The 53,658-nt window shown below is 59.9% G+C and carries 60 protein-coding genes and 1 pseudogene (2 of these 61 running past the window's edge); 27 read left to right on the top strand and 34 right to left on the bottom strand.

All coding sequences use genetic code 11. The features are described 5' to 3' along the window. From ACQ4W0_RS21345 to ACQ4W0_RS21300, 10 genes are all read right to left on the bottom strand, one after another. Nucleotides 1-230 carry the 5' portion of a phage tail protein I gene (locus ACQ4W0_RS21345; RefSeq protein ID WP_436578576.1) on the bottom strand. It extends 391 nt beyond the left edge of the window, so the window shows 230 of its 621 coding nt (coding positions 1-230); it begins with the start codon at nt 228-230; its stop codon lies beyond the left edge, outside the window. Then, nucleotides 223-1,134 (bottom strand): baseplate assembly protein, encoded by a 912-nt coding sequence (locus ACQ4W0_RS21340; RefSeq protein WP_436578575.1) that lies wholly within the window; start codon nt 1,132-1,134, stop codon nt 223-225. The genes ACQ4W0_RS21345 and ACQ4W0_RS21340 overlap by 8 nt, the downstream gene beginning before the upstream one ends. After that, nucleotides 1,131-1,475 carry a GPW/gp25 family protein gene (locus ACQ4W0_RS21335; protein ID WP_436578574.1) on the bottom strand — a complete coding sequence of 115 codons (345 nt, stop codon included), beginning with the start codon at nt 1,473-1,475 and terminating at the stop codon, nt 1,131-1,133. The genes ACQ4W0_RS21340 and ACQ4W0_RS21335 overlap by 4 nt, the downstream gene beginning before the upstream one ends. Next, entirely contained in the window at nt 1,472-2,116 is a 645-nt protein-coding gene (locus ACQ4W0_RS21330) for a phage baseplate assembly protein V (protein WP_436578573.1), read from the bottom strand. Before ACQ4W0_RS21330 ends, ACQ4W0_RS21335 begins: the two co-directional genes overlap by 4 nt. Nucleotides 2,117-2,479: 363 nt before the next feature. Beyond that, nucleotides 2,480-2,863, bottom strand: a complete 384-nt coding sequence (locus ACQ4W0_RS21325; RefSeq protein ID WP_051958827.1) for a hypothetical protein — start codon at nt 2,861-2,863, stop codon at nt 2,480-2,482. A 10-nt stretch (nt 2,864-2,873) separates the two neighbouring features. Then, nucleotides 2,874-3,623 (bottom strand): hypothetical protein, encoded by a 750-nt coding sequence (locus ACQ4W0_RS21320; RefSeq protein ID WP_436578572.1) that lies wholly within the window; start codon nt 3,621-3,623, stop codon nt 2,874-2,876. Between the two features lie 44 nt (nt 3,624-3,667). Beyond that, nucleotides 3,668-4,219 (bottom strand): PAAR domain-containing protein, encoded by a 552-nt coding sequence (locus tag ACQ4W0_RS21315; protein ID WP_436578571.1) that lies wholly within the window; start codon nt 4,217-4,219, stop codon nt 3,668-3,670. 258 nt (nt 4,220-4,477) lie between these two features. Next, nucleotides 4,478-4,795 carry a hypothetical protein gene (locus tag ACQ4W0_RS21310; protein ID WP_436578570.1) on the bottom strand — a complete coding sequence of 106 codons (318 nt, stop codon included), beginning with the start codon at nt 4,793-4,795 and terminating at the stop codon, nt 4,478-4,480. A gap of 345 nt (nt 4,796-5,140) precedes the next feature. Then, on the bottom strand, nt 5,141-5,530 hold the full coding sequence (locus ACQ4W0_RS21305; RefSeq protein WP_436578569.1) for a hypothetical protein: 390 nt from the start codon (nt 5,528-5,530) through the stop codon (nt 5,141-5,143). Nucleotides 5,531-5,664: 134 nt separating this feature from the next. Then, entirely contained in the window at nt 5,665-6,189 is a 525-nt protein-coding gene (locus ACQ4W0_RS21300; RefSeq protein WP_436578568.1) for a GNAT family N-acetyltransferase, read from the bottom strand. A gap of 199 nt (nt 6,190-6,388) precedes the next feature. Here ACQ4W0_RS21300 and ACQ4W0_RS21295 point away from each other — a divergent pair. The 3 genes and pseudogenes from ACQ4W0_RS21295 to ACQ4W0_RS21285 all read left to right on the top strand — a co-directional run. Continuing rightward, a pseudogene (locus tag ACQ4W0_RS21295) lies at nt 6,389-6,901 on the top strand (phage portal protein); the annotation flags it as partial. Then, entirely contained in the window at nt 6,898-7,113 is a 216-nt protein-coding gene (locus tag ACQ4W0_RS21290) for a hypothetical protein (protein ID WP_436578567.1), read from the top strand. The pseudogene ACQ4W0_RS21295 and the gene ACQ4W0_RS21290, both read left to right, overlap by 4 nt. A 923-nt stretch (nt 7,114-8,036) precedes the next feature. Beyond that, nucleotides 8,037-8,621 carry an RNA polymerase sigma factor gene (locus tag ACQ4W0_RS21285; RefSeq protein WP_436578566.1) on the top strand — a complete coding sequence of 195 codons (585 nt, stop codon included), beginning with the start codon at nt 8,037-8,039 and terminating at the stop codon, nt 8,619-8,621. Nucleotides 8,622-8,725: 104 nt separating this feature from the next. On the opposite strand, the gene ACQ4W0_RS21280 is transcribed toward ACQ4W0_RS21285, so the two are convergent. From ACQ4W0_RS21280 to ACQ4W0_RS21260, 5 genes are all read right to left on the bottom strand, one after another. Further along, on the bottom strand, nt 8,726-9,580 hold the full coding sequence (locus ACQ4W0_RS21280) for a sterol desaturase family protein (protein WP_436578565.1): 855 nt from the start codon (nt 9,578-9,580) through the stop codon (nt 8,726-8,728). A gap of 95 nt (nt 9,581-9,675) precedes the next feature. Beyond that, a complete protein-coding gene (locus tag ACQ4W0_RS21275; RefSeq protein WP_436578564.1) occupies nt 9,676-10,413 on the bottom strand; it encodes a PEP-CTERM sorting domain-containing protein in 738 nt (245 codons plus the stop codon). Nucleotides 10,414-11,018: 605 nt separating this feature from the next. Then, a complete protein-coding gene (locus ACQ4W0_RS21270) occupies nt 11,019-11,891 on the bottom strand; it encodes a hypothetical protein (RefSeq protein ID WP_436578563.1) in 873 nt (290 codons plus the stop codon). 343 nt (nt 11,892-12,234) lie between these two features. Beyond that, on the bottom strand, nt 12,235-13,341 hold the full coding sequence (locus tag ACQ4W0_RS21265; protein WP_436578562.1) for a DUF3667 domain-containing protein: 1,107 nt from the start codon (nt 13,339-13,341) through the stop codon (nt 12,235-12,237). Nucleotides 13,342-13,970: 629 nt separating this feature from the next. Continuing rightward, nucleotides 13,971-15,371: an aminotransferase-like domain-containing protein gene (locus ACQ4W0_RS21260; RefSeq protein WP_436578561.1), complete on the bottom strand. Its 1,401-nt coding sequence runs from the start codon at nt 15,369-15,371 to the stop codon at nt 13,971-13,973. A gap of 276 nt (nt 15,372-15,647) precedes the next feature. On the opposite strand from ACQ4W0_RS21260, the gene ACQ4W0_RS21255 reads away from it, so the two are divergent. Further along, the gene (locus ACQ4W0_RS21255; protein ID WP_436578560.1) at nt 15,648-15,893 is read left to right on the top strand and encodes a hypothetical protein; all 246 of its coding nucleotides are present in this window, start codon (nt 15,648-15,650) and stop codon (nt 15,891-15,893) included. Between the two features lie 214 nt (nt 15,894-16,107). Then, the gene (locus ACQ4W0_RS21250; protein ID WP_436578559.1) at nt 16,108-16,500 is read left to right on the top strand and encodes a GFA family protein; all 393 of its coding nucleotides are present in this window, start codon (nt 16,108-16,110) and stop codon (nt 16,498-16,500) included. 173 nt (nt 16,501-16,673) lie between these two features. Here the strand turns inward: ACQ4W0_RS21250 and ACQ4W0_RS21245 are convergent, their stop codons facing one another. The 3 genes from ACQ4W0_RS21245 to ACQ4W0_RS21235 all read right to left on the bottom strand — a co-directional run bounded on the left by ACQ4W0_RS21245 (nt 16,674) and on the right by ACQ4W0_RS21235 (nt 18,640). Beyond that, nucleotides 16,674-17,051, bottom strand: a complete 378-nt coding sequence (locus ACQ4W0_RS21245) for a c-type cytochrome (RefSeq protein WP_436578558.1) — start codon at nt 17,049-17,051, stop codon at nt 16,674-16,676. Between the two features lie 257 nt (nt 17,052-17,308). Continuing rightward, nucleotides 17,309-17,674, bottom strand: a complete 366-nt coding sequence (locus tag ACQ4W0_RS21240; protein WP_436578557.1) for a hypothetical protein — start codon at nt 17,672-17,674, stop codon at nt 17,309-17,311. 219 nt (nt 17,675-17,893) lie between these two features. Continuing rightward, a complete protein-coding gene (locus ACQ4W0_RS21235; RefSeq protein WP_436578556.1) occupies nt 17,894-18,640 on the bottom strand; it encodes a hypothetical protein in 747 nt (248 codons plus the stop codon). Between the two features lie 352 nt (nt 18,641-18,992). On the opposite strand from ACQ4W0_RS21235, the gene ACQ4W0_RS21230 reads away from it, so the two are divergent. From ACQ4W0_RS21230 to ACQ4W0_RS21220, 4 genes are all read left to right on the top strand, one after another. Beyond that, nucleotides 18,993-19,400, top strand: a complete 408-nt coding sequence (locus tag ACQ4W0_RS21230; protein WP_436578555.1) for a GNAT family N-acetyltransferase — start codon at nt 18,993-18,995, stop codon at nt 19,398-19,400. 29 nt (nt 19,401-19,429) lie between these two features. Then, a complete protein-coding gene (locus tag ACQ4W0_RS29155; protein WP_495542778.1) occupies nt 19,430-19,828 on the top strand; it encodes an immunity protein RhsI2 family protein in 399 nt (132 codons plus the stop codon). Continuing rightward, nucleotides 19,791-19,988 carry a DUF3079 domain-containing protein gene (locus tag ACQ4W0_RS21225; protein WP_034786630.1) on the top strand — a complete coding sequence of 66 codons (198 nt, stop codon included), beginning with the start codon at nt 19,791-19,793 and terminating at the stop codon, nt 19,986-19,988. The genes ACQ4W0_RS29155 and ACQ4W0_RS21225 overlap by 38 nt, the downstream gene beginning before the upstream one ends. Before the next feature lie 69 nt (nt 19,989-20,057). Then, entirely contained in the window at nt 20,058-20,552 is a 495-nt protein-coding gene (locus ACQ4W0_RS21220; protein WP_436578554.1) for a prolyl-tRNA synthetase associated domain-containing protein, read from the top strand. A 7-nt stretch (nt 20,553-20,559) separates the two neighbouring features. On the opposite strand, the gene ACQ4W0_RS21215 is transcribed toward ACQ4W0_RS21220, so the two are convergent. Then, nucleotides 20,560-21,705, bottom strand: coding sequence for an MFS transporter (locus ACQ4W0_RS21215; RefSeq protein ID WP_436578718.1), 1,146 nt, complete (start codon nt 21,703-21,705; stop codon nt 20,560-20,562). A gap of 247 nt (nt 21,706-21,952) precedes the next feature. Between ACQ4W0_RS21215 and ACQ4W0_RS21210 the strand changes: the two genes are divergently transcribed. Then, nucleotides 21,953-22,570, top strand: a complete 618-nt coding sequence (locus ACQ4W0_RS21210; RefSeq protein ID WP_436578553.1) for a TetR/AcrR family transcriptional regulator — start codon at nt 21,953-21,955, stop codon at nt 22,568-22,570. Between the two features lie 3 nt (nt 22,571-22,573). On the opposite strand, the gene ACQ4W0_RS21205 is transcribed toward ACQ4W0_RS21210, so the two are convergent. Both ACQ4W0_RS21205 and ACQ4W0_RS21200 read right to left on the bottom strand, forming a co-directional pair. Further along, the gene (locus ACQ4W0_RS21205) at nt 22,574-23,044 is read right to left on the bottom strand and encodes a GNAT family N-acetyltransferase (protein ID WP_436578552.1); all 471 of its coding nucleotides are present in this window, start codon (nt 23,042-23,044) and stop codon (nt 22,574-22,576) included. Between the two features lie 33 nt (nt 23,045-23,077). After that, on the bottom strand, nt 23,078-23,800 hold the full coding sequence (locus tag ACQ4W0_RS21200; RefSeq protein WP_436578551.1) for an XAC2610-related protein: 723 nt from the start codon (nt 23,798-23,800) through the stop codon (nt 23,078-23,080). A 331-nt stretch (nt 23,801-24,131) separates the two neighbouring features. On the opposite strand from ACQ4W0_RS21200, the gene ACQ4W0_RS21195 reads away from it, so the two are divergent. Next, nucleotides 24,132-24,293, top strand: a complete 162-nt coding sequence (locus ACQ4W0_RS21195) for a hypothetical protein (RefSeq protein WP_436578550.1) — start codon at nt 24,132-24,134, stop codon at nt 24,291-24,293. A gap of 7 nt (nt 24,294-24,300) precedes the next feature. On the opposite strand, the gene ACQ4W0_RS21190 is transcribed toward ACQ4W0_RS21195, so the two are convergent. Together ACQ4W0_RS21190 and ACQ4W0_RS21185 are read right to left on the bottom strand one after the other, a co-directional pair. Beyond that, a complete protein-coding gene (locus ACQ4W0_RS21190) occupies nt 24,301-25,269 on the bottom strand; it encodes a ribonuclease Z (protein WP_436578549.1) in 969 nt (322 codons plus the stop codon). A gap of 46 nt (nt 25,270-25,315) precedes the next feature. Continuing rightward, entirely contained in the window at nt 25,316-26,779 is a 1,464-nt protein-coding gene (locus tag ACQ4W0_RS21185) for a metal-dependent hydrolase family protein (RefSeq protein WP_436578548.1), read from the bottom strand. A 347-nt stretch (nt 26,780-27,126) separates the two neighbouring features. Between ACQ4W0_RS21185 and ACQ4W0_RS21180 the strand changes: the two genes are divergently transcribed. Continuing rightward, nucleotides 27,127-27,510 (top strand): hypothetical protein, encoded by a 384-nt coding sequence (locus ACQ4W0_RS21180; RefSeq protein WP_436578547.1) that lies wholly within the window; start codon nt 27,127-27,129, stop codon nt 27,508-27,510. Between the two features lie 108 nt (nt 27,511-27,618). After that, complete coding sequence (gene msbA / locus ACQ4W0_RS21175; RefSeq protein WP_436578546.1) at nt 27,619-29,454, top strand: lipid A export permease/ATP-binding protein MsbA; 1,836 nt, start codon at nt 27,619-27,621, stop codon at nt 29,452-29,454. On the opposite strand, the gene ACQ4W0_RS21170 is transcribed toward msbA, so the two are convergent. Beyond that, complete coding sequence (locus ACQ4W0_RS21170; RefSeq protein ID WP_436578545.1) at nt 29,451-29,858, bottom strand: hypothetical protein; 408 nt, start codon at nt 29,856-29,858, stop codon at nt 29,451-29,453. The genes msbA and ACQ4W0_RS21170 overlap by 4 nt on opposite strands. A 77-nt stretch (nt 29,859-29,935) precedes the next feature. Here ACQ4W0_RS21170 and ACQ4W0_RS21165 point away from each other — a divergent pair, with 77 nt between their 5' ends. The 3 genes from ACQ4W0_RS21165 (at nt 29,936) to ACQ4W0_RS21155 (ending at nt 32,784) form a co-directional block, all read left to right on the top strand. Then, nucleotides 29,936-31,057: a toxin-antitoxin system YwqK family antitoxin gene (locus tag ACQ4W0_RS21165; protein WP_436578544.1), complete on the top strand. Its 1,122-nt coding sequence runs from the start codon at nt 29,936-29,938 to the stop codon at nt 31,055-31,057. Between the two features lie 8 nt (nt 31,058-31,065). Further along, entirely contained in the window at nt 31,066-32,202 is a 1,137-nt protein-coding gene (locus ACQ4W0_RS21160; RefSeq protein WP_436578543.1) for a toxin-antitoxin system YwqK family antitoxin, read from the top strand. A gap of 87 nt (nt 32,203-32,289) precedes the next feature. Then, a complete protein-coding gene (locus ACQ4W0_RS21155; protein ID WP_436578542.1) occupies nt 32,290-32,784 on the top strand; it encodes a MarR family winged helix-turn-helix transcriptional regulator in 495 nt (164 codons plus the stop codon). Here ACQ4W0_RS21155 and ACQ4W0_RS21150 read toward each other — a convergent pair. From ACQ4W0_RS21150 to nhaR, 3 genes are all read right to left on the bottom strand, one after another. Further along, complete coding sequence (locus tag ACQ4W0_RS21150; protein WP_436578541.1) at nt 32,774-34,108, bottom strand: chloride channel protein; 1,335 nt, start codon at nt 34,106-34,108, stop codon at nt 32,774-32,776. The genes ACQ4W0_RS21155 and ACQ4W0_RS21150 overlap by 11 nt on opposite strands. Before the next feature lie 86 nt (nt 34,109-34,194). Further along, nucleotides 34,195-34,395, bottom strand: a complete 201-nt coding sequence (locus ACQ4W0_RS21145; protein WP_436578540.1) for a type 2 periplasmic-binding domain-containing protein — start codon at nt 34,393-34,395, stop codon at nt 34,195-34,197. Between the two features lie 25 nt (nt 34,396-34,420). After that, complete coding sequence (nhaR, locus tag ACQ4W0_RS21140; RefSeq protein ID WP_436578539.1) at nt 34,421-35,320, bottom strand: transcriptional activator NhaR; 900 nt, start codon at nt 35,318-35,320, stop codon at nt 34,421-34,423. A 158-nt stretch (nt 35,321-35,478) separates the two neighbouring features. Here nhaR and ACQ4W0_RS21135 point away from each other — a divergent pair, with 158 nt between their 5' ends. Further along, on the top strand, nt 35,479-36,441 hold the full coding sequence (locus ACQ4W0_RS21135; RefSeq protein WP_436578538.1) for a TerC family protein: 963 nt from the start codon (nt 35,479-35,481) through the stop codon (nt 36,439-36,441). Nucleotides 36,442-36,510: 69 nt separating this feature from the next. After that, the gene (locus ACQ4W0_RS21130) at nt 36,511-36,912 is read left to right on the top strand and encodes a TerB family tellurite resistance protein (RefSeq protein WP_436578537.1); all 402 of its coding nucleotides are present in this window, start codon (nt 36,511-36,513) and stop codon (nt 36,910-36,912) included. A 6-nt stretch (nt 36,913-36,918) separates the two neighbouring features. On the opposite strand, the gene ACQ4W0_RS21125 is transcribed toward ACQ4W0_RS21130, so the two are convergent. Next, on the bottom strand, nt 36,919-37,272 hold the full coding sequence (locus ACQ4W0_RS21125) for a YnfA family protein (RefSeq protein WP_071324638.1): 354 nt from the start codon (nt 37,270-37,272) through the stop codon (nt 36,919-36,921). Between the two features lie 88 nt (nt 37,273-37,360). Between ACQ4W0_RS21125 and ACQ4W0_RS21120 the strand changes: the two genes are divergently transcribed. Further along, entirely contained in the window at nt 37,361-38,629 is a 1,269-nt protein-coding gene (locus ACQ4W0_RS21120) for a glycerate kinase type-2 family protein (protein WP_436578536.1), read from the top strand. Here ACQ4W0_RS21120 and ACQ4W0_RS21115 read toward each other — a convergent pair whose 3' ends face one another. Further along, entirely contained in the window at nt 38,630-39,646 is a 1,017-nt protein-coding gene (locus ACQ4W0_RS21115) for a zinc-binding alcohol dehydrogenase family protein (protein ID WP_436578535.1), read from the bottom strand. A gap of 105 nt (nt 39,647-39,751) precedes the next feature. Here ACQ4W0_RS21115 and ACQ4W0_RS21110 point away from each other — a divergent pair, with 105 nt between their 5' ends. The 4 genes from ACQ4W0_RS21110 to ACQ4W0_RS21095 all read left to right on the top strand — a co-directional run bounded on the left by ACQ4W0_RS21110 (nt 39,752) and on the right by ACQ4W0_RS21095 (nt 44,700). Further along, on the top strand, nt 39,752-40,654 hold the full coding sequence (locus ACQ4W0_RS21110) for a LysR family transcriptional regulator (RefSeq protein ID WP_436578534.1): 903 nt from the start codon (nt 39,752-39,754) through the stop codon (nt 40,652-40,654). A 99-nt stretch (nt 40,655-40,753) separates the two neighbouring features. Next, nucleotides 40,754-42,301 carry a DUF1800 domain-containing protein gene (locus ACQ4W0_RS21105; RefSeq protein WP_436578533.1) on the top strand — a complete coding sequence of 516 codons (1,548 nt, stop codon included), beginning with the start codon at nt 40,754-40,756 and terminating at the stop codon, nt 42,299-42,301. A 21-nt stretch (nt 42,302-42,322) separates the two neighbouring features. After that, nucleotides 42,323-43,507, top strand: a complete 1,185-nt coding sequence (locus ACQ4W0_RS21100) for a DUF1501 domain-containing protein (RefSeq protein ID WP_436578532.1) — start codon at nt 42,323-42,325, stop codon at nt 43,505-43,507. A 92-nt stretch (nt 43,508-43,599) separates the two neighbouring features. After that, complete coding sequence (locus ACQ4W0_RS21095) at nt 43,600-44,700, top strand: AI-2E family transporter (protein ID WP_436578531.1); 1,101 nt, start codon at nt 43,600-43,602, stop codon at nt 44,698-44,700. 96 nt (nt 44,701-44,796) lie between these two features. Here the strand turns inward: ACQ4W0_RS21095 and ACQ4W0_RS21090 are convergent, their stop codons facing one another. Beyond that, entirely contained in the window at nt 44,797-45,021 is a 225-nt protein-coding gene (locus ACQ4W0_RS21090) for a hypothetical protein (RefSeq protein ID WP_010396348.1), read from the bottom strand. Between the two features lie 147 nt (nt 45,022-45,168). On the opposite strand from ACQ4W0_RS21090, the gene ACQ4W0_RS21085 reads away from it, so the two are divergent. The 3 genes from ACQ4W0_RS21085 to ACQ4W0_RS21075 are packed head-to-tail and all read left to right on the top strand — an operon-like array spanning nt 45,169 to nt 47,664. Next, a complete protein-coding gene (locus ACQ4W0_RS21085) occupies nt 45,169-45,921 on the top strand; it encodes a phosphatase PAP2 family protein (RefSeq protein ID WP_436578530.1) in 753 nt (250 codons plus the stop codon). Between the two features lie 5 nt (nt 45,922-45,926). Continuing rightward, nucleotides 45,927-46,841, top strand: a complete 915-nt coding sequence (locus ACQ4W0_RS21080; protein ID WP_436578529.1) for a diacylglycerol/lipid kinase family protein — start codon at nt 45,927-45,929, stop codon at nt 46,839-46,841. A 4-nt stretch (nt 46,842-46,845) separates the two neighbouring features. Beyond that, nucleotides 46,846-47,664 carry a metallophosphoesterase family protein gene (locus ACQ4W0_RS21075; protein WP_436578528.1) on the top strand — a complete coding sequence of 273 codons (819 nt, stop codon included), beginning with the start codon at nt 46,846-46,848 and terminating at the stop codon, nt 47,662-47,664. Between the two features lie 50 nt (nt 47,665-47,714). Here ACQ4W0_RS21075 and cls read toward each other — a convergent pair whose 3' ends face one another. Then, the gene (gene cls / locus ACQ4W0_RS21070) at nt 47,715-49,106 is read right to left on the bottom strand and encodes a cardiolipin synthase (protein ID WP_436578527.1); all 1,392 of its coding nucleotides are present in this window, start codon (nt 49,104-49,106) and stop codon (nt 47,715-47,717) included. Continuing rightward, on the bottom strand, nt 49,103-51,214 hold the full coding sequence (locus ACQ4W0_RS21065; protein WP_436578526.1) for a site-specific recombinase: 2,112 nt from the start codon (nt 51,212-51,214) through the stop codon (nt 49,103-49,105). Before ACQ4W0_RS21065 ends, cls begins: the two co-directional genes overlap by 4 nt. 317 nt (nt 51,215-51,531) lie before the next feature. Between ACQ4W0_RS21065 and ACQ4W0_RS21060 the strand changes: the two genes are divergently transcribed. After that, complete coding sequence (locus ACQ4W0_RS21060) at nt 51,532-52,641, top strand: porin (protein ID WP_436578525.1); 1,110 nt, start codon at nt 51,532-51,534, stop codon at nt 52,639-52,641. On the opposite strand, the gene ACQ4W0_RS21055 is transcribed toward ACQ4W0_RS21060, so the two are convergent. Further along, a complete protein-coding gene (locus tag ACQ4W0_RS21055; RefSeq protein ID WP_436578524.1) occupies nt 52,629-53,207 on the bottom strand; it encodes a DUF3617 domain-containing protein in 579 nt (192 codons plus the stop codon). The genes ACQ4W0_RS21060 and ACQ4W0_RS21055 overlap by 13 nt on opposite strands. Nucleotides 53,208-53,274: 67 nt before the next feature. Next, nucleotides 53,275-53,658: the final stretch of a TerC family protein gene (locus ACQ4W0_RS21050; protein WP_436578523.1), read on the bottom strand. It continues 1,164 nt past the right edge of the window; the window shows 384 of its 1,548 coding nt (coding positions 1,165-1,548); its start codon lies off the right edge, out of view; it ends in the stop codon at nt 53,275-53,277.

The raw sequence follows: 53,658 nt of genomic DNA, 5'->3' as shown, positions 1-53,658 counted from the left end.
AAATAGGCCGCCTTGATGGCGCCGCGTTTGATCGACTCGGGCCAGTTGTCGTCCCAGCGGTCGACAGAACAGGCCCAGGCCAGAAAAGGCAGCAAGTTGACCGGGCAGCGGTCGGCGTTCCACAGGTCGCGCAGCGGCACGGGCACGTTGACCAGCTCGGCGCAGGCCACGGCAATGGCGCGCTCCAGCGCCGTGGTGTTGGGCGGCAGGGTGGGAACGGTCCTATTCATCGAGTACCACCACATTGAGCTTGATGGCAGTGCAGCGCGCGGCCTGGGTGGCGTTCAGTTCGATGTCCGCCGCCGGGCTGGTCAAGACGACCTTGCGCACGCCCTCGACGTGGACGGCGGCGCTGCAGGCGGACCGGTAGATGCTATGCCCCAGCGGGCGGCGCGGTTGCGACACTCGCACGGCGTCGGCGCGCGCGGCGTCCAGCAGAATCGGCACTTCCGGGCCGACGCCGATAAACAAGGTGGCCTCGATCTGGTAGTCGATGACCTGGGCGGCTTGCACGGTGAGGCGGTCGCCCAGGGGGCGCACGTCCTCGGCGTTGAGCGCGCGCGCCACGCTGGCCAGCAGCGCGGCGTCGGCGATGCCCGTGTCGTTGTTGGCCAGTACCGTGACGATGACGTGCGCCGGCGCGGGGCTGGTGGCGCTTGCGTCCTTGACGCGGCCGTCGCTGCTGCGCGCGTGGAATTCGTAGGACGCTTTCGGGCCGGCCACGGACAGGCCGTCCGGCGCTTCCTGGATGCGCAGGCGATAGGCGTCGTTGTCTTCCATGACGGCGGCCACGGGCGGCAGGGCGTTGGGATTGGCCGGCATGATGGTCAGGCGCTCTACGTTGACGTTGGCGCCCAGTTGGTCCAGATCTCCATCGAGGGCAAACGCCAGCATGACGGCCTTGCCGGCCTCGTTGACGCGGTTGCGCAGGATGGTTTCCTGATACGCGTTTTCTTCCAGCAGCTTGGTGGCCGGTTCCGATTCCAGTTCCAACAGGGCCGTGACGGCGGCGCGCTCGGCTTCCGGCAGCAGGCTGACCAGGTGCGTCTTGCGGCCGGCCAGGATAGCTTCGAAGTCCAGCACTTCCACCACGCTGGGCGCCGGCAATTGGGTCAGGTCAATAGGTGTGCTCATACGGCGCCCCCTTGTTTGACGGGCACGGATAGGGTGATGCCCTGGCCATTCGCCGTGCCGTCGAGCAGCAGCGCGATGGCGCCGTCGGTGTCGCGCGTGAGCTGTACGCTGGCGAGCTGCAAACGCGGCTCCCAGCGGCGCAGGGCAAAGTCGGTAGCTGCGTAGATGCGCAACTGCGTGGCGCTGTTCAGGGGCTGGTCGATCAGCTCGGGCACTTCGGAGCCATAGCGGCGGCGCCGGATGCGCGAGCCTATGGGCGTGGTCAAAATGTCGGTGACCGACTGGCGCAGGTGGCCCAGGCCCGTCAGGTTGCGCCCGGTGGCGGCGTGCATGCCCATCATGATTGTGGCCCGCCCGACTTGTCGCTGCCGGCTTTGACGCCGCCGTGTGGATGTTTGGCCAGGCTGATGGCGCCGGCCAGCACGTCGTCGCTGGCCTTGATCGTCCCTTGCACGGCCATGGCCACGCTGCCAGCGGCGCCGGCCTTGGCGTTCACGCCGCCGTTCAGGGCGGTGGCGCCGTTGACGATCAGGTTTTTCATGACGGTCAGGTCGCCCGTGCAGATGGTGCTGGACGCATTCGACGTGACCTTGTCAGCGGTGATGGTGGCCGTACCGCCGGGTAGGGTGGCCGTCAGGGAGTGGGCCGCGTGGTCGTACTGCACCACGGCGCCGTCCGGGTAGTGCGTGGTGTGGATGGTAGGGCTGGATTCGGGCGCGTCAAATTCCTGGGAGTACAGCGCTGGCAGGATGATGCCGCGCGTCAGGTCGCCGCCCGGGGAAAAGACGATCACTTGTTCGCCGACGGTGGGCGCCGACCAAGTGCACGTGCTGCCAGCGCGTCGTGTGGCCCAGTTCAGCCATTCGGTGGTGAGTGTCGGCCCGAGTCGCACGCGCGCCTTGGCTCCTTTGACCTCGGCGATGGTGCCCAGGCGGATCAGGTTTTGCAGCAAGCGGAGGAGGTCGGACAGGTCGGCGTTCATGCAATGCATGTTGCCGAAGTCCGCGTGCGGATGCACGCGGGGGCGGGTTGATATGTGGCTTAGTGACTATCGCAGACCGTGATGCATAAGCTCATATTTTCCAAGTAAGGGCGATATGGTGGGTGTCTGCTTTCGCCCCAAAGCAGACTGCCAGCGTTCGCGCCGCTGCCTTCACGGTGATTTTCTAGCGTCTGTAGTCATGCCACCACCGGGGTTAAGCGCGTTGCCTTATTTCTACACCAGTCGCAGGATGCGATGCTCGATACCGGAACTCTGTGCAAATTTAGAGTCCTGCTAGAAGCGTGAATGAATTTAACAATCGCTGCAGGCCACAACTTTATGATTTTTCAAAACGGAAACGTATTACTTCTGCGCGTTGTTTTTTGGTGAAGAGACGACGCCGACAAAAGCGTCCCATTTCTTATATGTCTTGTCCATCGATTTCGGACAAATCACTATTACGCCGGGCTTACCGTCCTCGTTGTCAGACGCAACGGCCCAACGAGTCTTAAAGGCGACGGCGCAGGTGGGGACGAATGTCCGCACGTCCGGCATCAAAGCCATCCATTCCCCACGGGCAGGAGGCGTTTGCCGCTTGAGAAATTTGCGGGCCTCTTCCCTGACTTCATACATCCCCTGCATGCCGCCGATTGTCCGATAACGCAGTAATGGGTCGGCTGATTGGATCGGTTGAACGCCGTCCGCGAAGCACCGAGGCGCGATCGCGCAGGCCAAGATCACGCACAAGGCGGCACTTCTATTTGATGGTGACTGTGCCGACATATATTCCCTCCGAGTCGCTGCGGTTTGAAATCAGATAATGGTAGAGCGCGTTCCATTGGGTCAGATCATACATCGTCACGCATCCCTCCGACACGTTACCTACATGGACGAAATTGCTGTTGTGGTTCGGAGCGTATTCGATAGGGAACCAGACGGTATGGTATTTCAAATCAGGGTTGCCGCCGGGGGCGGTAACGTAGAAGGCGGTGTATTTGTCGGCCTTAGCGGACTGCGGTGCCATAATCCGGTAGATCCCGCGCGGCAGAGGCTTGGAATGGCGCTGCTGATTGAAGAACGGGCTGACCCGATTGGTCTCGACATAGGGGATGTCGGAGTCCAAAGTAATCATCGCGCTATGCCCGTCGAACTCTAAAGTGGACACAAGCTGGTTGTGGATCTGGCCGCGGCGAGGCTTTGATGCGAGTTCTTTGTAGGTTCCCATTGTCGCGACCAGCTTTGCTCCAGAACCACGCTTTACATCGACTAAGCACTTCGCAGCGTTTTCCTTCTTCATGCTCGCGGTCCGGCCCTTGTGTTCCCCTTCCTTGATAACGAAGAATGCGCGGTCGCCCTTCTCGCCAGCCATGATCACTTTGACGAACTCGCAAATGAATGCGAAGTCCGTCCTTTTTCCCGTCACCGCGTCAGCTTCGAGCTGGACTTTGAGCCAGCCCGTGGTGTCGTAGGACTTGGTATATCGGGTGGCAGCCGTCACCCGATGCATGCTGCCTAACCTTGTGTTGGTGGTCGCTGTCGCGAGAGGTCCGCTCATGCTATGTGGTGTCCCAAGTAGATTTCGATCGGTTGAGCCGCGTCGGTGACGTAGCGCTCCGTGCGTCCTTCGATGTCGGTGATGCCCCGGACGAGCTCGCCCGAAGGCAGCTTTACGGTATAGGGCATTTCGGCCAGGACGCTCTCCTCTTCGTTGAACAGCACGAACTGCTCGTCGAACGGCTTTGCATCGGGTCCTGGCTTCGACACATTGACGTTCATCACGGCTGCAGCTGCTGCTTTGGCAGCAGTAGTCGCACTCGACGATCCCGATGCGCCCACGCTCCACTCGACAGTGTCGGTGAACTGCGTCGCGATGAGTATCGCGCCGCAACTGGTCTTCATGCCAGCGACGGCGACACCCTTGCCGTAGAAAGTTGTTGTCATTACGCCCTCGACTATTGGAAAGTCGCCTTTGCACTTCGGGCAGTGGACCTTGTGGCCGATGAATGCAATGGGCTGGCCCATGCAAATGTCCATCAACGACCCCTCTAAAACAATGCCATGGTGGCTCGTTGGATCTCCCTTCCTTATGATTTCGCCAGCCATTTTAGCTCCACATCTATTTTAATATAACGAATCGCCACGACAACCGTACTCCCCCCTGAGAGGCTTTGTTACATAAAAAATCCCGACATCTTGACTCTACTGTGAACTGCAAACAAGAATCTAAAAACTTTATCAATGAAGTTAATTGTTTGATAATTTATGCAAGATGCCTCGCAGAACAGCCACTGTCTGCTTTTGGCCGGTTGCGGTCGTCGGTAGGTTCCGCCCCGAAGCGGACGGCCCTGCGTATTACGGAAACTACTCATCCGTATGACGCACGACATTGACAGATAGGCCAACTCCAGCACACGGATTGGAGTTCCCTAGATCGACGCCCACATGCAATGCCGAGTTGCTGGATTTGGCAAGGTCGAGTTCTGCCGCTGCCTTCAACAAAAACTCGCCAATCGCGCGCAGCTCTTTCGGTGTTCCGTGAAAATCCACATCAACAATCGTCACAGGAAGAATACAGCCATCTGCGTCGGGTTCTTCTGGCCAGCCAACGATGCGCATCTGATCTCCGGGTTGGTTAAATGTCCGCTCTTGGACGTTAGCTGAAAAATTATTCGTCGGCATATGGAATCATATCGATCTCAGGGAAGGACGTTGTGTAGACGCCCCAATCTCGAAATCTATAATACATAGTCATTGCCTCGAATGGACTCTTCGCATCAACAGTCCATTCCAACCGCGAATTGCTCGGTAGAAGAGCTCGGGCGGCATCGCCTTCTGGGCCAGCCAAGAAAAAGGTATCAAGGCCGTCCGGTTCAACCCAAAGCTCATGCAGCATTATGTCTCCCTAATTCGTCTAGGTTTGCTCTTGACCGCTTGCCGCCGTTGCTAGGTTCCGCCCCATTGCAGACATACGAATGGGTGACAGAAGCCTTGACGATTGAAGGTGGCCACCTAGTGTCAGTGTGGCTAAATCTTGGCAGGCCAGATGACGTCATGAATCTCTGGTTCGTGCTTTGAGAAAACGCTGACGCAAGCACCAGCCGTCACAATAAGCCACTCGCGTAGCGACTGGGTATAGCCGAGCCGCTCGTCTTCTTCCTTCGCCCAACCACCATCGAACACCTCAAGGACGGGATAACCCGAAGGAAAGCCTTCACCGATCCAGTACTCTGCCAGTGGGACTTCATCAAGAAGCCTGAATCCGTCAACATGGGTAAATGTGACCTCGACCCCATCATCCCTGTTGCGGTTTCGAAGGACGCGTATCGACAAACCACCATCGTAGGCAACCGAGTGTATGTCTGCTCCCCAGTCGAATTGCTCCTGGCAGCCAAAGGGTTTCGCTGTAATTGGCATGTATTTCGTGTCTTAGAAAGTTTGTTGAGCATGGCTGCAAAACGATTTATGGCAACTTGGCCGGTGCAGACACGCATGGGCAGCGGCCGTTTCTGGCCGGAAGTGGCCATTCTGCGAATGTACGGGCAGAGGCTTTAGGTACCCGTCTCATCCCGCAATATTGCATAGACGTTCATATCGACATGTTGGCCACGCACGAAATTAGCACCGCGTGATATCCCTTCTTTCTGAAAGCCGCTTTTAATCGCTACCTTTTCCGATGCCTCATTGCGCGTGTCCATACGAATCTCTAGTCGGTTGACCAGTGTGGAATCGAACAAGTAACGCACCAGCAGCCGAACGGCCTCCGTGACGAAACCCCGGCCGCGATACTCATTCGACAGGGTGTAGCCAATCTCACGGGCATTAAAGTATGGAACTGCCTTACGGTGCCATATCGTTCCGATGACAGTGCCGCCGGATTTTTCAACAATCACAAACCGTACCAGGGTATCGCTTACCATGCCGTCGGCCTTGAGGTTTCGCTCTAGTTCAATTGGCGAATGTATCGCATTCGTCAAGTATTCTCCACGCACATCGGGGTCGTTTAACAAAGTCGTCAGTGCAGGGAGATCGCTGTGGACAACATGACGGATAACGAAATTGCTTCCTTTAATCATAACGTGTATTTCCCTATTTATACGGTAAGACTGTTTCTGGCCGGTTACGGTCGGTTTCACGCGACTCTAACCCATTTGATAACTAATGTCAGTTGAAGTTTGCATTGAAGCATCTTAGTTTTTTTCCATATGACGTAGCAGCGATTCGCGTATTAACGTCCGATCCAGTTCACTCAAGCCCAGCAGCGGCCGCTCCGGGTACCTGAGCGCGCTGCAGTCGGCATGGCTCAACGAGGCGGCGACTCTGTTCCGCCGCAAGTATTACAAGAACGGCTCGCATGCCGGTTTCGTGTTCTACATGACGGACGCGGCCGCCAACACCCAGGACGTGGACAACCTGCGCCAGGCCATGCGCGACAGCAAGGGGCCGGGCAACTTCCGCAACCTGTTCATGTACGCGCCGAACGGCAAGAAGGACGGCATCCAGATTCTGCCGGTGTCGGACGTGGCCGCCAAGGACGAGTTTTTTAATATCAAGAGCGTGACGCGCGACGACCAGCTGGCTGCGCACCGCGTACCGCCCCAGCTGATGGGCATCCTGCCGAACAATGCTGGCGGCTTCGGCGCCGTGGAACCGGCCGCGCGCGTCTTCGCGCGCAATGAACTGGTGCCGCTGCAGGCACAGTTTGAAGCGATCAACGAGTGGGCCGGCGTGGAAGTGGTGCGCTTCGCCCCGTATGACCTTGCCACGGGCGGGGAGGGCGCGCAATGAGCGATCACGTAGACAATACCGACAAGATCATCTTTGCGGAGGTAGCGCGCGGCCTGGCTGCCGTGCGTGGTCGGCCTGCCCTGGTGGCGCATGGCTGCTGCCACTACTGCGACGAACCGCTGGCGCCCGCGCTGCTGTTCTGCGATGTGGACTGCCGCGACGACTACGACAAGGAGCAGGCGGCGAAGACCCGCGCCGGCCGCTCAGGATGACCGCCCCGCCGCGATAGCCAGCGGGGCAGGGCCGCGGCGATAGTCCAGCCACGCCAGAGCGCCCCAGCCACCGGACAAGCCGCCCACGAGGCGGCTTTTTCACGTCACGACGAATGATATTGCATCGAAAGAAAGAAAAAGTCCCATTTCAGCCCGGCGCGCGCAGTTGTCCCCCCTCCACACCTGCCCGCTAATTAGGGCTCTTTTGACTCAAATTTGCGCCATGGCCGAAGGCGCATGAGGACTGGCGTGGCCGGGCGAAGAGGAGGTATCAGATTTGACGCATTTTGACGCACTTTGAGCGGGTTTTAATATATGGGTGCGATGGGCGTGGAAAGGGCGGTTTGCTTGAGCTGGAGAGGCTGTATTGCAGCCGCATGACACATCGCTATTCCGTGCTGGCCAGACCTGCGGCAACCTGTGGGCAATCTACACCATGGTTCAATTTCGTTCTGACGATTGTGGCGCTCGAAAAGATTGGCATCGAACAATGCAGTGCCTGATGAATGCATGGCTTCAACATTAGATGTTGGCGTGGCGTCAAGCAACTGGCGCGCTTTTCGCGCTGATGGGCTAGATTCATTGGCCGTGAAGCTAGTTGGCTTTCAAATTATGGTAATTTATGCAATTCAAAACGAGCCACTTCCTTGCTTTAAAAGAATGTTTTTCTACAGCCTAGCAAAGAAGATCCCATTTTAGTAAATTTTTTAGAGATGTTATGTATGCAAGCGTACATAACATTTTGAGTATTAATTTCAAGTTGTTACAAACTGTGAACATTTGTCCAGGACGAACTAGTATGCTTTACCTTGACGGGCGGAAATAGTTTTTCATTGTAATTACATTGCGATATTTATTTTATTTTTATAAGTAGATAAATATTCTTGTTGCATGAATGAATTTCAATTCTTTGCGAGGTTAAGGTGGAACTTGATTCTATTCCGGCAGGAGAAAATAAGAATTCTGACCTCGCTTATTGGATTGAAAAAAATGATATGCAGTCTTTCCGGATGCTTTACGATGCTTCAAGTAAGCATTTATTATTTTATGCGTATAAAATTGTTAAAAATCAATACCTTGCTGAAGAGGTGCTGCAGGAAACATTCACGAGTATTTGGCTACAAGCTAACTCTTATAATGCCGAAAGAGGTAGTCCTGTAACGTGGATGCGAACAATCGTCAAGAATAAAGCTTTGGACGCTTTGAGGAATTCAAAGTTTTATTTAAATGCTGAATTATTGAAAGATACGAATAACGAGGAAGAGCCAAGTAATTCCCTTGAGCCTGACGCGGTATTAACAGAGAAGCAGTCTTCAATGCTTATAATGAAATATTTGCGAAAGCTTAACGGTTCTCAAATGGAAGCGATTTACCTTTCTTATTACAACGGCTTAAGTCACTCAGAAGTTGCAATTATGGTGGCTGAACCTTTAGGCACTGTAAAAAATCGTATAAGGCTTGGAATTTTGAGTCTGAGAAGAAGGCGAAGTGGTTTGCGGGCTGCGTAGCTGTCAAGACTAGCTTGTCTGCTCGCTCAACAAACGCAAGATAGCCTGCATGGGTGCAAGCTTTGATGACTGATACGTATCCATCGGTGTTGGGTCGTGTTGACTCACTTTGCCGTTTCCTGCATATCGCGTGGGGCGGAAGTTGCGCTCCGCCATGGTGCGAGCAACTGGCCAGCCAGGCTGGCGGGCATAGTCTGCTCGATGCCGCAGGCATCGGGCCACTCGCGCGGTAGGTGGTAGGTGCCGAACAGGAGGTCCAGTACGGGCAGAGTGGCTGCATAGTTGCGGTTGATATGCTCGATCTTGCTGTGATGCCAGTGGTGGAAAGCAGGTGTTGCCACCAGCCATTCTAGGGGGCCAAAGCGCCAGCGCACGTTGGCATGGATAAAGAAACCCCAGACCGTACCCGTCAGCAGCAACAGCACAGGAGCCGCGCTTCCAGCCACGCCGGTGCCCGCCATACCCAGCAGATACAAGGGTGTCATGCCGAACAGGCGCGTGACGACCATGTCTACCGGATGGGTGCGCGTATTGGCCAGGAAATATAGGTTTGCAGTGCTGTGGTGGACGGCATGGAAACGCCATAGCCACGGTATTTCATGACTGAGCCTATGCCCCCAGTAAGTGCCGACTTCACCGAGCAACAAAACCAGCAGCACTTTACTCCACAGTGGCAGGGCCGACAGAGTGGAGGGTACTGCCTCGGGCAGCCAGCGCTGGCCGGCCACGGCAATCAATGCCATTGGTGCCGCCAATAACATGGCCGGCACCAGGCTGCTGATGAAATAGAAACCCAGGTCACTGCATAGCTCGCGCCGCGAACGTCCCGGATGGCGTTCGCCAAAGAACCGCTCCAGTGGCAGGAACAGTATCGTCAGCGCCACTAGCCACAGGCTTAGGCGAAACACATCCACGGCCAAGCCAGGCAAGTGGGCCTGTATCCATTGTAGTGAACTCATGCTTATCCATTAATTAGCCAACGAAAAACAGCAAAGCGTAAACGCAACACGAAGCCCGCCTATGCCCTGGCCGCACCTCCATGTGATATTGCCGTTTAAGCTAGTTTTCCCATTTTCTTGCGGCGTGCCATGAAGCCCAGCAGGCCCAAGCCACCGGCCAACATGGCCCAGCTCGATGGCTCAGGCACGGCGGGCACGGACGCCATCATGGTAACGTTGTCAAGCAGTGAAAATGGTGGCTGGCCTGTTGGCGTGCCCTTTGCCAGGAAGGACAGTACTTCGCTGGTGTTACTGGCGGTAAATGTCATGGTTTCATGCATCCAGGGCACAAAGCCATGGCTGGCATTTTGCACAGTGGAAGTGGTGTATTGTTCCGCACCCAAAGATACTGTCCAGTTTTCCGTAGTGGCACCCGTAAAACCTGATTGTTGCGCCGCGGCCCAGTCGAAGCCTACGACATATTTCTGTCCTGCCACCAAACCATTGATGGTTTGCGAGATGGGACCTACTTCGTAGCCGCCGTCTGCAGCAATGAAGTTGCCTCCCGTAGGGCTGTTGCTCAGTCCATTGTTCTCACCCGTTCCAGGCCCCCAAAACTTCACCATACCGCCGAGCGATGATGCCGCTCCAACGGTGTCGGCGGTACCGGCCGCATACACGAAGTTGTAGCCGATCGATTTCCAGTCGGTGACGGTGGTCAGATAGGTCAGTTGCTTGTTGGCACCATTCGACGTCTTTTCGAAGTCACCGTTTTTTACCAAGTTGACAGTTTGGGCGGATGCTGCGCTAGCAGCGAGGGTGGTAAGGGCCAGGATAATTGCTTTGAAATACATGAGGAGTCCAGTCAGTAGGATTTAGTTGATTTAATGCTATCTAAGTGTCGAAATAATAATCTAGCACGGAGAAAATATCATGTTATTTGTACATCTGTAAATATATTTTTATTATTTGTTGCATGGAGAACTAACTGTGGATCTTGGGTCATTGCATCGCAGTGTTGCTACCGCAGTGGTGGATTGACGATATCTGCGCGCGGGCCGCAAGCCCGCATGGGTGTTGAGTTTCTTGTCGAGCTTCCCAAGCTTGCGCTCGGGCCCGTCCTCGAAGGGAGCTGGCTATGGACTGGCGACCGAAAGTCTGAGGCCTGAAAAATTCTGTGTTCCTATCAATCGACGGTACGAAAGTAGGTACATTAATGGTGGGTGGCAGTGCAGGGCTTCTGAATGCTAGCTATGTGCATTACACCGCTTCCGCCAAGGGATGAAGAAACCACCTTCGGGCTGTTTTAATGCCAGTTGAAGCGAGCAGGGAGCCTGCTCGCGAGCCAGCCTCTACGACCTCCAACACATCAATCTGTGTCTGAATGGCAGGCCTGCGCCTGCCCCCGCTCGCTCCGTGCTCGTCCTGCATATCAGCCCATATATTTCCTGTCGTTTGACTAAACGAATTTCTCGGTACCCCATTTATCAATGAATGCGCCCCCGGTATCGTCGAATTGATCGAATTTTTCACCACAACCGAGATGTTGCAAGTCGAGCTGGGTGGGGGCCAGCATTTTCTCTACGGTATGGGTTCCGTCTCTGGATCCAGCTTTGAAATCTAGCTTCGGTCGTCGCAGCGACAAGTATTCCTTCGTTCTGTATCCGACAGGCAGGGTACCTGCCAGCGACTTTGCCTTATTTTTAGCCAGCTGCTGGAATGTCGCTTCCAGCTCTGGTAACACGACCTTGCCCAGCGCCTTACATGTGGCATCAAACATTTCATTGCTGAGATCGCCTAGGACTTTGGCTGCCGACACGACAGGATTGGACCGGTAGATCAAAGTGAGTTTCAATAGTGCGTTCCCATTGATGCTATGCGGCAGTAGATACCCACAACCGCGTGCGCACTTGAGCCAGGGACCATCGGCCCAGAATAGTATGGGGCGGTTGAGAAGCTCGCCGGACTGCGCCGGCAGAAAAATCACGCAGACGAGGAAAGCCGAGTCGCTGCTAGTGATCTTCGCGAATTCCGACTCATTGACGAAGAATTCGACCGCTACTTCGTATCGGTTACTTTCATTCAGTGCCAGCGGACCGGTCCAGCGCGACTTGACCTGCAGTACATAAGGGAAGGCGGTGCTCCGCACTTTTACCGGGGCTGTCCCCTGGCTCGCCTTCAGCAGTTCGAACTGATTTGAAACCAGCAGGTCGAATCCGAAGTCGGCGGGTAGTTTGAATGCTTCCAGACCACAGGCGAAGATGCGGCCAGTAATAAGATTTTCGGCTTCGAAGCCCTTGTACAGGCGCTCGAAGAAATCGAGGTTGTCCATCAAGTATTCCTGGGTATTAAATATCAAGCAACATACTAACATTGAAATTTTGATATAAGTTGCCTTTAGGTAATCGCGAGGTCGTAGCCTATTCCCGTGCCCTTTAGTTTGCATTTGCATAGCAAAAAACGTTTCCGCATCGCCTATATGTGGCCACGAGACTAGGGCATTGTAATACTGCAGAAAAATCTTGAATGCGGAATGAAAAATATGCTAAGTCATTGATGTTGAATAAATATTTATGAGACTTGAAAACTAGCGACGGGTTAAACTGTTTGTGAGATTCGAAGGGCTGGGCCTACATGCCCAGCTCGCCCCGAATCCTCCCCCCGCTTTTGTGACTCTAGTGCACGCTCTTCATCAACACCAGCACGATGAACACGCAAAGCACGATGTTGGCCACCAGCAGTAACATGCAAGTGCGCCACAGCGCGCCCCATTTGCCCAGGTTGTAGGTACCGCGTAGCTGCAGAAACATGTGCAGGGGCGGCGCCAGGCACACCAGCAATCCGATCAGCCAGCCCTGGTTGAGTATCGATAGCGGTATCAGCACGGTAAACAGCAAGGACATGAAGCACAGCGAGTACAGCACGAACACCGCATGCTCGTACATGGTCACGTCGCGTTTCCATAAAAACATCAGCCACATGAAGGGCAGCGAGATCGGGATCAGCAGGAACGAGAACCTGTAGATCGTGTTCTTGAGCTTGTAAAACGCCAGCTCGGGATTCTCTGCTGCGTGATGAAAGCTTTTTTCCAACTCCGGAAACGTGGCGTTGGGATTGGGCGGGCTGGACGCGATCTTGGAGGCCATCTTGTCGAACCAACCGGGCTCTCTCAGCTCAACTGCCTCCTCACTGGTCACTTTTTCGGGCGACACGACGTGCAGCAGGCGTTGTTCGGCTTCGTGGTGAAGCTTGCGCGAAACGGCCAGCGCCTTCTCGACACCAGCGACCCCGACATCGGCCTTGCGAGCCTCATCCAGCGCTAGCTCATTACGCTCGACCCGGAGCTTGGCAGACGCGGCGTGTTTGGTCAGCGAGGCGATATTGGCGTCGCGGGTCAGAAGCTGGCCGCCGCCGAACGAGGTGACGAAGAAGGTCAGGAACACCATGAACAGGAACAGCGCTAGCGGCGAAACATAGTTCTGGCGCTGGCCGTCGATGTAGCGGCGCGTCAGGCGGCCAGGAAAGGCCACCAGCAGCGGGATCGTCTTCCAAGCCTTGGCGTCGAAGTGCAGGATGCCGTGCACCACTTCTTCGGCCAGGTGCAGCAGCGAATGGTGGATGTGGGCCGACTGGCCGCAGGCCTGGCAAAACGCGCCGCCCAGCGGCGCCTGGCAGTTGGCGCAGTTCGCAACGCTGGGCGGCGGCGTTGTATCGCCCTCGATCTCGCTGGCCGTCACACCTGCCATCGTCAGGGCGCCGACCGCTTTCAGGTCACTCATCATGCATCTCCCACCAGGAAAATGGCTGATTGTGCAACAAGGCGTCTGGATGTTCAAGTAAATACTGGCCAAAACGGCAATCGGCGCGCTCCCGGACAGTGCCGGCCACGGCTGGCGCCGGCAGCGGCACCGTCAAGGCCATCGAGCATGCCGTCGCATAAAGACGTTTCCGCATCGTCCGTGTGGGATGGTGAAAACAGTACGTTACAAGGTGACGGAAAAACATTGCGTGCGGAACGAAGTCGCGCGCAAGCAACTGAAAAGGATGAAGTATTTTGAAGATTTGAAATCTGGCGACGGGTTGCACTATTCGAAGGGCTGGGCCTACCGGCCCAGCCCGCCCCGAATCGTCCACCTGCTGCCCCTGCGCGGCAGCTCCGCGCGCCGTGGGAGCGCGTTCGTGGTTCTAACTGGGTTTCGACTGAGCCAGCTTCCATGGCATCCAACGCATCAGCCCGTGCTTGAATGGCGACCTGACCCAAAGCAGACGTTGTGCCGCACGGCTAACGTAGCTTTCTGCCAGTCGGTTCACCTTCGCGCGTGACCTCACGATAAATACACACTGAGGCAGCAAGCCAATGTGCGACCGTCTTGAGAAAACTCCCGGATGCAGCACAGTGTTTCCTGGACAGTTAAACCACGGCAGCGCTGAACGACTCGGGCCGCCGCGCAAGCAGATGAGACAGTCGTTGAAGACCCGCCTGCAAGCGTCCACGGTCCTTGATGCACCCCAAAGAGATCCGAATTGCATTCACGGATCCGCTGCCAGTGGCGAATGCCTCCGCCGGTGTGACTGCGATGCCCTCTCTGTCGGCTGCACGCGCAAGCTGTGAGGAGTTCCAATACGCCGGCAACTCGAGCCATACATGCAGGCCGTCTTCCGTGCCGCTGTACCGCCCCGCCAGAATATCCCGCGCCATGCGGTGGCGCAGGCGCGCCTCCTTGCGTATGCCTTCCATCAATCCGTCAGCCGAACCGTCGAGTATCCACTGAGTGGCCAGTGCGGCCGTCAGAGGAGCGACCATCAGCGCAAATGATCTTAGCGCGACCAGGAAGCGTTCGCGTTCGTGCGGGTCGCGTATCAGCACGAAGGCGACGCGCAAGCCGGGCGTCAGGCATTTCGACAGGGTTGATATGTAGTACACCTGTTCCGGGGCAAACGTGGCAATAGGCGGCGGCGGGGCATCGGCAAGGAGCCAGTAGGGATCGTCCTCGACGATGCGTACATTGCAGCGCTTTGCTATGTTGGCAAGCTCCTTGCGCCGGCGTTCCGGAATGGTGATGGCGGTCGGGTTCTGTAATGTCGGATTGAGGTAGACCAGCCCGGGCTTGTGCTGGCGGCACGCTTGCTCAAGCATCTCAGGCACCATCCCGTGCCTGTCCGCTTCCACCGCAATGAGGTGCCGGCCGAATTGGGTCGCTGCGGCACGCAAGCCGGGATAACTCGTTGGCTCTGCCAGGATAATGTCGCCAGGCTGCGTCAGCGCAAGGATCAATGCGGCGATCGCCGCTTGCGCACCCGGACAGACAACAAGCTGCCCGGAATCCAGATGTCCAAACATCGGTGCCAGCCATTTGGCGCCAGCCTTACGGTCGGAGTCGCTTCCCCCGCCCAAGTGGTAAGTCATCAGCAATTCATTATCTGCCCGCATCAATACTTGAGACAAACCTTGTTTCAACATGTCGTCGAAGTCCACGCCATCCGGCGGTGGCGGGGTATTCATGCTCAGGTCGAGGATAGCGGTCAATTCGACTTTCGGCGCCGCGACATACGTGCCTCGAGCACCGCGGCCCTCCAGCAAGTTGCGGCGCCTGGCTTCGTCGTATGCGCGCGTGATCGTCGTCAGGTCGACGTCCAGCTGGGCTGCCAACTGGCGCTGCGTAGGCAGGCGGTCACCCGGTGCCAAAGATCCGTCTGCCACCGCCGCCTGCAACGCATCCGCAATCTGCAAAAACCGTGGCCCTTTGTTGCTGGCCAAGCGCGGCAGCCAGATAGTCAAATGTTCATCTTGTATGGTTTTCAACTGGGACATTTTGTCTCAATGTATGGAAATTGTTTTCAGGTAGTATGCATCAGAACGTGCAGCAATACCATCCTTGCATGGCAGTCGCTGACGTTTTCTCATCTCTCATCTGGATCATTCGGCACAGTGCTGCGCCCGATGCCATGGTTATTTCATAGGCAGATATAATGAAAGAGTCAGACAGGATGCCTGGGGATGGTTTGAACAGAAAGCTGCTGAAGCAGCGTTCTGAGGTAGTTCTCCTCACGATAGATAGTGTCAAGTAATAGACTGGAAATACGCAAAATGATGGATTGGACCCCTATAGTCTTCGTGACGTTCAAGGCTCTCGTGCTCGGCACGGGCATGTTCTTCGCCATCAAGTGGCATTACGATCAAGGGAAGAAGGATAAGGATAAGGCGAAGCAGAATCGCGCGGTGCTACGCGCCAGCGGCAAGGTGGTCGCAGTCTTTGCGCTATCGCTCCTGGCCTTGGGGATCGTCACCTTCGTCGTTGTCAAGATGGTCGGGTTGGACATGACCTTGCCATGATGCAAGGAGTAGTCGGGCTATATCCAGTGTTGCGGCAGGCAGGTCAGAGCTCGCTTCATAGCCGTTGCTCTGGGCATTTGCAACGCCGCTAGAATGCGTTGGCGTCATATTTTCGGAGCGGGTCTGCTCGGTGGTGACGGCATGTCAATGTGTGCCTTGCCTGTCTGGAAGTACTGTGTAAAAATACAGTGTCAACATTCAAAAAGGACACATCATGATCAACGGCAGTTGCTGCTGTGGTTCAGTAAAGTTTGAATTGGCATCGCCCCCAAGCATGATGGGTATGTGTCACTGTTCTCGTTGTCGGAAGGCGGGAGCGAGTGCCTTGGCCTTCGTTGATAAAAATTCATTTACCTTGCTGGAGGGGCGAGAATTTATTCAACGATATGAGCCAGAGCCACCGTTTAAATATACAAGAACTTTTTGCAAAAACTGCGGGACTTCTTTGGGAGAAATTGGCTCAGAGAATGATTCATTCCCAATATCCGTTAACTGCTTGGATGATGATCCTGAGGTAAGAATGCAATTTCATGTTTATGTTGGCTCCAAGCCTGCATGGTATGAAATTTGTGATAATGCAAAACAGTTTCAAGAAAATCCAGCATAGTTAAAAAGCCAGTCATGTGCTGGCTTTTTTATCGTACTCTGATATTGCGAAGAATTTCAATGTTCGTTTTCTGCCTTCGCGCCCTGCGCGTGAGGTTTGAAGGGCTGTACCTGCCGGTCCGGTCCGCCCCGAATCTTCTGACGGCAGTATCGCCCCCCCTTCTCATCTCGAAATCATCGATTCTTTGAAATCACACCGCTCATGTATTGATTTAAATCGCGAAAATCCTGAACCTTCCATGCGTACGGCGATATTTTTACGCCATTTTCTCGCAAAGTTTTTGGAATCAAGTCGCCATTGGGACGAAGTATGACTGATGAAACAATAACGCCAGGATAGTCTTTTAGTCGTTTTTTGAAAGCCGATGTTGTAAGATCAGGTGTTGGAGGATTGCTTTTATTAGCCAATGGTCCTGTTCCTTTGATATCTGTTCCGTGGCACATGGCGCATCTCTGTATGTAGAGATTTTTCCCGTTGATAATATCCGCGAAGGCTGGTGATGTTTGAGTTAGCGATAGAATTCCTAGCGAGGCGATGAATAATATTTTCATGTGGTATTGTGGTGTCAGTAAAATCTGAATCTATTATTATATCTGCCGTTGTTCGCTTACACTAGCGTGGTGATTTTAGTAGCAAAATTGTGCTGCCCTTGCTAAGGCCGTGCCACATATCGTAGGCGCGCGTTCGTGGTTCTTTATCGCCTCGACTGAGCCAGCTTCTACGGCAGCCAATGCCTCAGTTCGTGTACAAACGGCAGACCTGCCCCTTGCGTGCATGGGTAGTTGAATCGTTCGTGAGCCGGATCTGATCATTTATGCGCCATCGTCCCCTTATCGATTGGTACGAACACTTCCCATTTCTTTTGTGTCGTGGGTTTTACGGTCTTGCCGCAGCTGATAGCAACATTCGGTCCAGACAGGCCATGACTTTTGGGAACCCATTTCACATGCAAAGATATCGCGCATTTGGCAACCAGAATCTTCCGGTTCGGCTCCATGGCCTGCCATCTTGTTCCATTTTTCAGATTCTCTGCTGCAATGAATTTTACAGCTGCCTCCCTTATCTCAAACAATCCATGTATGTCGCCTCGTGTCCGATCTTCGTTTAGAGTGGTAGCGAGTGCCGATGAGGCACCGGCGACAAGAAAAAAGGAGCTAGCAAGGGTGGCGTACACGCGTTTATGCCATCGTAACGATACCAACATACTTACAATCCTTGCCAAGTTTGCTCTTTTTTAGTTAAAGACATAGAAGGTTCCACATTTCCAGCATGCATATTTTTCTATGACGCCGCCGGAGCCTCAAGACGCACCAATCCCTGTCCGCATGGCGGAACCGCTTATTGCGCCATTAACTGGCATGTGCGAGTTGGCGACTTCCCTGCCACGACAAGCTCACGCTTCTTCATCGCGTCTGAAGACGAATTGTTGGCGGCTAATGCCTTGTGTAACAAAGTCTGCATCCGGCGGTATTGTTTCCCAGAAAAATTCATGTTTAAAAATTGGAATTTTGTTGAATTTTCGCGAACGAAATATCCATCTGTTTTTCGTGAAATCGCTGTAGCGGTCCCCTTTGAACTGCTGGTGTACAGCTGTGAAAGGAAGCAATCTTTCCGCAATATCCGGAAAGGAAAAATCTGGATGATCGTCTTTGATTTTTTCAAAAATGCTAAATTGATCTCTGCAGATGACTTGAATGGCAGTCTCTGGAAAACGATAGCGTGGAGACCATAAAACGTTCCAGCCTGATTCTATTTCATTGATGAAATTTACCAGGCGAGGCGTCAAAATATAGGCATCCGACTCGATATGGATGATTTTATCTACACCTAATTCATTTGCCACCTGAATGGAATGGAGGAAACTCCGCCACCAACCGGGGTAGTCAGCTCCGCTTTGTCGCCCCAAATTGTTGTCGAAGTGAACGATGAGATTTTTGTCGGTATTTGAAGCCAACGGAGTTTTATGGGAAATTGTATTGATGATTTCAGCAGGCGGAAGATACGGAGACCCATCATCAATCATTATTTTTTTTATTGCATTGATTGGTATGTTTTCGTAATAGTCGAGCCACCGTTGATACCGACTTTCCCATGATGGGGCATCTTTTATAAAGCTGGTGCAGAATATAATGGCTTTCATTGGCTAAGCACATTCCTTGTATTTGAAAAATCCAGGTTATTCATGGTCTGATCATTAAAATTCCAACTATTTTAACAGATTGGAGGCGCTTGAATAACCGTATGGCCATGCCGGCGATGTGGTCGTTGGCATCATCGAGCCTCTGCTACCTTCACCCGATGACTGCCGACCATGCAGGCACTTGGCGGCGCCTCCCGCTCGCGACACAGGCGTTCAAACATCGGCGCAAAGGCGAGACGGGGATCCGCACTTTTCACGTATGTCGTATCGTCCACATGCCTGGATCATCGCTGGTTATACTATGTGCATAGAAAAGGTTTCCCATGCGCAATCTCCTTACACCCGTGAACCAATGAAAAACATCACTGTCGAATATCGTCATAACTTTCCTCTTGATCCGTTGGATGTCGTTCGTGTCTTCGATCAATCTGGCATCAAGCGGCCGACCGATAATCTCCCGAGAATCGCGCGCATGTTTGCCGCGCCTTGCCTCTTGCTGTCGGCATGGGTGAATGGCGAGCTTGTGGGGATGGCCCGGTCGCTGACCGACTATGCGTATTGCTGTTATCTCTCGGACCTGGCGGTAGACAAGCAATACCAAGGCCTGGGTATCGGCAAAGAGCTTGTCAAGCGCACCCAGGCAATCATTGGCGACGAAGTGTCTTTGATACTGCTCTCCGCCCCGGATGCCATGTCCTACTATCCGACGCTCGGTTTTGAACTTACCGGCAATGCATACATCGTTCGGCGCATACATTGAGTGAGCGCTTCCAAGAACTCCTGCGCCTGATGAAACCCGTTTACGCCTTCGCCGAAGCCTTGGCACAAGACCTCAGCCGCATCGCCAAGACCCAATCCGTCACCCTCGACAGCGCCAGACCCTACATGGGCCAGAAAGGCAGCCACGGCCTGTTCGCCTCCGAAGCATGCTGGGAACGCATCAAAGCGACGAGCTCAAGTCGTAGCCGGCAGCCGATGGCGGTGTTCATGTCGCGCGTATCGTGCTGGAAGGGTATTGCGTTTTGCAGCCACACTATCCATCTGCATAGAATTGATCTCGGACAAATTGCTCATTGGAATTCGTTTGACCTTCACCCGCGCCAGGTCTACAGTCGTCGAAGAGACCTCAACCGATTCCATCGCCCACCCCATGGCCAAGCCTTTTCCTTTAAACCCCAAGAACCCTGAACGCATCTGCTGGGGCTGCGACAAGTATTGTCCGCCGGACGCCATGCGCTGCGGGAATGGTTCCGAGCGCACGCAGCATCCCATCGAGCTGTTCGGGGAAGGCTGGAATGACTGGGGGCTGGCGGCCGCCGATAAAGAAGAGGCGGAGAAAAAACCTTAGCGGCGACAGCAAGCGAACAGCGCAGCAACCACCTACAATCCCTCATCGCGTCCGAGCTGAGGAGTCACCATGCCCAACCCCCTGTCCCGCTGGCTGGCAAGCTGCGCCGGCGAGCACACCTTGGTCGAACACCCGGCCGTGCACACCATCGCCGAAGCGCTCATCCATGTGCCAGCCATGCCCGGCCTGATGGTGAAAAACCTGTTCGTGCGCGACGAGAAGGGCCGCCGGCATTTTCTCGTCATCGTGCCTTCCGACAAGCGCATCGACTTGGCGGCGCTGGGGCGCTTGCTGCCGGCCAGCAAGTTGAGCCTGGCCTCGCCCGAACGCTTGCTGCAGCACCTGGGCATCACGCCCGGCTCCGTCAGCCTGTTTGCGCTGATCCACGACAGTACGCAGGCGGTGGAACTGGTGCTGGACCAGGCCGTGTGGGAGGCCAGCCATCTGCAAGCCCATCCGCTGCGCAACACGGCCACGGTGGCGTTGTCGCACGCCACCTTGCTCAGTTTCCTTGCGCACACGGGGCATGTGCCGCGCATCGTGACGGTGCCGGCGACTCAATAAGACAATCTCAATGCCCGGCCACGGATGCTGCACCGCTGCGCCGTCCCGGCCGGAAACCATGTGCGCGGGCCGACCAGGCGAGCACGAACGCCAGCAGCAGCAAAGCCACCATGGCCCACGGGAAGGCGCCCGCGCCCCAGGTTTCCAGCAGGGCGCCACCCACTACGCCCGCGGCCGCAATGGCGCCATTCCACGCCACCACATTCATCGACAAGGCCACGTCGGCGCCGCTGCCGGCCGTGTCGGCCAGCGCCGTTTGCAAGAGCGTTGCCGCGCCGCCAAAGCTCAGACCCCAGACGGCCATGCCCAGGTAGATGACGGCAGGCAGATGTGACGCGACGCCCAGCACGAAGGCTGTGCCGGCGAACACGGCCAGGCTGGCCAGTACGGTGCTGCGCAAATGGCGCTCGACCTGCTTGCCCGTGATCCAGATGCCGGCCATGGCGGCGGCGCCGAAGATGAGCAGGACCAGATCGATGCGTCCCGTCAATCCGGCCGGCGCCACGAACGGGGCGATGTAGGTATAGAGAATGTTGTGCGCGAGCATCCAGGCGATGACGACGGCCAGCACGGGGCGCACGCCCGGCGTGGTGAAGACGCGGCGCAGGGGCAAGCGCTCATGGACGGACTGGCCCGGGTAGTCCGGCACCTTCGCCAGTACCCAGGCGATGAGGATCAATGTCAGTGCGGAAATGATCCAGAACGCGGCGCGCCAGCCCACCAGCGAGCCGAGCAAAGTACCCAGCGGCACGCCCAGGGACAGGGCGACGGGCGCACCGACCATGGCCAGCGCCAGGGCCCGGCCTTGCTGATGGGGCGCCACCATGCGCCGCGCATAGCCGGCCAGCAAGCTCCACGCCAGCCCGGCCGCCATGCCGGCAAAGAAGCGGGCCGCCAGGGTCAGCCAGTAATGCGACGACAGCGCCGTGACGGTATTGAACACGAGAAAGCCGATGATGGTCAGCAGCAGCACGTTGCGGCGGCGCCAGCCGCGCGTGGCGATGGTGAGCGGAATGGCCGCCAGCAAGGAGCCGAGCGCATAGGCCGTGACCATTTGCCCGGCCAGCGCGGCGCTGATGCCGAGGCCGGTGCTAATCTGCGGCAACAAGCCGGCGGGCAAGGTTTCCGTGACGATGCAGATAAAACCCGTCATGGCCAGGGCCAGCAAGCCGGCGACAGGGAGGTGGTCGGCCAGCGCGGGGCTGGCTCCGGTGGTGATACTGGCGTGATTCACGGCAAACATCCTTGTAAAGTGATCAGGCGCAGGAATGCCCTGGACCGTCGTGGTGGCATATATGTATCGATCGGTATAAATATAGGCGATGGCGCGCCGCGTTGTCAATGATTTCTGTATCGAGTAGTATGTAAGTAGTCTATAAGTAGATGAGAAGGAGCGATGGATGGCGCAAATGGGACGGCCGCGCACGTTCGACCGGCAGGCAGCGGTCGAGCAGGCCATGTTTTTATTCTGGCAGCAGGGGTATGAATCGACGTCCTTGAGCCAGCTCAAGGCGAGCCTGGGCGGCGGCATTTCCGCGCCCAGCTTTTATGCGGCGTTCGGCTCGAAGGAAGCGTTGTTCCGCGAGGCGGCGCAATGCTATCTGGACACCTTTGCGCGCGTGACGGAATGCCTGTGGGACGATGGCCTGGCGCCGCGCGCGGCCATCGAGCTGGCCTTGCGCCAGTCGGGCAGCATGCAGTCCGAGCCGGGACATCCACCCGGCTGCATGGTGGCGCTCGGCTGCATGAGCGCGCCGACGGCCGAGCATGCGGCCGTGGCTGCACCGCTCACTGCCTCGCGCATGCGCACGCGTGCCGGCTTCGTGCGCTGCGTCGAGCGGGGCATGGCCAGCGGAGAATTGCCCGTTAGTACTGATGCCGTGGCGCTGGCAGCCGTTTTCGACAGCTTTTTATCGGGCGTGGCTATCCAGGCCCGCGATGGCGTTGGCTACGCCGTGTTTGACGCGGCCATTACGCAGATCCTGCGCGTGTGGGATGCCAATCGCGTGCCTGGCTAGCCGCTAGACCGTAAAGTGAAACTCCAGCACGTCGTCGCCATACTTGTCCGTCTCGCCCGTCGGGGTCCAGCCCAAGTAGCGGTAAAAGCCGTAGGAGCGCGAGGCGGGATCGCTGGAGCAGCCCAGGAATAGCCGTTGATGGCCTTGTGCGCGCAGTTCCGTCATCACTAATTCCAGCATGCTCTTGCCGATACCGAGGCCTTCGAATTCCGGCAGCAGCGCCAGGACGATGATTTCGCCCGTGTCGCGCTGGCCAAAGCAGTAGCCGACCAGCTGGCCATCGTGATGGCAGACCTGGCCGGGCAAGCTGCCTGAGCGCATCATCTCGGCCCAGGACTCGGCCGTAATGCCCACTTCGGCCAGGCGCTCTGCGGAAATGGCATTTTGCCGCGTCTTGCCGCGCAATGCGATGAAGGCCGGGGTGTCGTCCGCATTAGCGGCATGGAAAGTAATCGATGCTGGATGTGTCGTCATGTGTGCGTTAATTGTTGGACGGTAGTTAAGGATTTACTCCCAAGGTTTGCGCATGATGTGCGCCTGGCGCTGCCAATCAACTGCTTTGGTATTCTCGGTTGCCTGCTGGCCGGGATTGCTGCTATCGATGATTTCATCCTTGACGATGATCAAGTCATTTTTTTCATTCAAGCGATATTCCCGATAGCGCTCGCAATCCTGTTCGCGCCGGGCGGTGGCGATTAATTTGCCAGCCCGCCATGCATAGCTGTCTTCATAAAAACATTGCGCCGCGCAGCCGCAATTGGCGATGCCGCCTTCGATTCTTTGATCGGCTATGCTGATATCCAGATTAGGAATCGCCGATAATGGCTTGTTGAAACTGTATTGCTTCGCCGACGCATCCCATAGCCACACGTCGGAACAGCGGATGCGGCCCTGGCTATCCGTGTAGCCGGTGACCCACAGGTCGGCATGGCCGTCAAAATTCATGTCCAGCAGCAGCGCGTGCAAATTGCCCGTGCCGCTGCTGCTGCAACTGCCACGTATCCACTGCTTTCCGATTTTCAGCTGGTAGGTCTGCTTTTCATCGTGATTTGCATAACGGATATCGGCCGCTTGCCGTACTTTGCCTGTCACGGCTTTTTCCAGGTGCAGCGTACCGCAATAAGCCGAGGTGGAAATCAGGGATAAAAGCAGAGCAATCAGTTTCATGGAGATATTCTTGGGTAGGCATCGGGCACAATACCCAGATTGGATCATGCGGAGAATGATCATACTGCATGAATCCGGCAATGCGCCACACGTTCTTTATCGTGCATTCTGCGTGGAACAGTGCTGTGTACAATGCCACAAAATCCCTGAACAAGGAATCTTCATGGAGGTCTCGACAGCATCTTTTAATGAAGCGGGCATCCTCGCTTATAACGACGGTCATCACGCGTAGGCATTCAAGCAATTCGACGCCGCAGCCGCAGCTGGCCAGCCTGTATTACCAGGGCCATCGCATCGAGCCTACGGGCGCCAGGCAGCCGAGGCCGGTTCCCCGTCGGCGCAGAATGAATACGGCTTGCTGTACGCGCAAGGGCAGGGCGTGGAACTCGATTAGGTGCAGGCGTATGCGTGGATCGCCATGCCGGCCGAGGCGGGCAGCGCGCAATCGGTCAAGAATCGCGATCAGTTGCTGGAAATACTCACGCCGTCACAGCAGCAGGCGGCGCGCGCGCTGGCGGCCGAATATGCGGCGCAGTACGGCGTCAATCCCCACTAAACGGTTGTTAGTGGGATTTCGCCGGCAGCCTGGTCAGCACGCCGGCTGCATCGAGTTCATAGCTGTCGAAGTCGCGCGCCAAAAACAGCTGGCCCGAATAATGCAGCCGCGCTTCCGCTTCCAGCTCGGCCATGCCGTCCGCATTGTGATAGCGGGCGCTGAAGTGGGTGAGGATCAGGTTCGGCAAGCGGACCGATGCGGCGAACTGCGCCACGCGCTGCACGGAACTGTGCGTGGGGCCGGGACCCACTTTTTGCAGCATCGCTTCCGTGTAGGTGGCTTCATGCACGAGCAGTTGTGCATCCGCACAAGCCTCGGCCAGCAACGCTGGCGTGTCGTTGTCGCCGCCGATCACCACCGTGGCGCGCTGCGTTTCCACCTGGCGGAAAGCGGCGGCACTCAATACCGTGCCATCGTCGAGGATTGCATCCTGGCCCGCCTGCAAGAGTCCCCAGGCGGGACCGGCCGGCACGCCAGCCGCCTGCAGGGCGGCCTTGTCCAGCTTCCACCTGCTCGTTTCCAGCGCGAAACGATAAGCGACGCTCGGTGCGCGGTGCGACAGCGCATGGCGCGAGATGGTTAAGCCCGCTTCCTGGTGGACGATGGGATCGCTGTCCACGTCGATGTGGATCAGCGGATACGTCAAGAACAGTTCCGTGTGCAGCAAGGTGGCGTCGATCCAGGCTTTGATGGCGGCCGGGGCGATCAGCAGCAGGGGTTTCTTGCGGCCCGTCATGGAGGCGCTGGCCAGCAAGCCCGGCAGCCCATAGCTGTGGTCGCCATGCACGTGGGTGATGCAGATGCCCACCAGGTCGTGCACGGACAAGGGCAGGCGCTGCAGCCGGTGCTGTGTGGCTTCGCCGCAATCGATCATCCACCAGTCGCGGTTGTGCGTGGTTTGCAAGGCCAGCGACGTGACGTTGCGGTGGCGCGTGGGCACGCCGGAAGAGGTGCCGAGAAAAGTCAGTTTGAACATGCCCGCATTATGCGGCAGCCTTGCCCGCTTGCCAACGCTGTTGGCCTCAGCCTGCCAATGGCGCGCTCAATGTGTCCTTGTAGATGCGCCCGTTCTTCATGATCAGCAGCAGGCTTTCTTCCGGCCGGGCCAAAAAATCGAGGTTTTTCGTGGGGTCGCCATCGGCCACCAGCAAGTCGGCCAGGGCGCCCACGGCCAGACGGCCCAGGGTGCCCGGGTAGGGCGCGCGCTGGCCGGACAGGGCCAGCAATTCTCCATTCTGTCCCGTCGCCTGCGCCAGCAGGATCAATGGATCGTAAAAGCGCGTGAGCTTGGCCAGCTGGCGGCCCTGCGTGGGCGTATTTTTCGCGTTGAACAGGATATCCGTGCCCCAGCCCGTTTTGATGCCGTACTTTTGCGCCAGCGCATACGCCTTCAGGGTGCCTTCCGATACGATGGCTTGGCTGGCCTTGCGCGCCGCATCGGGGTAGACGTTCGCATCCGCGTCTTGCAGGAAAGGCTGCAAGCTCCACCATGTGCCCGTGTCGCGCATCATGCGCACCGATTCGTCGTCCGCCAGCTGGCCATGCTCGATGCTGCGCACGCCTGCGCGGATGGCCCGCTGTATGCCTTTCGGCGTGTAGACGTGGGTCATTACATACGTGCCCCAGTCGGCGGCCGCTTCCACGCCGGCGCGCAGTTCGCGTTCCGAATACTGCGTGCTGTCGAGCGGGTCGTACATCGACGCGACGCCGCCGCCGGCCATCATCTTGATCTGTGTCGCGCCCAGCATCAGCTGCTCGCGCACACGGCGCAGCACTTCCGCCTCGCCATCGGCGATCATGGCCATGCCCGCCGTTTCCGCCATGCTCAACGGCGCATTCGCCGCATGGGGCACGTCCGAGCGCAAACGGAAGTCGCCATGGCCCGAGGTTTGCGAAATCATGGCGCCCGAGGGAAAGATACGGGGGCCGTCGACGATGCCTTCATCGATGGCGCGTTTTAATGCAAAGGCGGGGCCGCCCGCGTCGCGCACGGACGTAAATCCCCGCAGCAGGGTGCGCCGCGCTTCCTGCGCTGCCACCAGATACAGATAGCCGACGTCGGACGTCATGGCCGTCACCTGGTTGATGGCGGCCAGCATGCTGTGCCAGTGGGCGTCGATCAGGCCCGGCATCACCAGCTTGCCCTGGCAATCGATCACTTGCGCGCCTTCCACCTTCTCGCCGGCCGGTAGCAGGGCGGTAATCAGCGGCCCTGTCACCAGCAGGTGGATGCCGGAACGGGGCGCCTTGCCCGTGCCGTCGAACAGGCGCAAATTGGTCAGCAGCAGGGGCCGCTGGGACACTTGCGGCTGCTGGGCGATGGCGTTGCCGGAGGACAGGCCGAGGCCGATGAACGGCGCCAGCATGGCGGCGGTGCCACCGAGAAATTGCCGGCGCCGCATGTCGGCCATCACCCTCTGGTGCAGGATGGTAAAGACGGTGCCGCCGCAATCGCAGGCGGCGGTTTCAAGCCGCCCGTCTGCCACGTATCCATCAGATGCTGCTCATGTGCCAGTGCCATCGCCGCCATCCTTTCATCGCTGCCGCGCCAAGAGAGTGGCTGCAGGCAAAGTTAACAATAGGAAACTATTGCCATTGAAAGCCAGCGACCATGGCAAGTCAAGCGTGCACTTGCTTTACAGAAAAAAATGGTCGGCATAGGCTATGATGGCGTTATCAAGACGGACAGGTTGCTGGATTTTTCCACGGCGCAGTCGTCGGCGATCTATTTCGTGCCCCGCATTGATGCCTTGCTGGCCAGAGATACTCGCCGGCATATCCCGGCTGAGGGGCGTCCCGGCAGTTCCGCTTATTTCTTTATAAGGAGTTTTCCATGCGTATTCGTCCCGCCACATTGCTGTCCGCCCTGGTACTGGGCAGCGTCGTCTTCAGTGCTCCCGCTTCTGCCGTCGGCCTGGGTTTCCTGGCCGATACGCCGATGGCTTACCTGAACAAGAACGACAAGCCCGTCTTCGTGAAGGCCGTCACCGACGTGCTCAATGACAAGAAGGATGGGGAAACCGTGCAATGGAGCAATGAAGGCTTGCGCAATTCCGTGCGCATCGCCGCCGAGATCACGGCCAGCGACACGGAAAAGACGGATGCGCAAACCTGCCGCAAGGTGCAGGTGGGCTTGAGCGCCAAGGGCCAGGAACAGACCCTGAAGCTGAAAGTGTGCAAGGCTGGCAGCGCTGCGTGGAAAGTGGCAAAGAGCTGATCTTCCGTGCTGGTCCTTGCCGGTTCTGCGCCGGCAAGGCGACGACTTTCCTCTAGGTAAGTCTGGCAGCGGTTAGAATCACGCTTTACCCTCACTTTTTCCATCTGCATGCAGCAAAGTCGCCTTTTGTTTTTCCGCCTGGTCGGCCAGTTTCGCCGCTATGGCGCCATCGTTGCCGCCACCTTGCTGGCTGTGGGCGTGGCGTCCGCCACCGATGTGTTGTTAATCCGCCAGTTGCAAAACGTCGTCGACGCCATGCGCACGACGGCCAGCGCACAGGTCGCGCCCGCGTCCGGCGTGATGGGCATGTTGCAGGGCTGGGTCGACCGCTTCCTGCCGGCACAGGCAGGACAGGTGGACTTGTGGGTCATCCCCGCCACCATCCTGGGACTGGCTGCGCTGCGCATGGTCTCCAGTTTTGCCGGCGATTACGGTTCCGTCTGGCTATCGAGCCGGGTGCAGGCCGACTTGCGCGAAAAGATGTTCGCCACCATCATGCGCCTGCCCAGCCGCTTTTTCGATACCACCACCACCAGTCTGACGCAGTCGCGCGTGGCCTTCGACGCCAGCCAGGTGTCGCAGGCGGGCTTGAACGTGCTCAACGTGATGGTGCGCGATTCCGTGGCCACCATCGGCTACCTGATCTTGCTGTTCAGCATAGACGTGAAACTGGCCCTGTTCTGCATGGCTTCAATGCCCATCGTGGCCATCGTCGTGACCCTGGCGGGACGCCGCATGCGCCACCTGAGCAAGAGTTCGCAGCAAGCAGTGGGCGAGCTGACCTCCGTGCTGGACGAAAGCATCGCCGGCCAGCGCGTGGTGAAAATTTTTGGCGGACAAGATTATGAACAGACGCGCTTCGTCGACGTGGTCAAGCGCAACCGCCAACTGGCTGTCAAGCATGCGGCCACTTCGGCCATGAATTCCGGCTTCATCATGATGCTCGTCGGCATTACCCTATCGTCCGTGATTTACTTTGCCATGCTGCGAGCGCAAAGCGGCGCCATCACGCCGGGCGCCTTCGTCGCCTTCATGGGCGCGCTGATGGCGATGCAGTCGCCGATCAAGAATTTGACCAAGATCAATGAGCCGCTGCAGCGGGGCTTGGCGGCGGCCGAGTCCGTCTTCGGCTTGATCGATACGCCGCTGGAACCGGACCCGGGCAGCATCGCGCCGGCCACGGTGCAGGGCAATCTGTCCTTGCAAAACGTCCAATTCCGCTACAACAGCGACGATCCCGATGCGCCCACGGCCTTGAGCGATATCACGCTCGACATCCGCGCCGGCGAAACGGTGGCCCTGGTGGGCAGCTCGGGCGGCGGCAAGACGACCTTGCTGGGTCTGCTGCCGCGCTTCTACGACGTCAGCGGTGGCCAGATCCTGCTCGACGGCGTCGACGTGCGCGACTACGCGCTGCTGGCCCTGCGGCGCCAGTTCGCCCTCGTCAGCCAGGATGTGATTTTGTTCAACGACACCATGGCGGCGAATATCGCGTATGGCGACCCGGCCCCGGACATGGCCCGCATCGAAGCCTCGGCGCGCGCCGCCTACGCGCACGACTTCATCATGCAACTGCCGCAAGGCTACTCCACGCAGGCGGGGCAGAACGGCTCGCGCCTGTCTGGCGGGCAACGCCAGCGCCTGGCGATTGCACGCGCCCTGTACAAGGATGCGCCCATCCTGTTGCTGGACGAAGCCACCAGCGCGCTGGACACGGAATCGGAGCGTTCGGTGCAGGCGGCGCTGGAAGTGCTGATGCGCAACCGCACCACCATCGTCATCGCCCACAGGTTATCCACCATCGAGAGCGCCGACCGCATCGTCGTCATGCAGGGCGGTCGCCTGGTGGAGTCGGGCAGCCATGCCGCCTTGCTGCAGCAGGGCGGTGCGTATGCGCGCCTGCATGCGAGCCAGTTGTCGCCCGTCAAGGATGGCGCGGCTTAGAAAACGTGAATTTCCTGTAATACCAGCCTGGCGCCCAGCGCCGTGCCTTCCACGCGAAACGTGGCGGTGAGGTCGGACCAGGCGCCGTTCAGGGGCAGGGCGTGGCGCGCCTCGGCAATCGCCATGCCGCCGTCCTCGCTGGCCGGGCGCTCGACGCAGCGTTCGTGCGGCACGCCGCTGGCCTGCGCGGCCGGGGTGACGCGATACACGCTGCCGTCCGCATACGCTTCCGGCGAACCATAACCTTCGATCACGGCGCGCAGCAGCGCCGGCGTCCAGCCGTAGTACGCGTCGTGGGCCGTGCGCGCATGGGCGCACGCGTAATCGCCGCGCGCCAGGTCGGCGATCCAGGCATCGATGATGTCCAGTATATGGGTGTCGCTGGGGGCGGCTGGCAAGTGCATGTGTTTCTTTCGTGACAGGAGAAAACGTTGCTTTCCCTTATGATGGCAGCCGCACCATAACATTGCAACGGAACACAATGCACACACAACAGACGATGCGCTGGCTGCTAGCTGCCGCGCTGGGCATGGGCGCAGCCTTGCCCGTGGCGGCACAGGAACAGCCCGCAGCGCAAACGCCAACGCGACAGGAAGAAGACCAGACCATGTATTTGGATGAAAATTTCGTGCCGAGCAATCAGCGCCGTGCCGTGTATGCGCTGCGCACGCCGCCCGTGCGCGACGAGGCGCTGGGCGCCTGGCATGTGCGGCTGGAATTTCCCGATACGCCGGGTGCACTGGCCTTTGAAACCTATGCCACGGACCTCGACTTGAGCCAGGTCAGGTTTGTCTACTTTCGCAAGTGGTACTACGAGAATGGCCAGCTGTTGAAGGAAGCGAAATTCGATGCCCAGGGCAAGGCGCTGCCTGGTGGCTGCGTGTACTACGAGAATGGCCAGCTCAAGCAGCGGGTGACCCCGCTGCCGAACGGGCGCGACAGCATCTCGGAAAGTTACCATGAGAATGGCCAACTGGCGCACAAGACGCTGTATCACGGCAAAGTGATGGCCGATGGCGAGCATGTGTCCTACGACGCGAATGGCGCCGTCAGCAGCCGCTCGTATCAACGCAACGGCAAGATGGATGGCGTGCAGGAATCGTTTTATGCCGATGGCAAGCTGCACCGACGGGGCCAGTTCGTCGATGGCAAGCGCGAGGGCGAGTTTGTCCGGTATGCCCAGGACGGCAGCGTGCTGGCCAGGACCGTGTGGGTGCACGACAAGCCCGACGGCTGGTCGTTTGAAAGCCATGGCAATGGCGTCTTGTCGAACAAGACGCTGTACCAGAAAGGTGCCACGCTCAGTTTGCAAACGTGGGGTCCGAATGGCCGTCCTATATTTGCGTGGCAGAAAGACGCACAGGGGCGCGACCACGGCGATACGACGGATTGGCATGGAAATGGCGTGCGCGCCAGCGTGATTCCGTTTGTCGAAGGCCAGCGTCACGGCTTGCTGCGTGTCTGGCACAGCGATGGCAGCCTGCAGCAGATTGTGCCGTACGAACATTGCAAGAAGCACGGCATCGAGCGCCACTGGGACAAGGCCGGCAAGCTGGTGCTGGAGCAGGTGTGGCAGGATGACCAGCCCGTAGCGGCAAAGTAGGGGATCGCATGCCATATCGACAAACCATGCGGACCATGCGCCTGGCGCTGCTGGCGGCGCTCATGACGGCCCTGCCGCTGGCGGCGCAGGAACAGGAGCAACAGCAGGCTCCGGCACAGGCGCAGCAGCCAGCGCAGGACAAGAGCATCTACCTGGACGAAGATTACGCGGCGAGCGACATGCGCCACGCCGCATATGCGCTGCGCACGCCGCCCGTGCGCGACGAGGCGCTGGGTGCCTGGCATGTGCTGCTGGAGTTTCCCGACGCGCCGGGCACGGTGGCGCTGGAAACCTACGCCACCGACCTCGATTTGCCCCTGGCCACGTTCGTCCACCTGCGCAAGTGGTATTACCCGAATGGACAGCTGGCCCGCGATGAGAGGCTGGACGCCAGGGGCAATGTGCTGACCGGTGGCGCGTCATTCTATGCAAACGGGCAGGTCAAGCAGCGCGTGACCCTGCTGCCGAACGGGCGCGACAGCATCTCCGAGAATTACCATGAAAATGGCCAACTGATGAACCGCATCAGCTACCACGGCAAGCAGATGGCCGATGGCGAGTACGTGTCATACGGGCCGAATGGCAAGATGAGCAGCCACGCCTTCCTGAAAGGCGGCAAGATGCATGGCTTGCAGGAAGTGTTTTACGCCGATGGCAAGCTGTTCCAGCGCAGTCATTTTATCCATGACAAGCAGGATGGCGAGTTCCTCACCCTGGCCGAGGATGGCAAGGTGCTCGCGCGCAAGCGCTGGGTGGATGGCGAAGCCGATGGCTGGTCGTTTGAAAGCCATGACAATGGCCAGCTGGCGCAAAAAGCCCTGTACCGCAAGGGCAAGTTGCTCAGCATGCAGAAGTGGGGCAGCAACGGCAAGCCGTCGATCGCCTGGCAGCAGGACGCGCAGGGGCGCGAGCAGGGCGATGTGACGGAATGGCATGACAATGGCGTGCACGCCAAGGTCATCCCCATGCGCGATGGCCAGCGCCATGGCTTGCTGCAAGTCTGGGCCAGCGATGGCAGCCTGCTGCAGCTTGTGCCGTACGAGCATGGCAAGAAGCAGGGCATCGAGCGCCGCTGGGACAAGCGGGGCAAGCAGTTGTGGGAAAAGGCTTGGCAGGCCGGAGCGCCAGTGCCTGCCGGGCTATAGGCAGTAGGGTCGCGCCCGCCTTTGCAGGTATCATGTACGGATTCCGGCCCGCCAGCAGGCGCGAAGCCGGCAGGATAACGGGAGGCAATGGTGGTGGAAGCGGAAGTTTCGGCGATGGCCAGGGCGCAAGGCATGGCCTTGCAAAACATGCGCGTCGTCATGCGCGCGGCGCAGCGGCACTCGGCGCAGATCGAGAAACAATGTGGCGTGTCGGGTGCGCAATTGTGGGTGATGCAGGAATTGCTGGAGCGGCCAGGCTTGCGCATGGGCGAACTGGCCAGCAAGATATCCATCCACCAGACGACGGCCAGCAACCTGGTCGATGCGTTGGTGAAAAAAGCCTATGTGCGCAAGGCGCGCGACCAGCCCGACCAGCGCGTGGTGACTCTGACCCTGACGGTGGAAGGGCAGGCCGTGATCGCCGGCGCGCCGCAGCCCGCGCGCGGCTTGCTGCCCAGCGCGCTGGCCCAGCTGGACCCCGACAGCCTGGCGCACCTGAACCAGGGCTTGAACGCCTTGCTGGCCGTGGTCGCCCCCGATGACAGGCAGGCGGGCATGCAGCCGTTTCCGTTTACGATGTAGTGTCCCGGCTGGCTTGCGGCAGCCGTTGCAGCTGCAGCTGCGCCAGCGCCCCGTACAGCGGTTCGCTGAGCACGCGCGAGACGGTGCTGGCCACCACGGCACAGGCCATCAGGCTCAGCACCATGCCGTGGCCATCGACCATTTCCATGACAATAATAAAAGCCGTCAGGGGCGCCTGCGTGGCGGCGGCCAGGAAACCCACCATGCCCAGTGCGATCAGGGCGGGCGCGTGCGGGTAGTGCAGCAGTTGCGCAATGTCATGCCCGATGCCGGCGCCGATGGCCAGGGACGGCGCGAAGATGCCAGCCGGCACGCCCGACCAGACGGTCAGCCAGGTGGCCACATATTTGAAGGCAACAAAGGCGGGCGCCACGTCGGACGCGCCTTCCAGCATGGCGCGCGTGGCCACAGTGCCGCTACCGAACGTGGCGCCATGGCTGGCGATGCCGATGGCCGCCACCAGCAGACCGCAGACGGCGGCGAACAGCACGGGCCGGCCTTTTCTCCACGCGGACAGTCTGCCCAGCGGATTGCCGCGGGCGGAGGCCAGCAGCAGCCTGGCGAACAGGCCGCCGGCCACGCCCGCTACCAGGGTCACCAGCAAGCCGGGCAAGGCCAGCGCCAGGCCGATGGGGCCAGGATGGATGATGCCGAAGTGGGTGGCGTTGCCGTGGATCGACACAGCCATCATGCCGGCCAGCACAATGCCGGCCACGATCAGGCCGCTGTTGCGCTGCTCGGGCGAGCGTGACAGTTCCTCGATGGCAAACATGACGCCTGCCAGCGGCGTATTGAAGGCGGCCGCGATGCCGGCCGCGCCGCCGGCCACCAGCAGGGAATGGGCGCTCACCTGCGAGTGGCGCGGCAGCCAGCGGCGCGCAGCCAGCATCACGCCGGCGGCGATCTGCACGGACGGGCCTTCGCGTCCCAGCGAGAGTCCCCCCAGCAAGCCGCCCGCCGTCAGAACGATTTTCGCGGCACTCAGTTTCAGGGAGACAAACAGCGAACGCTGTTCGGGTGCCACGGCCGGGTCCAAGGTGGCCATCACTTGCGGGATGCCGGAGCCGGCAGCGCCCATCGCATAGCGGCGCGTCAGCCAGACCAGCAGGGCGGCGCAGGCGGGCGTCCACAGCAGGGCGAACCACCAGGCCTTGCCGTTAAAAAAGAGAAACAGGTCCAGCGCTTCCTCCGCCAGCCACGTAAAGCCGACGACGACGAGGCCCGCGATGGCGGCCATGCCGACGACGACGGCGCGCGACCACCACAGGCGCGGGTTGGCAAATTCATGCTTGAAGGCAGAGGGAATATCGTGCAAGTGCTTCATTGCGGCAAGTCCAGGGTAGGGCGCGCAGGGCGTCGGGGAGGCTTGCCATTATAAATCTATATTTGTCCAAATGTATTTCGTCTCGCTTATCTGTGGGCAGCTGGCAACAGAAGCTTGGCCTTGGCCAGGAAATCGACGAGGGCCCGCACTTTCGGCGCCAGGTGCGGCCCGGACGGCCACAGCAGCCAGCAACTGTGGGTTGGGTGGCCAGCGAAGGCTTCGTCCAGCAGCACCTCGACCAGGTTGCCGTCGGCCAGCCTGCTGGAACGGGGCGGGCAGCCGGGCAAGATCGTCGTCAGCGCGGTGTAGCGCTTACACGAACAGCTCGTGCCGCGCGCTCTGGCTGATGGCGATGGTGGCCGGGTGGCTCAGACGCCGCTCCGTGGTGATGGCATACACTTGCTCGACCAGGCTGTCGACCCGGCCCAGCGCCACCACGGCATATTGCTCGCAGACCTGGGGCGCGATCACGGTGGGCGCAAAGAACAGGCCGGCACCGGACTGGCCGAAGGCCTTCATCATGGCGCTATCGTCGAACTCGCCGACGATGCGCGGGTGCAGATGGTTGTCGCCGAGCCACTGCAACAAGCGCCCGTAAATGGCGAAGTCTTCGCCTGGCAGCAGCAGCGGCGCGCCGTCCAGGCATTGCGGGAAACTCCCTGTCAAGGTGGCGGCCAGGGTTGGCGTGCCAAACAGGGTCATGCCGCTTTCACCGAGTAAATGGTTAAAACCGCGCACGCTCAAATGGGCCGGCATGGGGCGGTCCGCCATGATCAGGTCCAGCCGGTGCACGGCCAGATCCGCCAGCAGGCTGGCCAGCCGTCCTTCGCGGCAAATGATGCGCAGCGGTTCGGCCAGGCCCAGCGCGGGCGCGACCAGGCGGCAGGCGATCAGTTTCGAGACGGAATCGGCGCAGCCCACGCGAAAGGTCGTTGTCGCCGTGCGCGACTGGTCGCGCACGATTTCCAGCAGTTCATCGCCCGTGTTGAAAATACTTTCGGCATGGCTGAGGATGCGCCTGCCCGTGTCCGTCAATTCCAGCTGGCGCCCGCTGCGGCGGAACAATTCCACGCCCAGGGTGTCGGCAAACTCGCTGAGTTGCCCGGAAATCGATTGCGGCGTCAGGTGCAGCTGTTCGGCCGCGCGGGCGATGCTGCCCGTCTTGGCCACCATCCAGAAATAGCGCAAGTGCTTGAAGTTGAGTGTCGACATGCTTTTCCCGTAGAATCAATACATCGATTTTTTCGATGTATTCATAAATTATATTCGATTTGTTCGATGTTTATATTCAGACTATGATGGCTGCTCAATTCATGCAAGGAGAGTGTCATGGGCATCAGGATACAGACAGACAGTTGCGGAGGCCGCCGATGAACGGCCTGGAAAGCATTGCTACGGCACCCATGTGGGCCGGCTTCATCGTATTCGTCCTGTTCATGCTGGCGCTGGACCTGTTCGTCTTCGGCGGAAACAAGGCGCACAAGGTGGGCGTCAAGGAAGCGGCAACGTGGTCGCTGGTGTGGGTCAGCCTGGCCCTGCTGTTCAACGGCGGCCTGTGGTGGTATCTGAACGGCACGGCCGGACCCGAGATCGCCAGCCAGAAGGCGCTGGAATTTTTCTCCGGCTACCTGATCGAGAAAGCGCTGTCCGTCGATAACGTGTTCGTCTTCCTGCTGATCTTCAGTGCCTTCCAGGTGCCGATCCAGTACCAGCGCCGCGTGTTGATTTATGGCGTGCTGGGCGCGATCGTCATGCGCGCCGTGATGATACTGGCCGGCGCATGGGTGGTGAGCGAGTTCAGCTGGGTGTTGTACCTGTTTGGCGCTTTCCTCTTGATTACCGGCATGCGCATGTTGGTGGCGGCCGATGCGGAGCCGGACGTGGCGAACAATCCCGTGCTGCGTTTTGCCCGCCGTCACTTGCGGGTGGCCGATGGCGACCATGGCGAGCGTTTCTTCGTGGCAAAAGGCGGTTTGCGCTATGTCACGCCGCTGTTCCTGGTACTGATCCTGATCGAGGTGACGGACCTGATCTTCGCGGTCGATTCGATCCCGGCGATTTTCGCCATCACGACGGACCCGTTCATCGTCTTCACGTCGAACCTGTTCGCCATCATGGGATTGCGTGCCCTGTACTTCTTGCTGGTGGACGTGGCTGACCGCTTCCACATGCTCAAGTATGGCCTGGCGATGGTGCTGGTGTTCATCGGCGCCAAGATGCTGATCATGCCGTGGTACCACGTGCCGGTGGAAGCGTCGTTGCTGGTGGTGGCGGTCCTGATCGTGTCGAGTTGCGTGGCGAGCGTATTCATCACCCGCAGCGACAAGAAATAAACAGCAGTACGGCGCGCCCCGCAGGGCGGTGGCGCGCTTTCTAATTAATTAACTGAGAAAGTAGAAACTATGCGTACCTATGCAATGAACAGTCCCCAGGCAGCGGGACGTATTTTGGCCCTGATGATGGTGGTCGACGGCAACCTGGCCAGCACCGAGCTGCAAGCGATGCACCGCAGCAAGATTCTCGAGCATATCGACCTGGCGCCAGCCGCTTTTCAACAGTTGCTGCAAGACTTGTGCGACGACATGCTGACCTCGACCGTGCATGGCGCCGTGCAGCTTGCCAATGGCGTGATCGACAGCCTGCTCGATGAAATCGATGACCCTGACTTGCGCCGCAAGCTGCTGCATGCCATGTGGAAGATCGCCGACGCCGACGACTGGCTGGCCGATGGCGAAGCGGTGTTGCTGGCCCGCGCCAGCGCGGCGTGGTCGGCGGAAACGAACTTCCGCGCGCATGCCGCCTGAGGCAAATCAAGCCGTCTTGTGCCCCATGGCAATGACGGCGGCGCCGGCCAGGGCCAGGCCCACGCCGGCGATGTCCGTCCAGGCGGGCGTGATGCCGTCCACCAGCCACAGCCATCCCAGCGCCGTGGCGATATAGATGGCGCCATACGTGGCATACACCCGGCCGCTGGCGGCCGGATGCAAGGTCAGCAGCCACACGAAGATCAAGAGGCTGATGGCGGCCGGCAACAGCAGCCAGGCGCTGCCCTTGTTGCTCAGCCACAGCATGGGCAGGTAGCAGCCCAGCAGTTCGGCCACGGCCGTGACGGTAAACAAGCCGAAAGTGCGGGCAAGACTGGTCCATTCGATGGCGTCGTTCATTGCATTCCTGTGAGTAATCTTGCCGTCATTGTAGCTGCCCGCTTGCCGGCACTGCTATGATCGGGTCAGGATACCCGAGGAGAACACAATGACGACCACGCCAGCGCCGCGCGCCTTGTTGCAAGCCATGTTCCACGCCGCCATCGCCGCGGCGCAGCCATCGCATTGCGTGCCGCCCCATCTGCCGCCTCCACCCAAGGGCCGCCTGATCGTCATTGGCGCCGGCAAGGCGTCGGCCGCCATGGCGCAAGCCGTGGAACAGCACTGGCCGGGGCCGCTGTCCGGCCTCGTGGTGACGCGCTACGGTTACGCCGTTCCGTGTGACCGCATCGAGATCGTGGAAGCCTCGCACCCCGTGCCGGACGCGGCGGGCATGCAGGCCGCGCAGCGCATGCTCGAACTGGTCGCCAACTTGCAGGCCGACGATACGGTGTTATGTCTGATTTCGGGCGGCGGCTCGTCCCTGCTGGCCTTGCCGCTGGACGGCATCAGCCTGGAAGACAAGCAAGACTTGAACCGCGCACTGCTGGCGTCCGGCGCCACCATCGGCGAAATGAATTGCGTGCGCCGCCATTTGTCCGCCATCAAGGGTGGGCGTCTGGCGGCCGCCTGCCATCCGGCGCAAGTCATCACCCTGGCCATTTCCGACGTGCCCGGTGACAAGCTGGGCGATATCGCTTCCGGCCCCACGGTGGGCGACTCGACGACTTGCGAGGACGCGCTGGCCATCGTGCGCCGCTATGGCATGGAATTGCCGGACAGCGTGCGCGCCGTGCTGGAAAGCGGGCGCGGCGAATCCGTGAAACCCGCTGATCCGCGCCTGGCGCGCACGCACACGAGCCTGATCGCCACGCCGCAGCTGGCGCTCGAAGCGGCAGCCGCCGTGGCGCGCGCGGCCGGCGTCACGCCGTATATATTAGGCGACAGCCTGGAAGGCGAGGCGCGCGACGTGGGCAAGGTAATGGCCGGCATCGCGTTGCAAACGGCTTTGCGGGGCCAGCCGTTTCCCGGCCCGTGCGTGCTGCTGTCGGGCGGCGAAACGACGGTCACCGTGCGCGGCAACGGGCGCGGCGGGCGCAATGTGGAATTCTTGCTGGCGCTGGGCATCGCGCTGGAAGGCGCGCCGGGTATTCACGCGCTGGCCGGCGACACGGATGGCGTCGACGGCCAGGAAGACATCGCCGGCGCTTATCTGGCACCGGACACCCTGCAGCGCGCCTGGGCGCTGGGCATCCGCCCCCGCGACAGCCTGGACAACAACGATGGACACGGCTTCTTCCAGGCGCTGGGAGATAGTGTGATCACGGGCCCGACATTGACGAACGTCAATGATTTCCGGGCCATACTGATTACCTGATTACTGGAAATATTCCAGCACGATCTTGCCTTTCGCCGTATTGCTTTCCAGCAGGGCATGCGCGCGCTTCAAATTTGCCGCGTTGATCGTGCCGAAGCGCTCGGCCAGGGTGGTCTTGATGATGCCCGCGTCCACCAGCTGCGCCAGCTCTTCCAGCAAGGCATGCTGCTGGAGCATATCTTCCGTCTGGAACAGCGAACGGGTAAACATCAGTTCCCAGTGCAGGGACACGCTCTTGCCCTTGAACTTGCGCACGTCGATGTGCTCGGGGTCGTCGATCAGGGCGAACTTGCCTTGCGGCGCGATCAATTCCACGATTTGCTCGAAATGCTTGTCGGTCTGGTTCAGGCTGATCACATAATCGACGGGCGGCAAGCCCAGGCGCGTGATTTCCCCCGTCAGCGGCAGGCTGTGGTCGATCACGTGGTGGGCGCCCAGTTGCTTGACCCAGTCGGCCGTTTCCGTGCGCGAGGCCGTGCCGATGATGGTCACGCCCGTCAACTGCCGCGCCAGCTGCACCAGCACGGAGCCGACACCGCCGGCCGCGCCGATCACCAGCAGGGACTTGCCGGTGAGGCTCTTGTCGCGGCTGATCTGCAGGCGGTCGAACAGCAGTTCCCAGGCCGTGATCGCCGTCAGGGGCAGGGCGGCGGCGGGAGCAAAGTCCAGGCTGGCCGGCATGTGGCCCACGATGCGCTCGTCGACCAGCTGGAATTCGCTGTTGCTGCCGGGGCGGTTGATGGCGCCCGCGTACCAGACTCTATCGCCGACCTGGAACAGGGTCACATCGGGGCCGACGGCGGTGACGACGCCGGCCGCATCCCAGCCCAGCACTTCCGGCTGGCCCACTTTCGGCGCGCGGTTCTGGCGCACCTTGGCATCGACGGGGTTGACGGAGATGGCGTGCACGGCGACGAGCAGGTCGCGCCCCGTGGCGACGGGCATGGGCAGCTCGATGTCGAGCAGGGCGTCGGCATCCGTGATGGGCAGGGTGTGGTGGTAGGCGATGGCTTTCATGCTAATCCTTGGTGAAGAGTGGGGAGGCGATGCCGTATGATGGTTGCTTTCGCGTCCAGGAAAAAGAGGGCGCGTACCGAAACACTTTCAAAGGAATGCTGAAAATTGCTGCGACTCGATGATTTGCAGGTATTTGTGCGCACGGCCGACCGGGGCAGCTTGTCGGCGGCCGCGCGCGAGATCGGCATTTCGCCCGCGCTGGCCAGCGCCGCCGTCAAGCGCCTGGAAGGGGAGTTGGGCTTGCGCCTGCTGGCCCGCACGACCCGTTCGCTGAGCTTGACGCCGGAAGGCACGCGATACCTAGAACATGCGCGCGAAGCCTTGCGCCTGCTGCGCGCGGGTCACGACGCGCTGCTGGCAGGCAAGGACAGTTTCGGCGGAACTTTGAAAATTGCCATGCCGTCCGACCTGGGCCGCAACCTGATGCTGGGCTGGCTGGACGAATTCCAGTCGCGCCATCCCAAGCTGCAGTACCAGCTCAGCGTCAGCGACCGGGTGGCCGACATGGTGCGCCAGCAAGTGGATATAGCCCTGCGTTACGGCCAGCAGGACGATTCGTCCATGATCGCCATGCCGATCGCGCCCGCCAACGACCGCGTGCTGGTGGCCTCGCCCGACTACCTGCACGCGCATGGCCCCTTGCTGGCGCTGGAAGACTTGTCGCAGCGCAATTGCCTGCGCTTCGCGCTGGAAGACGGCTTGCACGACCGCTGGACCTTTTACCGCCTGCCGCAGCGCGAGCAAGTGACTGTGCCAGTGAGCGGCAACCGCAGCGCCGACGACGCCGAGCTGGTGCGGCGTTGGGCCGTGGCGGGCCTGGGCATCGCCTACAAATCGCGGCTGGACGTCGCTGGCGACCTGGCCGCGGGCCGCCTGCAAGCGCTGTTGCCCGAAGTGGCGGGCGAAGCGACGCCACTGCACCTGGTGTGCACGCACCGGGCGCAGGTGACGCCGTTGGTGCTGCAGCTGCGCGATTTCCTGCGCGACAAGTGTGCGGAGTTGGCATAACAGCACTATTGATTACAACTCGTTGCAAATGGCAATCATGCGCGTGTCAACCTGGGCGTACCCTCAGGCATTGTGCATGAAACCGCTTGAAGGATTGCCATGACTCCGAAACGACTGTTGCCGACGACCTTGATGTCCCTGCTGCTACTGGCCGGCTGCGCCGCGACGGCGCCGCCGGCCGTGCAGCATGCCGTCGCCGCGCCCGACAATGCCGCGCAAGGCATCGCCATGCTGGAACGGGTCAGCTGGGGTGTAAACGGGGGCGGCGTGCGCCAGCTGCAGGCGCAAGGCTGGAGCGCTTACCTGCAGGCGCAGTTGCACCCAGGAAAAACGACCTTGCCGCCTGCCGTCCAGGCGCAGATCGACGCCATGACCATCAGCCAGATGCCGCTGGATCAATTGGTGATTTCTATGGAGCAAAAGCGCAAGGAGTCGGCTGGCGTCATGGACGACATGGCGAAGCAGCAGGCGCAAAAGGATTACCAGCAGGAACTCAACCGTCTGGCGCGCGAAGCGGCCACGCGTTCGCTGTTGCTGGACGTGTATTCGCCCAACCAGCTGCAGCAGCAGCTGAGCTGGTTCTGGCTCAACCATTTCAGCGTGCACCAGGGCAAGCACAACTTGCGCGCCATGGTGGGCGATTACGAGGTGAACGCCATCGCGCCGCATGCCTTGGGGAAATTTCGCGACTTGCTGGGCGCTACCGTCCACCATCCGGCCATGTTGCGCTATCTGGACAATGAAGCCAATGCCGTCAAGCGCATCAATGAAAACTATGCGCGCGAACTGATGGAGCTGCACACCTTGGGCGTGAATGGCGGCTACAGCCAGGCTGACGTGCAGGAGCTGGCGCGCATCCTGACGGGCGTGGGCGTCAACCTGGGCACGGACACGCCGAAGGTGAAACCGGCATTGCAATCGCAATATGTGCGCCGGGGCTTGTTCGAATTCAATCCGAACCGCCACGATTATGGCGATAAACAATTCCTCGGACAAACGGTGAAGGGCCGTGGACTGGCCGAGCTCGATGAAGCGCTGGACCGCCTCAGCCGCAGTCCCGCCACCGCGCATTTCATCAGCGGCAAGCTGGCCCAATATTTTGTCGGCGACAATCCGCCCGAGCCGCTGGTGGCGCGCATGGCGGCCACCTTCCAGCACAGCGACGGCATGATCGCCGACGTGCTGCAGACCATGTTCAGCAGTCCCGAATTCAGGCAATCGCTGGGCAAGAAATTCAAGGACCCCATGCATTATGTGGTGTCGGCCGTGCGCCTCAGCTATGACGACAAACCCATCCTCAACGCGGGGCCCATGCTGAACTGGCTTTCGCGCATGGGCCAGCCCCTGTACGGACGCCAGACGCCCGATGGTTATCCGCTGGCTGACGCCTCCTGGGCCAGCCCCGGGCAGATGACGACGCGCTTCGATATCGCCCGCACCATCGGCTCGGGCAGCGCCGGCCTGTTCAAGACGGATGGCCCGCAGCCGCAGGAAAAAGTGGCGTTTCCCCAGCTGGCCAGCGCCCTGTATTACCAGTCGCTGCAGCCCAGCTTGAGCCCCGCCACGCGCCAGGCCCTGGAGCAGGCCGCTTCGCCGCAGGAGTGGAACACTTTCCTATTGTCCTCACCAGAAATGATGCATCGCTAAGTTGACACTGAAGGAATCGCCATGAACCGTCGTGACCTGTTGAAAGCCCTGGCCGCCGCGCCCCTGTTGTCGCACGCGGGCAGCTTGCTGGCCGCACCGGCCACGAATGCCCGGCTGCTGTTCGTCTTCTTGCGCGGCGGCTATGACGCCAACAACCTGCTGGTGCCGGTCGGCAGTGATTTTTACTATGCATCGCGGCCGAATATCGCCATAGCGAAACCCGGTGCGGAGAACGGTGCGCTGGCATTGACCGCCGACTGGGCCCTGCATCCGGCCTTGCGCGAGACCATTTACCCCATGTTCAATGGTGGCGAGGCGGCCTTCATTCCATTTGCGGGCACGACGGATTTGACGCGCAGCCATTTCGAGACGCAGGACAGCATCGAACTGGGACAGGACATCGGCGGACGCCGCGATTTCCGTTCGGGCTTTTTGAACCGGCTGGCGCAAAGCTTGAATAGCAGCAATCACGCCATTTCCTTCACGGACCAGCTGCCCCTGATCTTCCAGGGCGGCGTGCAAGTGCCGAACATGGGGCTGCGCTCCGTGGGCAAGTCCGGTATTGATGCGCGTCAAAGCCAGGTCATCGCCGCCATGTACAAGGGCACGCCCTTGCAGCAACCGGTCAGCGCCGGCTTTGCCGTGCGCGACGATGTGACGAAGGAGTTGACGGGAGAAATGCAGGCGGCCAACCGCAACGCCATCAGTACCAAGGGATTTGAACTGGAAGCGCAGCGCATCGCCCGCTTGATGAAAGACAAATACAACCTCGGCTTTGTCGACGTGGGAGGCTGGGATACGCATGTGGGGCAAGGCGGCGCGAATGGCTACCTGGCGGGGCGCTTCGATGAGCTGGGAAGGGGCCTGGCCGCGTTTTCGCAGGAAATGGGCAGCGAATGGCGCAATACCGTGGTGGTGGTGGTCAGCGAATTTGGCCGCACCTTCCGCGAAAACGGCAACCGCGGCACGGATCACGGCCACGGCAGCGTGTTCTGGGTGCTGGGCGGCGGCATCAAGGGCAAGCAGGTGGCGGGCGAACAGGTGGCGATTTCGCAGGCGAATCTGTTCCAGAACCGCGACATGCCCGTGCTGAATGAATACCGCGCCGTGTTGGGCGGCTTGCTGCGCCGCACGTTCGGTTTGACGCCGGCGCAACTCGATCACGTGTTTGCCGGCGTCAAACCGGTGGAGCTGGGACTCGTGTAAATCAGCGAACCTCCGTGTTACGCTACGCCTGCGCAACTGGCGCGTAACTAAGCCCCGTCCCTGTCCCCGGTGCGAGGCACGAATGGAGCGGTATGAGCGATACCCAGCGCGACATCGTCAGCGCAGGCTTTTCCCTGGCCTTGATTGCCGTGACGGCCTTCGTCATGCAGCGTTTCTTTTTGCCGCTCGTGTGGGCAGGCATTCTGTGCGTGGCCACCTGGCCTTTGTACCTGCGCGTGCGCGCGGCGCTGGGCCAGCGCACCATCATCGCGGCGGCCGTGCTGACCCTGGCGTTCGCCTGCATCTTCATCATACCGGTGCTGTTCGGCGTGGCGCAGGCGGCGCGCGAAGTGCCCATGCTGGCCAATTTCATCGTTCATGCGAATACCGATGGCTTGCCCGTGCCGGACTGGGTGGCGCACATCCCCCTGGCGGGCAGCGCCATCGGCGACTGGTGGCTAGCCACCCTGAGCCAGCCCCATGGCCTCAGCCACTTCTTTGCGGGCAGCGCCGTGGGCGGCTTTCATTCCGCGCGCGACATGCTGAAAATTCTTGGCGCGGACGTGTTCCACCGCCTGGTCGACTTCGGCCTGGCCTTTTTGTGCCTGTTTTTCTTTTACAAGGATGGCGAAGCGCTGACGCGCCAGATCACGGCCGTCGGCAGCCATTTTTTGCGCCCTGAACGCTGGGGCCGCTATGCGCAAAAAATTCCCACGGCCATCCGCGCCACCGTCAATGGCCTGGTGCTGGTGGGTTTGGCCGAAGGCGTGCTGATCGGCATCGCCTACGCCATCGCCGGCTTGCCGTCACCGGCCCTGTGGGCGTTTGCCACCGGCATCCTGGCCATCATCCCGTTCGGCGCGCCCTTGGCTTACCTGTGCGCCGCCGCCTTGCTGGTCTTCCAGGGCAATGTGGGCGCCGCCATCGGCGTGGCCGCGTGGGGCACAGTAGTGCTATTCGTGGCCGACCACTTCGTGCGCCCCGGCATGATCGGCAACGCCACCCGCTTGCCCTTCCTGGCCGTGCTGTTCGGCATTCTGGGCGGCGTGGAAACCCTGGGCCTCGTGGGCCTGTTCATCGGCCCCGTCGTGATGGTGCTGTTCGTGACGCTGTGGTACGAAGCGAATGTGTTTGACCAGGTGTCTCCAGTGGAAACACCTGCCAGCCCGGCCGCACCGGAACGCGCACAGTAATGAGGGGTCGGCCAGCGCGGTTGCCGCTGGCCGGTACTGAGGCGTTCCCGGCGTGGTCGGACGGAGCACCTAGACCGCTACGCGGTTAAGGTAAACTTAATGCGCTTTAGATAAGATCAACAACCAACGGCGCATCAGCAGCACTTCAACATAGCCCGGCTCGATGCCCGTACCGCACTCGATCAAGGGATTGACGGTGTAGTAGCGCTTGCGGAAGTCGCGGCAAACGAGGATTTCGCGCTTGCCCATGCGGACGAGGAAAGAGCTTGGGGCGTATTCCAGGCCGAACCGTGAGCCAAAACCGCTATTCAATGTTGCCATGACAATTCCTTTGAGGGAGATGTGTTGAACGAGTCACCAGAATAGCATAACTACTGTATGAAAACACAGCTACTGTATGAATAAACAGTATTTTTTTACTGGTGTGGTTTTTTTGATCATCACCACGAACAGGAAAGTGAGCGCAGTTTGCAAGAGAAGAATGACATGGGCATGACCACGGGCTGGACCACGAAACTGCGCCGCTTCGTCGAGGCGCGCCTGTCGCCCGAGGGCGAACTGGGCCTGCACATGACGGTGGGCGTGGCCCTGATGCTGGTGGCCATCGTGGTGTTCCACGAGATCGCCGAAGCCGTGATGGGTATGGCCCAGATCACCGTGATCGACCTGCAGGTGGCGCAGTGGTTCAACCAGCATGCCGTGCCCTGGATCACCCGTTGCCTGCTGGTCGTCACGCACCTGCATGGCGTGCTCGGCGCCATCACCCTGGCGACCTTGCTGGGCTGGTATCTGCACCGCAAGGGCGCCACCTACTGGCTGCTTACCCTAGTCATTACCATGCCGGGCGTCATGTTTTTGAACCTGCTGCTAAAGTACATTTTTGTCCGTGCGCGCCCCAGTTTTGACGAGCCCATCTTGCAGACGGCCCTCAGCACTTACAGCTTTCCCAGTGGTCATACGGCCACCTCGACGGCCCTGTACGGCTTGCTGGCCGCCTACCTGATTTGCCAGACGGCGCCGGGCGCCTGGGGCAAGCGCATCGCCATCGCGCTAGGTGCCTTCCTGATGGCCTCACTCGTGGGTTTCAGCCGCATCTACTTGGGCGCGCATTACCTGAGCGATGTGCTGGCGGCCATGGCGGAAAGCTATGGCTGGCTGGCCATCTGCATCGCCGGCGTGTCGACCCTGCGCCGCCGCCGACGTATCCGGCAAACCAAATAAGGGGAATGATCCTGAGTAAAATTGCAGTCATCATCAACGGGGGCGCCGGCTGCGGCTATGCGCCCGACTGGGCGCAGCAGCTCGAAGCACAGTTCCTGGCCGTGGGGCTCGACGCCGCCATCACCCTGGCGCAAAGCGGGGCCGAGATGATCGCCACGGTCGAGCAGGCCTTGCGCGATGGCGCGCCCATTGTCGTGGCCGGTGGCGGCGACGGCACCATCAATGCCGTCGCCTCTGTCGTTGTGGGCAGCGGCACGCCGTTTGGCGTCTTGCCGCTAGGCACCTTGAACCATTTCGCCAAGGATTTGAATATTCCCTTGGCGCTCGATGCGGCCATCGCCAATGTGGCGCAGGGCGTGCTGCACCTGGTCGACGTGGGCGAAGTGAATGGCCGCATCTTCCTGAATAATTCCAGCCTGGGCCTGTATCCCGATATCGTGCGCGACCGCGAAAAGCAGCAGCGCCGGCTGGGGCGGGGCAAGTGGCTGGCCTTCAGCTGGGCCCTGGTGGCCGCCTTGCGCCGCTATCCATTTCTCAGCGTGCAATTGAAACTCAAGGACGCCGTGCATGCGCGCCGGACGCCGTTTGTGTTCATCGGTAATAACGAGTACATGATGGAAGGCTTGAATATCGGCGAGCGCGAACGGCTCGATGGCGGCCAGCTGAGCCTGTACGTGGCGCAGCGTCCTGGCCGCCTGGGCTTGCTGAAACTGGCCTTGCACGCGCTGTTCGGCAAGTTGTCGCAGGCCAAGGATTTCGATATGCTGACGGCCAATGACCTGGAAATCGCCACGCGACACCGCCGCCTGCGCGTGGCCACCGATGGCGAAGTGACCATCATGAATACGCCGCTGCAATACCGCATCCGCCCGGCCGCGCTGGCAGTGCTGGTGCCTGCCTCGCCTCCGGCGTCGGAGTAAGGCCATGCGTACCCTCGTGCATTTATCCGATTTGCATTTTGGCAGGGTCGATGCGGACCTGCTGGCACCCTTGCGCGCGCTGGTCGAGCGCCTGGAACCGGACGTGGTGGTGGTTTCGGGCGACCTGACGCAGCGCGCCCGCAGCGCAGAATTCCAGCAGGCGCGAGCCTTTCTCGACAGCTTGCCGGGGCCGCAGATCGTCGTGCCGGGCAACCATGACGTGCCCCTGTATAACGTCTTTTCCCGCTTTTTGACGCCGCTGGTGAAATACCGGCGCCATGTGACGCAGGACCTGTCGCCCGAATATGTGGACGAGGAAATCGCCGTGCTGGGCATCAACACGGCCCGCTCCTTGACGTTCAAGGATGGCCGCATCAGCCACGAGCAGATCGATGTCCTGCGTGAACGCCTGGGCCGTTTGCCGCCCGGTTTGACGCGCATCATCGTCACGCACCATCCATTTGACTTGCCCGAGCATTTCGACAACGATGATCTGGTCGACCGCGCGCCGCTGGCGCTGCAAATGTTTTCCGAATGTGGCGTGGACCTGTTGCTGGCCGGCCATTTGCACGCCAGCCATGCGGGCGACACCTCGGCGCGCTACAAGATCGACGGCTACGCTGCCCTGATGGTGCAGGCGGGCACGGCCACGTCCACGCGGGGCAGGGGCGAGTCGAATTCGTTCAATGTCATCCGCATCGAAGACAGCTGCATCCGCGTCGAGCGCTACAGCTGGAATGAAGACAGCGCCGACTTTGAAAAAGTCAGCACGGAAGCGTTCGAGCGTGAAGGTGGCGTATGGGCCAGCTTGCGGCCGTTGTAGGTATCTCGTCGAATTAGCGCGGCGAAGCTGCGCTAATCCGACCTACGTCCTTAGAGCCAGTAGTTCATGAAACGCGCCGCCCACTCCTTCATGCGGTCGCTCAAAGGCCGCGTTTCCCATTTCGCTTTGGTGATCTCTTCCGAGTCGCGCAAGTCTTCCTGGAAAGCGTTTTCCATTTCGCGGCCGAAACTGTCGCCCAGCACGATCACGTTCAGTTCGCTGTTATGCAAGAAGCTGCGCATGTCGATGTTGGTCGAGCCCACGGTCGACCAGGCGCCGTCGATGACGGCCGTCTTGGCGTGCAGCACGGCCAGTTTCAAGTGAAAGATGCGGATGCCGCCGGCCAGCAGCTGGTCGTACAGCGCGTGTCCGGCATGGAACACCAGGCCGCTGTCGGACACGCCGGGCAGCACCACGGTGACATCCACGCCCCGCTTGGCGGCCGCGACCAGCGCGTCGACCGTCTGCTGGTCGGGCACGAAATAGGCGGACGTGATGTGGATGGATTTCTTGGCTTCCTGGATGGCTAAAATATATGCCTTGTAGATTTCAAAGCCGCCGTCCGGTTCGCTCGCTACCACGCGCACCAGCTTGTCGCCCACTTCGGACAGCACGGGGAAATAATTGGCGTCCGGCAAGTCGGCCTGGTCTTGCTGGGCCCAGGTGCGGATGAACAGCCACTGGAAGGCGGCCACGGCCGGGCCCTCCACTTTCACGTGGGTATCGCGCCAGCCCACGTCCTTCTTGTCGGTGGGTTTCGATTTCGAGCGGAACAGCGAGCTCTTGGCATAGGTATCGCTGATGTTGACACCGCCCGTAAACGCCGTCTTGCCGTCGACGATCAGCACCTTGCGGTGGTCGCGGTTGTTGATCTTCCAGTCGTCGCCCTTCAGCTTGGCTGGATTGACGGGGTTGAAGGCCACCAGGCGCACGCCGGCGGCGCGCATGCGGTCAAAGAACGCCTGCGGCACGCCGATCGTGCCCACGCTGTCGTAGATGACGTTGACCGTCACGCCCGATTGCTGCTTTTCGATCAGCATGTCGGCAAACTTCAGGCCCAGCGGGTCCTGGTCGAAGATATACGTTTCCAGGTTGATGCTGTTCTTCGCTTCGCTGATGGCCTGGAACATGGCGGCCATCGTTTGCGGGCCGTCAAACAGCAGGGTCACCTTGTTGCCCTTGATCAAAGGCACGCCCGTGGCCGCCTCTTCCAGCGCGGCCTGGGTCTTCAAGTCCATGCCGGCCTTGGCCCAGCGCTTGTTGAGCAGGGCGGCGCGGCTGTTGACGTTCAGTATGGCGCCCTTGCCCGTGATCACATTGGGCCTGGCCACGGGGGCCAGAGTGGTGTTGAGGTTCTTGACATTCGGCAGCGAGGCGCATGCAGCCAGGGTCCAGCACAGCAGTAGGGCGGTGAGGCAGGGTTGCATGCGACTAGCGGTCATTTTTGGGCCTTGCTCGTGGGTGACAGGTTTGCCGAGTCATCGGCCAATGCCAGTGGTGGCGGGTTTTTCGAACCGAAGAAGAAGACGATGGGCGAGCGCAGGAAGCGCTTGCCCAGAATCTTCAACAATTGCATGCCGTGCTTGAAGCGCACCTGGCGCGAACGCAGCGCCACCCACAGGGCCAGGCCAAAGCTGACCAGCAGGTTGGCCGTGCCGATGGCGAAGATGCCCGACAGCGATTTGACGGCCAGTTGCCAGCTCATGTTGTGGTCCAGTCCCACCAGCGCTGTCGCAAAGTTGGCGGCCGAGAAGGTGATGTGGCGGATATCGATCGGCAAGCCGATCAGGAAACCCAGGGTGCCGATGGAGCCCAGCAGGATACCGAAATAGAAGTTCCCCATCAGCCCGCCCAGGTTGTTTTCCAGGTACAGGCCCAGCCGTTGCAAGCGCTCCTGGCCGATCACGCGGCCCAGGCCGCGCAATTGCGCGATGCGCTGCGCCCAGCGCGTGTACAGCGCCTGGTTGTCATAGTAGCCCGAAATCAGGCCGGCCACGAACAGGCACACGCCGGCGATCATGGCGTAAAAGATGGCGGGGCTGCCGATGGGGTCGATATCGTGCAGCAGATGCATGGCTTTTTCCGGCGACACCAGGTGGTGGCCCGTGATCGCCTTGTAGCCCAGCGCGATCAGCCAGGCCGTGGGAATGGCTGTGGCCAGGTTGCCCAGCACGGCCATGTTTTGCGTGCGGAAGACCTTGTTGATCAGTTCCGCCATGCTGTCGAGGTCGATATTTCGTCCATCCTTGCTGTGCAGGCCGGCGGCGATGCGCGAGGCCGTCATGGCCGGCTGCTTGGTGGCTACCGTGAAGTGCAGCAAGTGGATGAACATGAAGCCGATCGAGTAATTCATGCTGAACATGAACGCTTCGACCAGCGGCGCCGAGCGCAAATACGACATCAGGATCTTGAACAGGGCCATGAAGCCGATGATGATGCCCGCGCCCGCCGATGACAGGAACATGGCGCCCATCTCGCGCCGGCTTTCCGCGATGTAGTGTTCGCCCGTGCGGCTGGCGTTTTCCGTCACATTGCGCGCCAGCAAGTTGATATTGTCGGAAAACAGGTCGCTGACCTTGTACTTGTGGTTATGCGCGCGTATCAGTTCCAGCGCCAGCCCGACGGCGCCTGCGCGGCGGCGGCTGACGGGCTGCGGGTGCAGCAAGTCTTGCGTGGCGTCCACCGTGATGGCGGCGATATCCACGTTGGCGGAGCTGGGCAGCTCGCCGCTCGTGTCGACCAGGAACAGCAGCTTGCGCAGGCGGTCGATGCTTTGCGCCAGCGCCACCAGTAAATACGTGAGGGGAATGCTGGTGCCCTGGTACAGGGCCTTCTTGCGGATCTTGGCGATGACGGCATCGCACTGGTCCAGCATCACCAGTAAATGGCGCGCGTCCTCGATGTGCTCGATATTGCCGTGCAACAGATTCGCGTACGCGTCCAGGTAGGCGTTCACTTCCGTGTTTTGCACCATGAACGGCGACTGGAACACTTCAATTTCGTTGTGGAAACGCGTCAGTTCCGGTTCCAGGCCCATGGCGCAGACGCGGTAGGACAGGGTGCGGATGGCGTCGAGCATGCCCGGCAGCATGATATTGCCATCGCCGACGGCCAGTTCGATGTCGTCGCTGGTGAGCACGTCGAACAGTTCCAGCCAGTCCGTGGCGGGCACGTTGCTGATCCACAAATAATCGGTCTTCAGGTACAGCACCTGGTCGAGCGCGTCGTTCAGGTACTCGTCGCCCAGGGCGGGTGGCAGCATGCGGTAGGCGATGCGGCGTTTCAATTCGGTGAAAAAACCGCTGTTCGACAGCACGCCGATGTCCGTGTACAGGCTGGCGTGGCGGCGCGCGGCCAGCACGCGCAGCACGTATTCGTGCAGGGCGCGCGCTTGCGCGGGGTTACCTTTGAGTAGCTGGCGCAGGGTGCGCACGTTGGCGATCGCGGTAGCGCTGTCGTGGGGGCGCTTGGGACGCAGTGAGTTGAATAATTCCACCAGCAAGTCGATATTGCTGGAGTTGGGGTCTATGCGTTCGAGGATAGCTAGCATGCAAAAAAAACGGGCGAGCCGCTGTCGGTAAAACCAGTAGTGTACCGCCTGCGTCTAATCGCGCAACGTTCGCCACCGAACATTGCTTTACGGCAGGGCCTGCTTTTAACGCCATTTTGCCGCAAGTACCACAATCATGGTCACTCTTGCGTGTTGTCAGTGCGCGACTCTTTTCCCGGGGCTAAGCTGAAGTTTCTGTTGTACAACGCACGGATGGCTGGACAAAAAGCGAGGATAAGGTAACACTAAGATCAGACACACAGCGCATGTCCTGATCAATACCGGGAAGTTTCACCCACGTTACCGAGATATTTATCATGAAGACCTCGTATTTTGCGCTTGCTGTGATAGGGATGGGGCCATTTGCGTTGGGCGCAGCGGCCCAGGCCGCCGATGGCGCGGGTAGTGCCGCATCGAGTAACGTTGCCGTGTATGGCGTGCTTGACGCGGGTATCGTTGCCGAACGGGGCTGTGCCGCCAATTGTGCCGGCAGCAAGGTGTCCGGCGGCGTCGCGTCCGGCTCGCGCCTGGGGCTGCAGGGCCGCGAAGCGCTGGGCAATGACGTCTCCGCCGTATTTACCCTGGAAGCCGGCGTGCAGAACGACACGGGCCAGTCGGAAGACGGCCGTCTGTTCGGCCGCCAGGCTTACGTGGGCCTCGACAGCCGCCTGGGCGCGCTGACCCTGGGGCGCCAGTACAACCTGCAATACCTGACGCTCACCGACGTGGCTGACCCGTTCAAGGGCGGCATGGCCGGCAGCGCCAGCAACCTGGCCGGCTACAGCGTGAAACGCTATGACAATACCGTCAAATACGTGACGCCCGCCTTGCGCGGCGTGTCCGCCAGCGCCATCTACAGCTTTGGCGAGTCACCGTACAGCAGCGCCAACAACCGCGCGTATGGCGCCACGCTCGGCTATTCGGCCGGCGCCGTGAATGTCAGCGTGTCGCACCAGCGCAAGAACAACTTCATCCTCGCCTCCGGCACCTTGCCCGCCATCGACATGTCGTCGCGCAACACCCTGATCGCGGCCAATATCGACCTGAAAGTGGCCACCGCCTTTGCCGCCGTGGGCGTCAACAAGGGCTATGGCAGTTCGCCGTGGGACCCCAGCAATGCGTACAGCTCGCTGGCCCTGTCGATGTCCTCGTCGGACAGCCGCGACACCTTGCTGGGAGTGTCCGTGCCCGTGGGCGGCTTCAAGCTGCTGGCCTCGTACGTGCGCAAGGATGACCGCGACCTGGCCAACCGCGATGCCAGCCAGGTGGCCGTCGGCCTCACGTACTCGCTGTCAAAACGCAGCGATTTCTACGCGTCTTACGCGAAGATCCACAACAAGAACGGCGCCCGCTACACGGTGGGCAATGCCAGCGATGCTGGGCGCGGCGACGCAGCTTTCAATATGGGCTTTCGTCACGGCTTTTGAACTGCCGTCGCGGCAGGGGCAGGGCACGTTGCCGCCAGCCACTTGCCGTTGCTCGTCACATTCACCTGTTCCGGCGTGCCGCGCGCGCTGGTCGTCACCGCCAGTTGCATACTGAAGGCCTGGTCGCCACTGAAGCGCACCTGGCCTTCGCCGCTCGATTTCGGGTTCGCGCAAGTGAACGACACGTTCATGCCGCCCGCGATGTCGGTGTTCTTCGACTGGCAATCGCCGGGCTGGCCCGTGGGAATCTGCCTGCGCGCGGCCATTTCCGGCGTCACGCAAGCTGTCACGCGCACGGCGCCATCGGCGCCCACGGTGGGCATGGCCATGCCGCGGCTGGCGGCCATGCTTTCCAGCTGCTTGCGTTGATCGGGAGGAAGGTTGCCCAGCTGCTGCAGCACCATGGACATGGCGTTGTCGGTGGCGGCATCGGGCGACGCCATCTTGCTGTCGACTTGCCACAGGCCCGGCTTGATGGTGGCGGACGGCGAGGCGGCCTGGGCACCGGCTTGCGCACCGATGGCGGCGCAGGCCAGTAAACTCAGGCTTAGCAGGGAGTGGTTCATATTGGCGTCTCCAAAAAAGGCAGACCCCAGCATACGGCATGGCAAGCGGGGCACGCTTGCCATTGTGTTACAAACTGTGATCGGGCTCGATGCGGCGCACGTCCACGCAGGCGATGCGGCGCTCGTCGGCCTCGACGATTTCATAGCGCAAATCATCGAGCTCCAGCACTTCGCCCACGGCCGGCATGTTTTCAAAGTGCGCCAGCAGGAAGCCAGCCAGCGAGTTGTAGTCGCCGTCTTCGCTGACCAAGGATTCCGTCTCGAACACTTGCTCCAGGTAGTGCAGGTCGGTGGCGCCATCGATGCGCCAGTGGCCGGGGCCCAGCACTTCCACGTCGGGTAGCTCGTCCTCGTCGGGGAATTCGCCGGCGATGGCTTCCAGGATGTCGATGGGCGTCAGCACGCCTTGCACGGTGCCGAACTCGTCGACCACCAGCACCAGCTGGCCGCG

The organism is Janthinobacterium breve, from assembly GCF_051380895.1.
GTDB lineage: Bacteria > Pseudomonadota > Gammaproteobacteria > Burkholderiales > Burkholderiaceae_D > Janthinobacterium.
The sequence above is the reverse complement of the archived record's forward strand: the minus strand, read 5'-3'. Positions and strand labels throughout refer to the sequence as shown.

Bases quoted from the DNA above. Each gene is read 5' to 3' on its own strand.
- ACQ4W0_RS21120 (WP_436578536.1), top strand. From the start codon at position 37,361: ATGACGACCACGCCAGCGCCGCGCGCCTTGTTGCAAGCCATGTTCCAC.
- ACQ4W0_RS21300 (WP_436578568.1), bottom strand. From the start codon at position 6,189: ATGATTAAAGGAAGCAATTTCGTTATCCGTCATGTTGTCCACAGCGAT.
- ACQ4W0_RS21280 (WP_436578565.1), bottom strand. From the start codon at position 9,580: ATGAGTTCACTACAATGGATACAGGCCCACTTGCCTGGCTTGGCCGTG.
- ACQ4W0_RS21160 (WP_436578543.1), top strand. From the start codon at position 31,066: ATGCCATATCGACAAACCATGCGGACCATGCGCCTGGCGCTGCTGGCG.
- ACQ4W0_RS21230 (WP_436578555.1), top strand. From the start codon at position 18,993: ATGAAAAACATCACTGTCGAATATCGTCATAACTTTCCTCTTGATCCG.
- ACQ4W0_RS21290 (WP_436578567.1), top strand. From the start codon at position 6,898: ATGAGCGATCACGTAGACAATACCGACAAGATCATCTTTGCGGAGGTA.
- ACQ4W0_RS21245 (WP_436578558.1), bottom strand. From the start codon at position 17,051: ATGAAAATATTATTCATCGCCTCGCTAGGAATTCTATCGCTAACTCAA.
- ACQ4W0_RS21210 (WP_436578553.1), top strand. From the start codon at position 21,953: ATGGCGCAAATGGGACGGCCGCGCACGTTCGACCGGCAGGCAGCGGTC.
- ACQ4W0_RS21095 (WP_436578531.1), top strand. From the start codon at position 43,600: ATGAGCGATACCCAGCGCGACATCGTCAGCGCAGGCTTTTCCCTGGCC.
- ACQ4W0_RS21340 (WP_436578575.1), bottom strand. From the start codon at position 1,134: ATGAGCACACCTATTGACCTGACCCAATTGCCGGCGCCCAGCGTGGTG.
- ACQ4W0_RS21080 (WP_436578529.1), top strand. From the start codon at position 45,927: ATGATCCTGAGTAAAATTGCAGTCATCATCAACGGGGGCGCCGGCTGC.
- ACQ4W0_RS21180 (WP_436578547.1), top strand. From the start codon at position 27,127: ATGCGTATTCGTCCCGCCACATTGCTGTCCGCCCTGGTACTGGGCAGC.
- ACQ4W0_RS21115 (WP_436578535.1), bottom strand. From the start codon at position 39,646: ATGAAAGCCATCGCCTACCACCACACCCTGCCCATCACGGATGCCGAC.
- ACQ4W0_RS21090 (WP_010396348.1), bottom strand. From the start codon at position 45,021: ATGGCAACATTGAATAGCGGTTTTGGCTCACGGTTCGGCCTGGAATAC.
- ACQ4W0_RS21335 (WP_436578574.1), bottom strand. From the start codon at position 1,475: ATGATGGGCATGCACGCCGCCACCGGGCGCAACCTGACGGGCCTGGGC.
- ACQ4W0_RS21055 (WP_436578524.1), bottom strand. From the start codon at position 53,207: ATGAACCACTCCCTGCTAAGCCTGAGTTTACTGGCCTGCGCCGCCATC.
- ACQ4W0_RS21220 (WP_436578554.1), top strand. From the start codon at position 20,058: ATGCCCAACCCCCTGTCCCGCTGGCTGGCAAGCTGCGCCGGCGAGCAC.
- ACQ4W0_RS21165 (WP_436578544.1), top strand. From the start codon at position 29,936: ATGCACACACAACAGACGATGCGCTGGCTGCTAGCTGCCGCGCTGGGC.
- ACQ4W0_RS21125 (WP_071324638.1), bottom strand. From the start codon at position 37,272: ATGAACGACGCCATCGAATGGACCAGTCTTGCCCGCACTTTCGGCTTG.
- ACQ4W0_RS21100 (WP_436578532.1), top strand. From the start codon at position 42,323: ATGAACCGTCGTGACCTGTTGAAAGCCCTGGCCGCCGCGCCCCTGTTG.
- ACQ4W0_RS21150 (WP_436578541.1), bottom strand. From the start codon at position 34,108: ATGAAGCACTTGCACGATATTCCCTCTGCCTTCAAGCATGAATTTGCC.
- ACQ4W0_RS21060 (WP_436578525.1), top strand. From the start codon at position 51,532: ATGAAGACCTCGTATTTTGCGCTTGCTGTGATAGGGATGGGGCCATTT.
- msbA (WP_436578546.1), top strand. From the start codon at position 27,619: ATGCAGCAAAGTCGCCTTTTGTTTTTCCGCCTGGTCGGCCAGTTTCGC.
- ACQ4W0_RS21065 (WP_436578526.1), bottom strand. From the start codon at position 51,214: ATGCTAGCTATCCTCGAACGCATAGACCCCAACTCCAGCAATATCGAC.
- ACQ4W0_RS21305 (WP_436578569.1), bottom strand. From the start codon at position 5,530: ATGCCAATTACAGCGAAACCCTTTGGCTGCCAGGAGCAATTCGACTGG.
- ACQ4W0_RS21315 (WP_436578571.1), bottom strand. From the start codon at position 4,219: ATGGCTGGCGAAATCATAAGGAAGGGAGATCCAACGAGCCACCATGGC.
- ACQ4W0_RS21265 (WP_436578562.1), bottom strand. From the start codon at position 13,341: ATGATGAGTGACCTGAAAGCGGTCGGCGCCCTGACGATGGCAGGTGTG.
- ACQ4W0_RS21250 (WP_436578559.1), top strand. From the start codon at position 16,108: ATGATCAACGGCAGTTGCTGCTGTGGTTCAGTAAAGTTTGAATTGGCA.
- ACQ4W0_RS21275 (WP_436578564.1), bottom strand. From the start codon at position 10,413: ATGTATTTCAAAGCAATTATCCTGGCCCTTACCACCCTCGCTGCTAGC.
- cls (WP_436578527.1), bottom strand. From the start codon at position 49,106: ATGACCGCTAGTCGCATGCAACCCTGCCTCACCGCCCTACTGCTGTGC.
- ACQ4W0_RS21310 (WP_436578570.1), bottom strand. From the start codon at position 4,795: ATGCCGACGAATAATTTTTCAGCTAACGTCCAAGAGCGGACATTTAAC.
- ACQ4W0_RS21270 (WP_436578563.1), bottom strand. From the start codon at position 11,891: ATGGACAACCTCGATTTCTTCGAGCGCCTGTACAAGGGCTTCGAAGCC.
- ACQ4W0_RS21235 (WP_436578556.1), bottom strand. From the start codon at position 18,640: ATGAAAGCCATTATATTCTGCACCAGCTTTATAAAAGATGCCCCATCA.
- nhaR (WP_436578539.1), bottom strand. From the start codon at position 35,320: ATGTCGACACTCAACTTCAAGCACTTGCGCTATTTCTGGATGGTGGCC.
- ACQ4W0_RS21205 (WP_436578552.1), bottom strand. From the start codon at position 23,044: ATGACGACACATCCAGCATCGATTACTTTCCATGCCGCTAATGCGGAC.
- ACQ4W0_RS21130 (WP_436578537.1), top strand. From the start codon at position 36,511: ATGCGTACCTATGCAATGAACAGTCCCCAGGCAGCGGGACGTATTTTG.
- ACQ4W0_RS21260 (WP_436578561.1), bottom strand. From the start codon at position 15,371: ATGTCCCAGTTGAAAACCATACAAGATGAACATTTGACTATCTGGCTG.
- ACQ4W0_RS21135 (WP_436578538.1), top strand. From the start codon at position 35,479: ATGAACGGCCTGGAAAGCATTGCTACGGCACCCATGTGGGCCGGCTTC.
- ACQ4W0_RS21330 (WP_436578573.1), bottom strand. From the start codon at position 2,116: ATGAACGCCGACCTGTCCGACCTCCTCCGCTTGCTGCAAAACCTGATC.
- ACQ4W0_RS21200 (WP_436578551.1), bottom strand. From the start codon at position 23,800: ATGATCATTCTCCGCATGATCCAATCTGGGTATTGTGCCCGATGCCTA.
- ACQ4W0_RS21225 (WP_034786630.1), top strand. From the start codon at position 19,791: ATGGCCAAGCCTTTTCCTTTAAACCCCAAGAACCCTGAACGCATCTGC.
- ACQ4W0_RS21320 (WP_436578572.1), bottom strand. From the start codon at position 3,623: ATGCATCGGGTGACGGCTGCCACCCGATATACCAAGTCCTACGACACC.
- ACQ4W0_RS29155 (WP_495542778.1), top strand. From the start codon at position 19,430: ATGAAACCCGTTTACGCCTTCGCCGAAGCCTTGGCACAAGACCTCAGC.
- ACQ4W0_RS21215 (WP_436578718.1), bottom strand. From the start codon at position 21,705: ATGACGGGTTTTATCTGCATCGTCACGGAAACCTTGCCCGCCGGCTTG.
- ACQ4W0_RS21155 (WP_436578542.1), top strand. From the start codon at position 32,290: ATGGTGGTGGAAGCGGAAGTTTCGGCGATGGCCAGGGCGCAAGGCATG.
- ACQ4W0_RS21190 (WP_436578549.1), bottom strand. From the start codon at position 25,269: ATGTTCAAACTGACTTTTCTCGGCACCTCTTCCGGCGTGCCCACGCGC.
- ACQ4W0_RS21255 (WP_436578560.1), top strand. From the start codon at position 15,648: ATGATGGATTGGACCCCTATAGTCTTCGTGACGTTCAAGGCTCTCGTG.
- ACQ4W0_RS21075 (WP_436578528.1), top strand. From the start codon at position 46,846: ATGCGTACCCTCGTGCATTTATCCGATTTGCATTTTGGCAGGGTCGAT.
- ACQ4W0_RS21105 (WP_436578533.1), top strand. From the start codon at position 40,754: ATGACTCCGAAACGACTGTTGCCGACGACCTTGATGTCCCTGCTGCTA.
- ACQ4W0_RS21170 (WP_436578545.1), bottom strand. From the start codon at position 29,858: ATGCACTTGCCAGCCGCCCCCAGCGACACCCATATACTGGACATCATC.